The following is a 56,396-nucleotide window of genomic DNA, read 5'->3' on the forward strand; positions in this document are numbered from 1 at the left end:
CGTGCTCGCCGACGAATGCGGCGAGCGCCTCGCCTTCGCTGACGCCGAGCGCCTGCGCGACGTCGCGGTTGCGCAGCTGGCGCTCGGTCTTGAGCTTGATGAACGCGTCGCGCAGTGCGGCGGCCGCGCGGGCCGGGCCGGCCGGTTGACCGGGAAGGGCGGATTGCATCATGTCGGACTCCTTCAAGTAACGGTTGGGGTGGCAGCGCGGGCGTCGCGCATCAGAAATCCACTTTCATGCTGACGGCGACCGTGCGTCCGGGCGACGTATATGCATCGAGCACCTGCGAATCGGCCGCGATGCCGCGCACGTCCGACCAGTTCCAGTATTTGCGGTCGAACAGGTTGCGGATGCCGATCGTCGCGCTCACATGCTTGTTGAAGCGGTAGCCGCCGCGCAGGTCGACGACGAATGACGACGGCGGCGTGAAGCACGCCTTGTTCGAACAGTCGGATTTGTCGATGTCATTGTCGCGCTTGGCGGCCTGGAACAGCAGGTCGGTCTGCACGAACCAGCGCTCGCCCGGCTCGTAGCGCACGCCGAACACGGCCGAGAACGGGTTGACCGTGTTGAGCGGCTGGCTGGCCGCGCCGTCGTTCTGCGTCGAGCCCTTCGTGAACGCCATCGCCGTCTTCAGCGTGATGCCGTTCGGCATCGCCCATTCGGCGCGGCCTTCGAGGCCGTGGATGCGCGCGTCGGCGAAGTTCACGTACTGGAATACGGACGGGTCGGTAGGCCGGTTGCTGCCGGCGATCGTCGTGCGCGAGATGAAGTTGCGGTAGCGGCCCGTGAACGCGGCCGCGCTGTAGCGCACGACACCGTAGCCGGTGCCGGCCTTGCCGCGCAGGCCCGCTTCGAACGTGTCGCTCGTCTCGGGCTTCAGGTTCGGGTTGCCGATCGACGTGTAGCCGTACACCGGGTTCGAGAAGCTGCTGTTGACCTGGTCGGGCGTCGGCGCGCGGAAGCCGTGCGCGTACTGCACGTACGGAATGACGGCAGGCGTGATCTCGTAGAGCACGGCGACGCGCGGCGACAGTTCGTTCGCGCTCGTCGACACAGCCTTGCCGGTGAACAGCGGATCGTTTCCGGTCGGGCTCAGCCGGTATGTGTCGAAGCGCAGGCCCGGCGTGACGAGCAGGCGGCCGTAGCCGATCTGGTCCTGCACGAACGCGCCGAACAGCGTGTAGTCGGTGTCGGGAAATGCCTTGTTCGGGAACGCTTCGCCGACGCCCGGCACCGTGCCGTCGCGCAGGTTCGTCACGCGCGACAGGCTGCCGTCGACGCCGTACAGCAGCTTGTGCGCGAGCGGGCCGGTCGCGAAGCCGCTTTCGGCAAACGCGGAGCCGCCGAACGTGCGTTCCTTGTACTGGTTGTCGCGCGAACGCGAAGGCTGCCTGCCGCGCGTCTCGAACGCGTATTGATCCTGCTTCGCGTCCTGGTAGTAGAACTGCACGTGCGCGGTCTGGAACCAGCGGAACGCGTCGTCGCGGAAATCGTAGTCGACGCTGAAGCGGTTGCGCTCGAGCCGGTCGTTCGTCGTGAGGCCGAGCGTATTCGGCGGATTGATCGCGGACAGCACGTCGGTGCTTACGCGCCGCTGCACGGTTTCCGCGGTGAACTTGATCGTGTCGCGCGCGGTGGGCGTCAGCACGAGCTTGCCGAGCAGCGATTCGGAATAGACGTCCTGCGGGTTCGACGTCGTGCGCAGCGTGCTCGCCGAGTTGTTGCTGCCGCGCGTGTCGACCTCGTGGCCGCGTCGGCCATCGGCGATGATCATCCCCTGCACGCGATCGTTGCCGCCCGCGGCCGACACGGTCGCGCCGATGCTGCGGTCGGCCGAGTCGTAGCTCGGCCGGAAAGAGAAGTAATAGGGCTTGTGGTAGATCGACAGCAGGTCGCGCGGATCCTTCGTGATGAAGTTCACCGCGCCGGTCAGGCCGTCGCTGCCGTAGAGCGCCGAGGCCGGGCCGCGCAGGATCTCGATGCGCTTGAGCGTGTCGAGATCGGCGTAGTCGCCGCGCCCCGCTTCGAGCGGCCCGAACGAGAACGCGTTCGGCAGGCGGATGCCGTCTTCCATCAGCAGCACGCGATTGCCTTCGAGGCCGCGGATGTTGATGCTCGAATCGCCGTCGCGGCCGCCGCCGAGCGCGGCGCTGCCGGGCCGATACGCGGTGCGGCGCACCGTGATGCCCGGCTCGTAGCGCAGTGCATCCTTGATGTTGGCGGCCTGCTGTTCCTCGAGATCGTCGTCGGTGATCACCGACACGGACGCCGCCGTGCGGCTCGCGGCGGTGGCGGTGCGGGTGGCCGTGACGGTGACGGGGTCGAGCAGCGCCGCATCGCCGCGCGCGGACGCGGCGACGAGGACGGCAGGAGGCGGGGTGGCGCCTTGCGGCGACGAATCGGCGTGAGCCGGGGCGGCGGACAGGCCGAACGCGCCGAACAGCGCGGCGCAGATCGGCCGCCGCGCCAGCGGATAGCAATGCACAGGTGGTCTCCCATTGACGAAAACAAGCCCGAAGGCTGGCTGGGTGACGCGTTCACCTGGCTGGCCCGTCCGCGCGCGGGATGCGGCGAACGGCGAATTGAAAGAAACTGATAACTTTACCAGTGTAAATGAGAATCATTATCAATACAAGAAAGGAAAGCGGCCCGTGCGGGCGAGCGCTTGCCTGCGCGGCTCGAGCCCGCCGCGGCGGGAAATTCGGGAGAAACGCGCAGGCGCGCGAGCGCTAGGCCAGCGCTTCGATGCGGATCAGCAGGTTGCGCGCATGCGCGATGAACGCATCGTGCGTTGCGCGATCGCTGTGGCTTTCGAGGCCCGCCTGTTCGGCGAACGCGATCTGTTCGGTGTAGAGGTCGACGAGCGCACGGCGTTCGTCAAGGGGAAGCGCGCGGATCATCGACACGAGCAGCAGTTCCTGCGCGCGAAGCATGCCGGACAGCAATTGGACGTTCATGCCGACCTCCTCGGACGATGCGGCGGCGGGCCGCTCTTTCCATACTAGGCGGTCGGCGTACGCAGCGCAGGCGCGGAGTTCGCGGTGATGACGCGGGAAGCCGATTCGATGAAGACGACTCGGCCCGACGCAGCGATGCGCCGCGCGAGCCGAAACGTGCCGCGCGCATCCGCGAACCGCGACCCGAAGCGTGCAGCGATGCGAACGGAATCAGCCGGCAGCCGTCGCGGCTTGCGCATCGCGCACGACCTGCGCGACGCGTTCGACGAACTCGGCGTCGACGCTCGACAGCGCTTCGCGCTTGCCGTCGGGCATCTCGACCATCAGGCGATACGTGACGTCCTGCGTGGTCCAGGCGAGATAACCGACGACGGCGAGCATCACGCCGACGACGAGCACGGCGCTCGATGCGCCGATGCCGCCCGCGATGGCGGCGGCCGCGCCGATCAGCGAGATCAGCGACGGAACGACGCGGTTTTTCGGAATCTTGACGACGTCGACGTGGCGGATGTCACGCAGCGCGAATACCTGCCCGGCGGCCGACAGGCCGTTGCGCGTGATCATGACGCCGCGTTCGTTGAATGCGTTTTCCATCGTGTGTTGCGTGGACGAAAACGCGCAGCGTAGCAGGTTTCGTTGCCGCGTCAAACGAGACCGACTGCCGCACGATGCGTGCGGGGCGGCCGAAACACGGGAAGCGGGTGGAACAGGGAGGCGTTCAGAACTGCAGCCGGCCGTCGCCGTAAAGCCGGCCCGGCACGTGCGACGCGACGACCTCGGCGATCTCTTCGTCGGTCGATTCGGCCGGCACGATCTGGCGCCGCGCGGGCGCGTCGAGATGCATCGTCCATTCGACGAGCCGGTACGGGCGGCCCCACGGGCGCTGCATTTCTACCGATACGCGGCAGCTCTGGACCGGCAGCGAGTGTTGGCACGTCAGAATCGCGTGCAGATGGCTGAAAACGGTATCTTCGATCATCATGGCCTCCGATCCTGTCTTGTGGGCAATCGATGGCGGCGCCGTCGGCATTTAAAAAAAAAGCCGCCGATGCTCAGGCGGCCAACAGGGGGGGTGAGAGCATCCTCTCAGCCCAGAATTAAGCGAAACTTAAAAGCAGATAAAAAAGCGCCCCGCGTGGAGCGGGGCGCTTCTTGCCGTCGTGATCCGCGAGTTAAGCGGATGCTTTAGAACTTGTGACGGATACCGACGCGAGCGGCGAGCTGGTTCGACGAGCCGTTGCCCGACGTGTTGAAGTAGCTCGTGCTCGAACCGATCTGCGCCTGCACGTTGTTGCCCGACGCCTTCTGGTAGACGACGAGGCCGTACACGTCCGTACGCTTGCTGAGCGCGTAGTCGAGCGCCAGGTTGCCCTGGTTCCAGTGCGCCGAGCTGCCGCTCTGCGTTGCGTTCGTGTACGTGTAGCCGGCGGCTGCCGACAGGGCCGGCGTGATCGCGTACTTCAGGCCTGCTTCGTATGCGTTGTAGAACGTGCCCGATGCGCCGCTCGCGAGCGGGGTGAACTGCGTGCGCGTCCACAGCAGCCATGCGGTCGCCGGGCCGAAGATGTAGCGGCCGCCGACGCCATACGTGCGCAGGTCGCGGATGTTGCCCGTGCTGATGTTCGCGATCGTCGTCGAGAACGCCGGCGTCGACTGGCTCGGGAAGCGGATGTCCGTGTATGCGGCGCCGAGGGCGAACGGGCCGTTCGCGTAGTTCAGGCCGAAGCTGTATGCGCGCGACGAGCCTGCCGTCGTCGTCGTGCCCGAAGTCGTGGCCGGTGCGCCGGCGAAGTCGGTCGAGTTCGAGAAGCCGTACAACGCGCCGAACGTGAAGCCGGCGTAGTTCGCGCTCTGGAACTTCACCGAGTTGTTGATGCGGCTGGACGTGAGCTGGTCGACGTCGTTCACGTGGTACGCGTAGTTACCCGCGACCGTGTTGCCGCCCGTCGAGTAGTTCGAGCCGAGCACGTCGGTCGAGAACGAGTACTGGCGGCCGAACGTGACCGTGCCGTATTGCGACTGGCTCAGGCCGACGTAAGCCTGGCGACCGAAGATCGCGCCGCCCTGGCCGATCGTGCCGTTGCCGCTGTTGAAGCCGTTCTCGAGCACGAAGATCGCCTTCAGGCCGCCACCGAGGTCTTCGGTGCCGCGCAGGCCCCAACGGCTGCCCTGGGCAACGCCGTCGTCGTACTTGAACAGCTTGCCCGAGCCGCCGTTGGCGGTCTTGCTGTGGTTCACGTAGCTGATACCGGCATCGATGACGCCGTACAGGGTCACGCTGCTTTGCGCGTGTGCCGTGCCGGCCGTTGCTGCGAGGGCGGCGATGGTCAACAGTTTCTTGTTCAAAGGATTCTCCGAGCGAATAAATGGCGTGTCCAGTTGCGGTTCCGGCGCTCTCTGTGGGCGCTTTCACGGACCGGCGGCAACTTTATCGGCGCGCCACGTAATGAATATGACAGCGACTGTCATATGAAGAATGTGTGGCGCCGATGCGACATTGGATTCTGCCCGGTTGTATAGCGGGGAGTTATACCGATTTCGGCTGAGATTCGATCGGAATCGGGAATATGCACATGAAATAAGCTTGGTTGGTGCTGTTCGGGCCCCGTGCCACGATCCGTGCTTCAACAACGACACGGGACAAGAGGACACCATGCGACGTTCGATCCTGACCGGCCTCGGCGCACTCGCCGCGGCGCTGGCATTCGCGGCGCCCGGCGCGCACGCCGACCCGCAAACGCTGAAGATCGGCACGATGAGCGGCCCCGACGCGCAGATCTGGACCGAAGTGACGAAAGTGGCCGCGCGCGAAGGGCTTGCGATCAAGGTCATCGAATTCAACGACTACGTGCAGCCGAACGCGGCGCTCGATTCGGGCGACCTCGACGCGAACGGCTTCCAGCACCAGCCGTTCCTCGACAGCCAGATCAAGCAGCGCGGCTACCGGATCGTCAACGTCGGGCTCACCTATACGGCGCCGATGGGCTTCTATTCGAAGAAGATCAAGTCGCTGAAGGACTTGCCGGTGGGCGCGAAGGTCGGGATCCAGAACGATCCGTCGAACGGCAACCGCGCGCTGCTGCTGCTGCAGAAATACGGGGTGATCAAGCTGAAGCCGGGCGCCGGCACGAACGGCGTGAACGCGACGCCGCTCGACGTGGCCGAGAATCCGAAGAAGATCAAAATCGTCGAACTCGACGCCGCGCAGTTGCCGCGCGCGCTGCCCGATGTCGATGCCGCGTCGATCAACACCGACTACGCGGTGAAGGCGGGGCTCACGCCGGTGAAGGATGCGATCGCGATCGAGGATCTGCGCGGGCCGTACGCGAACCTGATCGCGGTGCGCGCGCAGGACAAGGACAAGCCGTGGGTGAAGAAGCTCGTCGCGGCCTATGAATCGGACGACGTGCGCAAGTTCATCGACCAGAAGTTCGGCGGCGCGATCGTGCCGGCATTCTGAACGTTCACGCGTGCCGCCGCCCGGCCGGATCGCCGGGCCTGTCGGAAAGCAAATCGCCCGCGCAAGCGGGCGATTTCATTGATGCGTGTCGATGCACGTTGATGCATGCCGATGCGCGCCGTTACCCGGCGTGCGGGCCGATCTCAGGCCGACAGCAGCGAACCCGTGCGGATCGCGGTCGCGCCGGCAATCCGCGCGACTTCCATGCCGGCCGTCGCGAAGCGCACGATCTGGCGCGCATACAGCACGCCCGACACGCTGCTCTTCAGCGTGACGACGCGATCGGTCAGCGGATCGACGATATCGGCCACTTCCTGGCCGGCCTCGATCATCGCGCCGACCGGCGTGCGGAACACGATCACGCCGGACACCGGCGCGACGAGCGGATCGGTGCCCGCGAGCGGCGTGGCCGGATGCGCGAGCGGCGGCAGCGGCGCCGGCGTGCCGTCGACGATGCCGCGCTCGGTCAGGTATTCGACGATCGCCTGAGAATCCTTTTCGGCGAACTCGTACGACACGTCGCGTTCGCTGCGCAGTTCCACCGTGACGGAAATCGCGCCGTTCGGGATCGGGAAGCGGTCGCCGAAGCGGTTGCGCAGATCCGACCAGCAGAAGCTGTGGATCTCGTCGAACGGGTTGCCGACCGAATTCAGCGCGAGCAGCGATGCCTGCGCGTCGAGGTAGCGCGACAGCGGCTCGACGTCCGGCCACAGATCGGGATTCGTATAGAGGTGCATCACCGCATCGCTGTCGCAGTGCAGGTCGAGCACGATATCGGCGTCGAACGACAGCTTCTGCAGCGCGAGGCGCTGCGAGTCGAGCTCGGTGCGCGGCTTCTGCTCGTCGAGCGCTTCGCGCATCGCGGCGCGCACGGCGACGAGGTTGCGCTGCGCGTCGTTCGTGAGCCGGCTTTCGACGCGCGGCAGCACGAGCGCCGCGAGATCGTAGAAATTGCGGTTGAAGTTCTGCATCGAGCCGAGCTCGAAGCGGCCGAGGTGATCGCCGAACACGTGTTGCGACAGGCCGATCGGGTTCGGCACGGGCACGATGACGACTTCGCCGCGCAGCTTGCCGGCCGTCTCGAGCGCGGCGATCTTGCGGCGCAGCAGCGCGGCGACCAGCATGCCGGGCAGTTCGTCCGCGTGCAGCGACGACTGGATATAGACCTTCTTGCCGCCGCGCGGGCCGTAGTGGAAGCTCGTGATCTGGCGTTCGGTGCCGACGGCGGGGGAAATCAGCGGATGGGTCTGCGTTTGCATGATGAGGGGAGTGCGGCGCAGCCGCGAATGATCCGGTGTGCGTGGAAGATCGATTGTACGTTGCCTGCGTCGCCGCCATCAAACCGGTGCCGGAGCACGCTGATTTTCCTTGAGAATCATGGGGTTGGTGCGGAAAAAAAACGGGCTCCTCGCGGAGCCCGTTTGCGTCGAAGCGAATTGCTCGCTTGCTTGCCGTATTACTTGCCGTAGACGTCGAAGTCGAAGTACTTCTTCGCGATCTTGTCGTACGTGCCGTCCTTGCGCATGCCGGCGATCGCGCTGTCGATCTTTGCCTTCAGGTCGGTGTCTTCCTTGCGCAGGCCGATGCCGGCGCCGTTGCCGAGCGTCTTCGGATCGTCGATATCCTTGCCGGCGAAATCGAAGCCCGCGCCGCGCGGCGTCTTCAGGAAGCCGATCTCGGCCTGCACCGCGTCCTGCAGCGCGCCGTCCAGACGGCCCGCGATCAGGTCGGCATAGACCTGGTCCTGGTTCTGGTAGGGGACCACCTTCACGCCCTTCGCCGCCCAGTAGGTCTTTGCGTAGGTTTCCTGGATCGTGCCCTGTTCGACGCCGATCGACTTGCCCTTCAGCGATTCGGCCGTCGGCAGCAGGCCGGCGCCCTTCTTCGCGACGAGGCGCGTCGGCGTGTTGAACAGCTTCGACGAGAAGCCGATCTGTTCCTGACGCGCCGGCGTCATCGACATCGACGACAGCACGCCGTCGAACTTGCGCGCCTTCAGTGCCGGGATCATCCCGTCGAAGTCGTTTTCGATCCACACGCACTTCGCGTTCATGCGGCGGCAGATTTCGTTGCCGAGGTCGACGTCGAAGCCGACCACCTTGCCGTCGGGGCCTTTCGATTCGAAAGGCGGGTAGCTCGCGTCGACGCCGAACCGCACGGTCGTCCAGTCCTTCGCGTACGCGCTGCCGGCCGATACGGCAAGCAGGGCCACGGTCACAGCCGCAAGAATCTTTTTCACTCGGTGACTCCTCGTTTTGTTCGATGGGTGCGCGGTTGTGCCGCGCCGTAAGCCTTCGGTCCGGCACGGCTTCGCGCCGGACTGTCCGTTTCGCCCGCCCGATGCGGGCGCGCGACGTGCGGAGATTATCAAGACAAAATACCGGCAGGGCGCCTAGGACAAGCCCCGATACCGGGCCCGGCGGCAGCGCGCGGACGCGCGCGACCGTTTCAGACACAGGAACGATTCAGCCGAGCGTTTCGTTGACCGCCCGCTGCAGGCACGTGACGAATTGCGAAACGGCGGGCGTGGGCAGCATGTCGCGCCGCGCGATGATCGACAGGTCGAAGCGCGGCATGCTTTCGTCGAGTTCGGCCGTGCGGATGCCGAGCGGCGCGACCATCGCGGCGAGCGGGCGCGTGAAGCAGCCGATCACGTCCGAGCGCGCGACGAGCCCGAGCGTCACCGCGAACGACATCGGCGATCTCAGCAGGCGTTTCGGCAGCGGCAGCCCGCGCGCCTCGAACATCCCGACCATCACGCTGTGCGGAAACTGCTCGGCGCCGACGGTGACGATCCACTCGGCGTCGAGCAATTCCTCTAAACGGCGCGCATGCGCGAGCGGGTGGCCTTCGCGCATCACGACGGTGAATTCGGTCGACAGCAGCGGCGATTGCGTGAAATCGCGGTCGAGCGCGGGCACATGGTGCATCGCGGCGATATCGAGCGTGCCGTTGCGCAACTGCGCGAGCGCGTCGGGCACCGTCACTTCCTCGAGATGCAGGCTGACGTTCGGCATCGACCGGCGGAACGCCGTCACCGCGTGCGGCAGCGCCGTCAGCGCGATCGACGGCATCGTGCCGACCGCGACGCGCCCCGACATCTCGCCTTTCACCTGCTCGACGGCCTCGACCGTGCGGCGGATGTCGCCGAGCAACTGCTCGGCGCGCGGCAGCAGCGCATGGCCGCAGGCAGTCAGCTCGACGCCGCGCACGCTGCGCGCGAGCAGCTCCGCGTTGAGCGCCGTTTCGAGTTCGCGGATCGTGTGCGTGATCGCGGGCTGCGTGACGCCGAGCTCGCGCGCGGCGGCGCGCAGGCTCTTGAGATGCGCGGCGGAGACGAACGCCTGGAGCTGTGCGATGTTCAGGGGATTGCGGATGCGGGTCATCGGTCGGGTCCGGTTGGCGCGAAAGGGTGGCTATGGCGGGCGGGGTGGAGGGGCGGCGGCTTTCGGTAGCGATCGCGACGATTGTGCGCGCGTGGATTCACGTTGCCGGGTCGCGGCATCGGGTGCCGATGCGCAGCGAGCGTCATGCGCCGGACCGCGCGCGGAACGCGTGACGATACCGCTGCGGCGACGTGCCGACGATGCGCGCGAACCGCTCGCGAAACGCGGTGACCGAACCGAACCCGGCCTCCGTTGCCACATGTTCGATCGACAGCTCCGTGACTTCCAGCAATTGCTGCGCATGCCTGACGCGTGCGGTCTGCAGCCATTGCCGCGGCGACGTGCCCGTCTGCTCCTGAAAGCGCCGCGTCAGCGTGCGCACGCTCGTCGACGCCTTGCGGGCCATCGCGTCGAGCGTGAGCGGCTCGTGCAGGTTGGCCTGCAGCCAGTCCATCAGGCTCTGCAGCCCGTCGGTGCCGGCCGGCCATTCTGGCGCGATGAACTGCGCCTGCCCGCCTTCGCGCACGCGCGGCGCCACCGCGTAGCGTGCGGCGTCGACGGCAACCGCCGCGCCGTAGTCGGCCTGGATCATGTGCAGGCACAGATCGAGGCCGGCCGCTGCGCCGGCCGACGTCAGGATCTGCCCGTTGTCGATGAACAGCACGTTCGGGTCGACCGTCACGTTCGGGTAGCGGCGCGCGAGTTCGCCGGCCGCCAGCCAGTGCGTGGTCGCGCGCAGGCCGTCGAGCAGCCCGGCTTCCGCGAGCACGAACGCGCCGCTGCAGATCGACGCAATCCGGCAACCGCGCGCGGCCGCCGCGCGCAGGGCCGCGATCACGCGGCGCGACGTCGGCGCAAGCGGCACGGACGTGCCGGGGACGACGATCGTGTCGGCGTCGGCGAGCGCATCGAGACGAAACGCGGGCCGCAGTTCGAACAGGTCGCCGGCGACGCGCGCATGCTCGCTGCACACGCGCACGCGGTACGCATGCTCGACGCCGGGCGAACGCACGCGCGCGAACGTGTCGCATGCGACGCCCAGATCGAACGGGACGACATCGGGCAAAGCGAGGACGGCGACCGTATGCATGGCGTTCGAGGCCGTGGCCAGAATCCGTTTAAAGATGGCATTCTAGCCAATGGATCGGGCCCGTACCACACGCCATAATTGCGGCTGACCAACCTTGGGGGCCCATCGATGAAACAAGACGATCGCAATGCGTTGCGCAACCTGCAATACCTGTCGCTGCTGGAGGCGACCACGCTCGTCGTGCTGGTGTGCATTGCGGTGCCGCTCAAGCATCTGGCCGGTTATCCGGTGGCGGTATCGATCATGGGCCCGATTCACGGCATCGCTTTCGCGATGTACGTGTGGGCGGTCGTCGGCACCGCGTCGAGCGGGCTGTGGAGCAAGGGCGACGTCGCGCGGCTCGTGCTGTCGGCCGTCGTGCCGTTCGCGGGGCTGGCGAGCGCCGGATGGATCGCGCGCAGGCGGCACGCGCAATGAGCTACCTGTTGCTCAAGGCCGTTCATGTCGTCGGCGTCGTCACGTTCGTCGGCGGGCTGCTGATGCTGTCCGTCGGCGTCCGTATCGCCAACCTCGCCGTGCATCGCGCGGTGCGGCGCTGGGATCGTTCGGTGACGGCGCCCGCGCTCGCGCTCGTCTGGATCACGGGGATTGCGCTCGCGCTGAGCGGACACTGGTTCGGCGTTGCGTGGCTGTCGGTGAAGCTCGCGGTCGTCGTCGCGCTGTCGGCGCTGCACGGGATGCTGGCCGGCACGTTGCGGCGCATGGAGCGCGACGATCTCGTCGTCGTGCCCGCGCAATGGCTCGGTCAGGCAGCGGGCGCTGTCGTGGTCGCGACGGGGATCGTCGTCGGCCTGGTCGTGATCAAGCCGTTTTGATGCGTTGGCTTATGCCAGCGCCGTTTCGACCGTCGCCAGCATGCGGCGCCGGATCCACCCGCTCCCCAGCCGGATCGCGAGCCAGTACGGCGTAAACAGCCGCCGCGTCCGTGCGATCGGGCAGTGGATGAAGGTTTCGGTACGCAGGATGTACGCACCCGATGCCAGCCCGACGACTTCGAACCGGAGCACCAGCTTCGCGTCGCGTGGGTCGTCGTGGCGGACGAAGGCCGTTGCATCGGCGATGGCGCGCACGTCGGTCGTCGGGCGCCAGAAGCGTCCGACGAGACCGAGCGACAGCGACGTGTCGTCGCGGTGAAGCAGCGTGAACGTGTGGAAACCGAAACGCGCGCGTTCGCCTCGGGCCGGCCCGTTGCGAAGCGTGTCGACGATGGCCGTCGGGAATTCGCGCACCGTCATCAGTGCATCGATGACCGGATCGGCGCGCATGTCGAGCGACGCGACCGCGTCGATGATGCGGGCCGGCGACGCATGGATCGGCCGCGATTCGTGCACTTCGTGGAAGCCGAACGACGGGATGAACGGCGGCTTGCGCGCCGAGGTCCGGGTGCTCGATTCGGAGACGATGCCGAGCGCGTTCATGGCGGCTCCTGAAGGCAAAGCTCGATCGTAGCACCGGCCGTGAATTCGCGCCGCGCCGCTTCGGCGATGCGCATCGCACCGCGCCGCATCGACAAAAAAAGCCCGGAAACTCGCGTTCCCAGGCCTGGAGACCATCAACGATGATGGTGGAGGAGACGTTGTCGCCCCGATGCGCGCCGTCTTTCTGCCGGCGACGTCGCGCATGATCCGCGGTCAGATTGCCCAGCCGCCGAGATAGAACGTGACGAGTACGGCCGCGATCAGCACGGTGCCGACGTTGAGCTTGCGGAATTCGCCGCTCGCAATGCGGCCGATCACGAGTGTCGAGAAGCCGAGCATGATGCCCGTCACGATGTTCGCGGTCAGCACGATGAACACCGCGCACACGAGGCCCGACATCGCGTCGACCATGTCGTCCATGTGCAGCTTGCTCACGCTGCCCAGCATCAGCAGGCCGACATACATCAGCGCGGGTGCGGTGGCGTACGACGGCACGAGGCCCGCGAGCGGCGAGAAGAACATCACGACGAGGAACAGCAGGCCGACCACGGCTGCCGCGAGGCCCGTCTTCGCGCCGGCGGCCACGCCGACGCTCGACTCGATGTAGGCCGCCGCCGGCGCGCCGCCGAGGAAGCCGGAGAAGATCGAGCTGATCGAATCGGCGGTCAGCGCGCGGCCGCCGTTGATGATGCGGCCGTTCTCGTCGAGCTGGCCGGCCTGCCCGGCGACCGCGCGGATCGTGCCGGTCGCGTCGAACACGGCGGTCATCACCAGCGCCAGCACGCTCGGCAGCACGGCCATCGACAGCGCGCCCTTGATGTCCATCGCGCCGATCAGCGACGCATGGCCCGGTGCGCTCAGCGACGGCAGCGCGAAGATGCCGTGGTATTTCACGGCCGGGTCGAACACGAGGCCGAACACCGAGATCGCGATCACGACGAGCAGGATGCCACCCGGCACGCGACGCTTTTCGAGGCCGAAGATCGCGGCGAGGCCGACGACCGACATGATGACCGGGAATGCGGTGATCTGGCCGAGCGAGACCGGCAGGCCGGCGCCCGGATTCTTGATCACGAGGCCGACGTCGTTCGACGCGATCAGCAGCAGGAACAGGCCGATGCCGATGCCGGTGCCGTGCGCGACGCCCGCGGGCAGGTTGCGCAGGATCCACGAGCGCACGCCGGTGACCGAGATGCCCGTGAATACGAGGCCCATCAGGAACACGGCGCCGAGCGCGACCGTCGGATGCAGCCCTTTGCCGAGCACGAGGCCGAACGCGGTGAACGCGGTCAGCGAGATCGCGCAGCCGATCGCGATCGGCAGCTTCGCCCACAGGCCCATCAGCAGCGAGCCGAACGCGGTGGTGAGGCAGACCGCGACGAACACGGCGCTCGTGTCGAAGCCGGCCTTGCCGAACATGCCGGGCACGACGAACACGGAATAGACCATCGCGAGGAACGTGGTCACGCCGGCAATGATTTCGCGGCGCTGCGTGCTGCCGCGCGACGAAATGCCGAAGTACCGGTCGATGACTCCCGTGGTGCCAAAGTCAGTTTCTTCCGCGCCGACGCCGACCGTCGGCTGCACCGGGGTATCACTCATGAGCTTGCTCCTTTATCAGCATGCTGAAACGGCCCGTAGCGAACCGTCGTCAGGGTGTCTCGAATCTGGTTGGAATTGTCGGCAACGTCGTGGGGACGAATGACGCGCGATCCGTGTCGTCATGCGCGAATCGAAACGATCGCGAGCGTGTCGCGTCGTACGATGCGCGGTGTGGTCGACCCCGTCACGTGTGCTTTGCCGTAGCGAAGGTTAGGCGAACGGCTCATCACGTCCCATTGGGGGAAGAGCATGCAGCGCATGTCGCAGCGCTTATATCGGCGTGAAACGGGGCTTCGTCGTGCCGGAACGCGTGTATACGCCTAGTTCGAATCCGTTAAGGCGACTATTTGAATGCGGGGTCGGCGGGCTGGGTCGAAGCGGGAGGTGCCTCGAATATTGCAAATATCTTTCATTGCGGCCGCGAAGGCCGGTGGAAATGGGGGGCGTGACGCGATTCGCGGGCGCGGGCAAACTGTATCCGGACGATACGGCTGCCGTGAGCATGTGCTTCTTGCGTCCTTCCATGCGTCAGCTGTGCGCGAGCTGCTCGAGATACGCGCAGAACATGTCGGACATCGCGACCGAATAGGCTTCGATTTCTGCCGGCGTGCGCTCGGTTTCGGAGAACGCTTTGCCGCCCGTCGTGAGCGTCGTCTTGATCAGCTCGCAGGCGAGCGCATGGGTGGTGTCGGACACGTCGGGCAGCGCTTCGCGCATGAACGCGCTGAAGATCCGGTTGCCCTCGGCCTTCACTTCCTGCGCCTCGGGCGCGTCGCGATAGAGCGGCGCGGCGTCGTCGAGTGCGATGCGCATGCTCGCCTCGTCGCATTCCGAACGGATGAACGCGTGGACGGCAGTGCGCAGCCGCTCGGGCGGCGTCTTCTGCGTGTCTTGCAGTATGCCGCACAGCATCTCGGTCGTTTGCCGCCATTCGTCGTGCTGGAGCCGGAACAGCACGGCCGCCTTGTTCGGGAAGTACTGATACAGCGAACCGACGCTCACGCCGGCGCGCTCGGCGACGCGCGCCATCGTGAAGCGCTGCGCGCCTTCGCTGGCCAAAACCTGAACAGCGGCCTGGAGGACGTCCTCGACGAGGCGGGTCGAGCGCGCCTGCTGGGGCTGTTTGCGCGTGGTGATCCGGGTGTTTCGGCGGTCGGTCATGAGCGGTTTGCCAATGCGAATAGTAAAACCTGAATAGTTCGTCATATTCTAATCGGGTGCAACGACGCACTCAACCCGATACCGGAGATTCGCATGACCACCCTGATTCTCGACCCGCTTGCCTCGCTGCTGGAGCGCCTGTTCGACGAGGCCGACGCGTCGTCGCCCGCGACGAGCCCGGACTTTGCCGACCTGTCGCACGACGAGCACGCGCGACTGATGCGCAGCAAGACCGACTACGCCGATTTTTATGCGCGCCTGAAGGACTATCCGCTCGCCGTATCGCGCGAGACGGGCACGCTGCTGTACATGCTCGCGCGCAGCCGCGGCGCGCGGGCGATCGTCGAATTCGGCACGTCGTTCGGCATCTCGACGCTGCATCTCGCGGCCGCGCTGCGCGACAACGGCGGCGGCCGGCTGATCACGAGCGAGTTCGAGCCGTCGAAGGTCGTGCGCGCGCGGGCGAACCTGACGGCCGCCGGGCTTGCCGATCTCGTGGAGATTCGCGAAGGCGATGCGCTGCGCACGCTGGCCGCCGATCTTCCGGATACGGTCGACCTGCTGCTGCTCGACGGCGCGAAGGCGCTGTATCCCGAGATACTTGCGCTGGTCGAACCGCGGCTCGGGGCGGGTGCGTTCGTCGTCGCCGACAACGCGGAATACAGCCCCGACTACCTCGCTTATGTGCGCGCACCGGAAAACGGCTATCTGTCGGTGCCGTTCGGCGGCGATGTCGAGCTGTCGATGCGGATACGCTGAGCACGTTGCAGCCGTAACGATGGCACGGACGATTTCATGCTTCCATTCATCAAAGATAGGAAAACTGATTAAATGGATGCGTGACGGCGGGTGGCAGGATGGCGCCCGGCGCTTCAGGCGCCGTACGCATCACTTCAGGAACACATAGCGCGCAAAGTACGGGAAGCGGCCGATCGCATGTTCGGTCGCACACGTCGCGGCCGGCGGCGTGCCGCCCGCGGTATCGAGCCGCTGCACGAAGCGCACGCCGGCCAGCGTGCCGGTTGCAGCCGGCGTTGCGGCGAGCAGCAGTTGCGGAATGCTGTTCGGGCGTGCGCTCGGCGCTTCCGCGAGTTTCTTGCCGGTAATGCGGCTGCCGTCGAGCGCGTCCCACGACGGCCCCGCGCCGTGTCGGACGACGAGCGTGCCGCCGGCGTCGAACAGCATCGCCTCCGGGCGCTGGAATGTCCACGCGAGCCGGTGTTCATTGTCGTATTCGCATGCGTAGATCTGCACGCCGGTCGCGGTGGTCGACAGTACCGGCGTCGCAGGCTCGGGCGGCGCGAGACCGGCCGCATCTTCGGCGTAAGCCGGCAACGTGATAGCCGCGAAGGAAAGGCCGGCCGCGAGGGCCAGCAGCATGTCGCGTTTCGGGGAGCGGCTTGGCATGGCGGGGCGTCCTTTCAGGTCGGGTGACGGTCGTGCGGAGTCGATCCCGTAAACGCTAGACGCCGATTGCGCAGGCTGCAATGTGGAAATGGCAATCGCGGCGATAGTCGCCGCGATTGCGACCGAACGGCTATGCGCGGCCGCTCGTCGCGGCGGTCGCGCGCAAGCGGCTCAGGCCACGCCGGCGGGCGTCGGCGCGTGTTCCGCGATCAGGTGCTCGGCCTTCAGCTCGTCCCACAGTTCGGACGGAATCGGCGCCGCGGCCAGCCGCAGGTTCTCGTCGATGCGATCGGGCCGGCTGGCGCCGGGGATCACGGCCGCGACGGCCGGGTGTGCGAGCGAGAACTGCAGCGCCACCGCGCGGACATCGACGCCGAAGCGTTCGACGATCTGCCGGATGCGCGCGACGCGATCGAGCATGTCCTGCGTCGCCGGCTGATACTCGAAGTGGGTGCCGCCGGCGAGCACGCCGGAATTGTACGGACCGCCGACGATGATGCCGAGCCCGCGCGCGACGCTTTCCGGCATCAGCCGTTCGAGCGCGCCCGCATGGTCGAGCAGCGTGTAGCGGCCGGCGAGCAGGAAGCCGTCGGGATCCGAGCGTTCGAGTGCGAGTTCGCACGGCTCGACGCGGTTCACGCCGAGGCCCCAGCCCTTGATGACCTTCTCGTCGCGCAGCCGCGTGAGCGCTTTCGCCGCGCCCGACATCGCGACGTCGAACACGTCGAGCCAGCGCTCGCCGTGGAAGTCGATGGCCGGATCGTGGATCCACACGGTGTCGAGCCGGTCGGTGCGCAGCCGCTCGAGGCTCGCTTCGATCGAGCGCAGCGTGCCGTCCTCGGTGTAGTCGTAGACGATCTTGTTCGGCAGGCCATGGCGGAACAGGCCGCCCTTCTCGCCGAGATCGCGCTGCGACGCGTCCTCGTGTTCGTCGAGGACCAGCCGGCCGACCTTCGTGCCGAGCGAATATTCGTCGCGCGGACGGCCTGCGAGCGCTTCGCCGAGGCGCAGCTCGGCGAGGCCGGCGCCATACAGCGGCGCGGCGTCGAAGTAGCGGATACCGCTTTCCCAGGCCGCGTCGACCGTGGCCAGTGCTTCTTCGTTCGGGATGTCGCGATACATGTTGCCCAGCGGCGCCGTGCCGAAACCCAGGCGGGAAGGGAGCGTGATTCTCATGTCGGATTCCTGTGGATCGTTCACGCGGCGGCTTGCGCGAGCGTCGGATAGTCCGTCAGGCCCTGTGCGCCGCCGCCGAACAGCGTGTTGCGGTCGTGCGGCGTGAGCGCGGCGCCGGTGCGCAGGCGCTCGGGCAGGTCGGGGTTCGCGACGAACGGGCGGCCGAATGCGACGAGGTCGGCCCAGCCGGCGGCGATCGCTTCGCGCGCACGCTCGGCGGTGTATGCACCGGCGTAGATCAGCACGCCCGGGTACGCGGCGCGCAGTTGCCGCTTGAATTCGACCGGCATCAGCGGTGCGTCGTCCCAGTCGGCTTCCGCGATGTGCAGGTAGCCGACGCCGAGTTCGCCGAGCAGCTTCGCGGCGGCGAGGTAGGTCGTTTCCGGATCGTCGTCGACGCAGCCGTTCAGCGTGGTCAGCGGCGCCAGGCGGATGCCGACGCGCGATGCGCCGCCGGTGCCTTCGATCAGCGCCTGCGCGACTTCGCGCAGGAAGCGCAGCCGGTTTTCCAGCGAGCCGCCGTACGCGTCGGTGCGCGTGTTCGCGTTCGAATCGATGAACTGGTTCACGAGATAGCCGTTCGCGCCGTGCAGCTCGACGCCGTCGAAGCCGGCTTCGATCGCGTGGCGCGCGGCGGCGCGGTACTGGCCGATGATCTCGCGGATCTCGTCGACCGTCAGCGCGCGCGGCTCGGACGCCTGCACGAAGCCCGGCGTGCTGCCGTCTTCACCGGCGATGAACACGTTCACGCCCTTCGCCTGGATCGGCGACGACGACACGGGTTGCCGGCCGCCGAGCAGGCTCGTGTGGCTGAGCCGGCCGACGTGCCACAGCTGCGCGAAGATGCGGCCGTGCGCGGCATGCACGGCGTCCGTCACCTTGCGCCAGCCGGCGACCTGCGACGGCGTGTGGATGCCGGGCGTCCACGCGTAGCCCTTGCCGAGCGGCGCGATATAGGTGCCTTCGCTGACGATCAGGCCCGCACTCGCGCGCTGCGCGTAATACGCGGCCATCAGTTCGTTGGCTTCGTCGCCGGGCTGGCTTGCGCGCGAACGCGTCATCGGCGGCATCACGATGCGGTTCGGCAGCGTCAGCGCGCCGAGTCGCAGCGGTTGAAAAAGCGGGTCCTGGGTCATGATGAATTCCTGTCGGTGCCGCGGCCGGATGGCCGCGGACGGGTCGATCGAGAGTGCGGCGCGCTTAGTCCCATTTCGGCGCGAGGCCGGCCGGGTCGACTTCGCGGCCGTTGCGGTCAAGCGTGGCGATTTGCGCCATGTCTTCGGCGGTCAGGCGCAGCGTCTGTGCGAGCAGGTTGCTCGCGAGGTTCTCGCGCTTCGTCGACGACGGAATCACCGAGTAGCCGAGCTGCAGCGCCCACGCGAGTGCGACCTGTGCGGGCGTCGCGTGATGACGTTGCGCGATCGCGCCGATCACCGGGTCGCCGAGCACCTTGCCGTACGCGAGCGTCATGTACGACGTCACGTGGATGCCTTCGCGGTTGAGGAACTCGACGAGCTTGCGGTTCTGCAGGTACGGGCTCAGTTCGATCTGGTTCGTCGCGATCGCATCCTTGCCGACGGCCGCGATCGCTTCCTTCGTCAGTTCGATGTTGAAGTTCGAGATGCCGATCCGGCGCGTGAGGCCCTTTTCCTTCGCATCGGCGAGCGCGGTCATGAACGTGTCGAGCGCGACGCCGTTGTCCGGGGCCGGCCAGTGGATCAGCGTCAGGTCGACATGGTCGGTGCGCAGCTTGCGCAGGCTTTCTTCGAGGCTCGGTACGAGCTTGTCCGGCGCGTAGTTGTCGACCCAGATCTTCGTCGTGAGGAACAGGTCTTCGCGGCGCACGCCCGATGCGGCGATCGCTGCGCCGACTTCGGCTTCGTTGCCGTAGATCTGCGCGGTGTCGATCGCGCGGTAGCCGACCTCGAGGCCGTTGCGGACCGAGTCGATGACGACCTGGCCTTGCAGGCGGAAGGTGCCGAGGCCGAATGCGGGAATCTTGCTCATCGTGTGCTCCAGGGAGAGGGGAACGGTTGCGGTATGCGAGTCATTCTGGCGTTTGAGACTGATGAGATAAACGCCTTTAGAGGTCAAAAATATTTGATTTGAATTCAAATATCGGTTGAGAGCCGGGCCCGCTGCGGGCCGATGCCGGCCTTATGCGACGCGTGTTTGCGCGCTCGCGCTCGTGTTCGCATTCGCGTGGAACGCCGGCAGCACCTCCGCTGCGATCTCGGCCATCGTCTCGTCGAGCGGACGGCGGTTGCGGCGGAAATGCAGGCCGATGTGCCGCACGCCGGCGTCGCGCATCGCCGCGAGTTCTTCGGTCAGTGCGATGCGTCCCGCGCAGGCGCCGAAGCGGTGCCGCTGCAGCGGTTCGTGCGGGTCTTCCGCGAGGTCGAGGTGGATGAAGCTCACGTACGGCTTGTCGCCTGCCACGGCGCGCCAGTTCGCGGCGCGCTGCGCGTGGTCGGCCGGCGTGCCCGGATACGCGAGGCAGCCGTCCATGTGCTCGCCGATCCACGCGGGCGTCTGCTGCGCGAGGCCCGCGACGAGCAGCGGCACCGGCGAACGGGCGGCCGGCAGCACGTCGAGGCCGGGCGGCAGATGCCCGCGCGCGCCGTCGCGCAGCAGTGCGATCTGGTCGCGGAAATTCGCGCCGCGCGATGCGAAGTCGCGGCCGAACAGCGGATATTCGACCGGCCGGTCGCCGCTCGCGACGCCGAGCAGCAGGCGGCCGCCACTCAGTTCCTGGATCGTCGCGGCCGATTTCAGCGTCAGCAGCGGTTCGCGCAGCGGCAGCACGACGGCCGCCGTGCCGAGCAGGATGTCGCGCGTGATGCCGGCGAGGTAGCCGAGATACGAGAACGTCTCGAACACCTGCGCGGCGTCGCCGAACGACGGGTCGTACACCGGCACGTCGCGCACCCAGAGCGCGCGGAAGCCGAGCGTGTCGGCCAGTTGCGCGAGCTCCGCGTGGATGGCGAGGTCCGGCACGCCGGGGCGGCGGCCGTCGTGTTGGCGCTTCGCGTCGCCGGCCGGCGACCAGTCGTTGTCGAGCGGCAGTTCGATGCCGACGCTGAAGCCGCCGTCGGCGAGTTTGTCGAGTGATGTGGACATGGTCGGGCTCCGTTCAGACCGCGCGCAGGCTGCCTTCGAGCCGGTAGAAATCGAGCGACGACGCGGTGAAGAACGAGCGCGACGTGCCGGCGGCGAAATCGTCGATGTGCACGACCGTCGCGCGGTCGGCTTCCTGCCACGAGATCGCGTAGGTTTCGCCGGCGATGTGCTGCCACGTGCAGGCGACTTCGCCCTTCGCGCCGGCGTATGCGCCTTCGGTGATCTCGTAGCGCATGCGGCGGCCGTCCTCGCCATACGCGTTGAGCGCGACGAGGCCGTCGTAACGGACTTCGAAGGTCTTGCCGGCGAACGGCGGACGCTGGGTCGATGCGTTCATGCTGATCAGCTCCTGCAAAAAGGGTGTGACGTTCAATGGGCGAGTTCGACGGGTTCTGCCGTGCGTGCCGGCAGCCCTTGGTGGCGGTCGAGACGGCCGCTCAGCGCGGTGAGCGCGAACGCGCCGAGCGTGACGACCGCGGCGATCCACGGCGTGTGGCCGAGGCCGACGTTCGCGACGATCAGGCCGCCGAGCGACGAGCCGCCGGCGACGCCGAGATTGAACGCGGCGATGTTGAAGCCCGATGCGACGTCGGTGGCGTCCGGTGCGAAGTGGCGCGCCTGCTTGACGACGTACACCTGCAGCCCCGGCACGTTGCCGAACGCGACCGCGCCCCACGCGAGCATCGTCAGCACCGCGAGCCATTTGACGTGGATCGTGAAGGTCAGCGCGAGCAGCACGATCGCGAGCAGCAGGAAGATCCGCTTGAGCGCCTTCACGGGGCCGACGGCGTCCGCGAGCTTGCCGCCCCAGACGTTGCCGAACGCGACCGACACGCCGTAGCCGACGAGCACGAGGCTCACCTGCGACGGCGTGAAGCCGGCGATCTGTTCGAGCAGCGGCGCCATGTACGTGAACGCGATCAGCGAGCCGCCGTAGCCGACGGCCGTCATCGCAAAGACGAGCAGCAGGCGCGGCTGCGTGAGCACGCGCAGCTGGCGGGCGAGCGGCGCCGGCGGCGTTTGCGGCAGGGCGCGCGGCACGAATGCGACCGCGCCAAGGAACGCGACGAGGCCGAACAGCGCGACGATCAGGAACGTCGCGCGCCAGCCGAAGTGCTGGCCGATGAAGGTGCCGAGCGGAATGCCGGCGACGAACGCGACGGTCATCCCGCTGAACATCGTCGCGATCGCGCTGGCTGCCTTGTCCTTCGGCACGAGCGTGGTCGCGATGATCGAGCCGACCGAGAAGAACACGCCGTGTGCGAGGCCGGTGAGGATGCGCGCGACGATCAGCGATTCGTAGCCGGGCGCTTGCCATGCGACGAGGTTGCCGACGGTGAACAGCGCCATCAGCGCGGCGAGCAGCGTCTTGCGCGGCACGCGGCCGGTGAGCGCGGTAAGAAGCGGCGCGCCGATGGCGACGCTCAGCGCGTACAGGCTGACGAGCAGCCCGGCCGACGGCAGGCTGACGCCGAGGTCGGCGCCGATCGTCGGGATCAGCCCGACGATCACGAATTCGGTGGTGCCGATGGCAAACGCGCTGATGGTCAGCGCAAGCAAGGCGAGTGGCATGATGGGATCCTGGTTCCAGTAAGGATGGATCGCAGTGTGCCGTCTTTACTTTTGCGGAAAAACTGGTCTATAAACCAAATTGTTTTGATTTCAAATCAACAATGAAAATCACGCTCGACGAACTCCAGGCCTTTGCCGCCGTGGTCGACACCGGTTCGATCACCGCTGCCGCGCAGCAGCTCGACCTCACCGTATCGGCAGCGAGCCGCACGCTCGCGCGGCTCGAGGAGAAGCTGAAGACCACGCTGCTGCGCCGGACCACGCGCCGGCTCGAACTGACCGAGGAAGGGCGCGCATTCCTGCAGGACGCGCGCGCGATCATCGAATCGGTCGAGAACGCGGAAGAGCAGATGCTCGCGCGCCGCGAGATGCCGTCGGGGCGCCTGCGCGTCGACGCCGCGACGCCGTTCATGCTGCACGTGATCGTGCCGCTCGTGCGCGGCTATCGCGAACGCTTCCCGAAAGTCGAGCTGGAGCTGAACAGCAACGAAGGAATCATCGACCTGCTGGAGCGGCGCACCGACGTCGCGATCCGGATCGGCCGGTTGAAGGATTCGACGCTGCACAGCCGGCGCATCGGCAACAGCCGGCTGCGCATCCTCGCGAGCCCCGCGTATGTCGAAGCGCACGGCCAGCCGCGCAAGGTCGAGGATCTCGGCAAGCACACGCTGCTCGGCTTCACGCAGCCCGAATCGCTGAACGTGTGGCCGATCCTCGGCACCGACGGCGAGCCGTGCCGCATCGAGCCGGGCATCTGGTCGTCGAGCGGCGAGACGCTGCGGCAACTCGCGCTGGACGGCGCGGGCATCGTCTGCCTGTCGGATTTCATGACCGCGCAGGATCGCGAAGCGGGGCGGCTCGTGCAGGTGCTCACGCGCCAGACGCTCGACGTCGAGCAGCCAATCCATGCGGTGTACTACCGCAATACCGCGATTTCGTCGCGGATCGCGTCGTTCGTCGATTACGTGATCGAGGTGCTGGGCGGCGGCAGCAGCGGCAGCGATGCGCCGGCCCGGCGCAAGGCCGCGTGGCTGGAGCCGCGCTAGCGGCGGCGGGCGGCTTGCGGGGGAAGGCGGGGCGGGCATACGCCCCGATTGGCCAGGCGTGCCGCGCGGCGGCACGCCGTCGTGTTGCGGTTACGCCTCTTCGGACCAGGACATGCCGTCGCGCGCGAGCAGCGCCGACGAGGCCGCGGGCCCGAACGTGCCCGACGTGTACAGGCGCGGCCGGTCGCCGAGCTGTTTCCAGCCGTCGAGGATCGGCTCCACCCACGACCATGCGGCTTCGAGCTCGTCGCGGCGCATGAAGTGCGTGAGGCGGCCGCGGATCACGTCGATCAGCAGCCGTTCGTACGCTTCCGCGCGCCGTTCCGGAATCGCCTGCTGCAGGTCGAGGTTCAGGCTCACGGGCACCATGTTCATGCCGCTGCCCGGTTCCTTCGCGAGCATCTGCAACTGGATCGACTCTTCCGGCTGAAGCTGGATCACGAGGCGGTTGCCGTAATGGCGCGGGCCGGTCGGGATGATCGAGAACGGCATGTCCGCGAACTCGATCACGATTTCCGACTGGCGGCGCTGCAGCCGCTTGCCCGTGCGCAGGAAGAACGGCACGTTCGCCCAGCGCCAGTTGTTGATGTGCGCGCGCAGCGCGACGAAGGTTTCCGCGCGGCTGTCCGCCGGCACGTTGTCTTCCTCGAGATAGCCCTTGACCGGCTGGCCGTCGACCGCGCCGGCCGTGTACTGGCCGCGCACCGTTTCGCGCGCGACGTCCGACAACGTCATCGGCCGCAGCGAGCGCAGCACCTTCAGCTTTTCGTCGCGCACCGCGTCCGGGTCGAGCGACACGGGCGGCTCCATTGCGACGATGCACAGCAGCTGCAGCAGGTGGTTCTGCACCATGTCGCGCAACGCGCCGGTATGGTCGTAGAAGCCCGCGCGGCTGCCGACGCCGACCGTTTCCGCGACCGTGATCTGCACGCTGCGGATGTTTGGCGCCTGCCACAGCGGCCCGAAGATCGGGTTGCCGAAGCGCAGCACCATCAGGTTCTGCACGGTTTCCTTGCCGAGATAATGGTCGATCCGATAGATCTGCGATTCCTCGAAGTGCTTGCCGACCGCATCGTTGATCGCCTTCGCGGATGCGAGATCGTGGCCCAGCGGCTTTTCGAGGACGACGCGCGAGCGCGCGTCGACGAGGTGCGCGGCCGACAGGTTGTCGCAGATCGTCGTGAACAGCTCCGGCGACGTCGACAGGTAGAACACGCGGATCGCGTCGCCGCGCGCCGCTTCGGCGAGCCGCAGGTAGTCGTCCGGCGCGTTCACGTCGATCAGCACGTACTTGAACAGGTCGAGGAAACGGCTCCACGCGTCGGCGTTGAACGCCTTCTCGTCGATGAACGGTCGCGACTGCTCGTCCATGAACTTGCGATAGCCGTCGATGCCCCAGTCGCGGCGGCCGACGGCGATGATGCGCGTCTCGGGCGGAAGGTTGCAGTGCAGGTGCGCCATGTACAGCGCGGGCAACAGCTTGCGGGCGGCCAGGTCGCCGCCGCCGCCGAAGATGATCATGTCGACGGGCCGGTCGGCCGCGGTCTGGGTAGGCTGATTCGTCATGAGTGGTTCGCGGTTTGAAACGGGGAACGTGAAACGAACGTCGAAGGCATCGGGCGCCGATGTGCCGGCACCGGTACGGCAAAACGATAATAGTGCACGGTTTTGATGGATTGCGTGTGCGTTCCCCCAAGATGTAACAGGGCTTGCGTTCCGTCGGGCGGCCTGATTATGATTGAGCGCTCACTCATTAAAGGAATCGAACGTGGCCCGACCGCGCAGTCCCGACAAGCACGAAGCCATCCTCGCCGCCGCCGCCCGCGCGCTTGCCGAGGACGGCGCGACCGCGACGACCGCGCGCATTGCGCGGCTCGCCGGCGTGGCGGAAGGCACGGTGTTCACGTACTTCGAGACCAAGGATGCGTTGCTGAACGCGCTGTACCTGAGCCTGAAGGTCGACATGCGCGAAGCGATGATGAGCGGGTTTCCGGAAGGCGCGCCGGCCGAGCAGGCCGTGCGGCATGCGTGGAACGGTTATGTATCGTGGGGTGTCGCGAATCCGGACGGGCGGCGCGCGCTGCAGCAGCTCGGCGTGAGCGGGCGCATCGACGACGCGCATCGCGCGGCCGGCGCCGAAGGCTTCGGCACGATCCGCTCGCTGCTGCGGGAGCAGATCGTCGCGTCGCGCGGGCTGACGGCCGACGAGGCGCACGCGTTCTGCGCGGCGTTGTTTACGTCGATCGCGGAAACGGCGATGGAGTCGGTTGCGCGCGATCCGGCGCGGGCCGATGCGTATCGCGAAGCCGGGTTTCGTGCGTTGTGGGCCGTGCTGCACGCGGTATGAGCGTGAGACGAACGATGTGACGGAAGGGTTGGCCGTCGCGACGGCATGGGCGGTGCGTGTGCCGCACGGTGGAAGGCTGGACGGTTTCAGGCAGGGCGACGCATTGCACGAATCATCGACGCATCGCCCATATTAATGAGTGAGTAATCATTCATTTTCATAGTTTCATCTTTTCGAGGAGTGGAAAAATGTCGAAAGTCTGGCTGGTAACAGGGGCCGCGCGCGGTCTTGGGCGAGCGATTTCGGAGGCCGTGCTGGCGGCGGGCGACCGGCTGGTGGCCGGCGCGCGCGATCCCGCGCGGCTGGCCGATCTGGCCGAGCGTCATGGCGACCGGCTGCTGCCGGTGGCGCTCGACGTCACCGACGAAGCGGCGGCCGCGCGGGCCGTCGCGGCGGCACACGACAGGTTCGGCCGCATCGACGTGCTGGTGAACAACGCGGGCTACGGCCATACGGCGCCGTTCGAACAGATGGGCGCCGACGACTTCCGCGACCAGATCGAAACGAACCTGTTCGGCGTGATCAACCTGACGCGCGCGGTGCTGCCGACGATGCGCGCGCAGCGCGCGGGGCACATCTTCCAGGTGTCGTCGGTCGGCGGGCGCACGTCGACGGCCGGTTTGTCCGCGTACCAGGCGGCGAAGTGGGCGGTCGGCGGGTTCAGCGACGTGCTGTCGAAGGAAGTCGCGCCGTTCGGCGTGCGCGTGTGCACGCTCGAGCCGGGCGGGATGCGTACCGAATGGGCCGCGCAGGCGAAGCGCAGTGTCGACGGTCTGCTGCCCGACTACCAGCCGTCGGTCGGGAAGATTCTCGAGTTGCTCGGCGCGTATGGCGGCCACGAGGTCGGCGATCCGGTGCGGATCGCGAAGCTGATCGTCGAGCTGTCGCGTCGCGACGATGTGCCGATGCGCCTGCTGCTCGGCGGCGATGCGCTGTTCGTGTGCGAGCAGGCGGAAACGCAGCGCGCGGAAGAGGCCGCGCGGTGGCGCGACGCGACGCTGTCCACGCAGTTTCCGGATGCGAAGCTGCCGGAGGGGCTGGAGGCGTTGAAGCGCGTGTAATGAGCGCGGTCATGCGTCGCTCGCGCGGCGGCGCGGACCGTGCGTAACGGCAGGTCCGATGCGAGCGGCCGGACGATCGGCGGCCGGCCGTTGTGACGGGGGCGCGATAAACGCTCGCCCCCGTACTAACCCTGATTAATAAACCTTATCGCGGTGAAAAATTCCGCATCTTATTGAACGGATATCGGCTCGATATAGTGGCTCGCTTTCCCGCACGCACCGTCCGCGTGCGGCTGACACGCTGACAATCAGCAGGAGCCGCTTGATGACCACCGACGTCCGATTCACCGAAATCGAGGATCTGATGCCCGCCGCCGGCGGGCTGCGCGAGATCCGTCACCACATCCATCACCATCCCGAACTCGCGTACGAGGAGCACGACACGGCCGCGCTCGTCGCGGACAAGCTCGAGCAATGGGGCTGGCAGGTGACGCGCGGGGTCGGCAAGACAGGCGTCGTCGGCACGCTGCGCGTGGGCGACGGCGCGCGCAGCATCGGCATTCGCGCCGACATGGATGCGCTGCCGATCGTCGAGGCGACCGGCCTGCCGTATGCGAGCGGCACGCACGGCAAGATGCACGCATGCGGCCACGACGGCCACACGACGATGCTGCTCGGCGCCGCGCAGCATCTCGCGAAGACGCGCAACTTCTCGGGCACCGTGCACCTGTATTTCCAGCCGGCGGAAGAGCATGGCGTCGACAGCGGCGCGAAGAAGATGATCGACGACGGCCTGTTCGAGCGCTTCCCGTGCGACGCCGTGTTCGGCATGCACAACCATCCGGGCGCGGCGCCCGGCGTCTTCCTCACGCGGCGCGGCCCGTTCATGTCGGCGGGCGACAAGGCGATCATCACGATCGAAGGCGTCGGCGGCCACGCGGCGCGGCCGCACCTGACGGTCGATCCGGTCGTCGTCGCGGCGAGCATCGTGATGGCGCTGCAGACGATCGTCGCGCGCAACGTCGACCCCGCGCAGCCGGCGGTCGTCACGGTCGGCTCGATGCACGCGGGCACCGCGAACAACGTGATCCCGAACGGCGCGCGCCTCGAACTCAGCGTGCGGTCGTTCAGCCCGGAAGTGCGCGCGCTGCTCAAGCGCCGGATCACCGAACTCGCCGAAACGCAGGCCGCGAGCTACGGCGCGAGCGCGAACGTCGAGTACATCGAAGGCTACCCGGTCGTCGTCAATACGGATGCCGAAACGGATTTCGCCGCGCAGGTCGCGCGCGAACTGGTCGGCGACGCGCACGTGGTCGAGCAGACCGACCTGCTGATGGGCAGCGAGGATTTCGCGTTCATGCTGCAGCAGCGGCCGGGCTCGTTCGTGCGGCTCGGCAACGGCGAAGGCGAGGACGGCTGCATGGTGCACAACCCGAAATACGACTTCAACGATCGCAACCTGCCGATCGGCGCGGCGTTCTGGACGCGTCTCGTGGAGCGTTACCTGGGGCGGTGATCGCGGTGGCGCGCGGCCGGCGCTTCCGGCCGTATTGAGAAGGAGACCGGAATGATGCAGAAAGACCATCTCGCACTGCACCCCGCACCGGCGGTGGCCGTCGAAGCAGGCGCGCCCGCGGTGACGCAGCGCGGCGCGATCACGGCGGCCGTGATCGGCAACTGGCTGGAATTCTTCGATTTCACCGTGTACGGCTTTTTCGCGGTGCTGATCGGCAAGCTGTTCTTCCCGTCGAGCGATCCGACCACGTCGCTGCTGCTGTCGGTCGCGACGTTCGCCGCCGGCTTCTTCACGCGGCCGCTGGGCAGCGTCGTGCTCGGCGTCTACGCGGACCGCAAGGGGCGCAAGGCCGCGCTGAACCTGACGATCATGCTGATGGCGCTCGGCACGGGCCTGATCGCGATCGCGCCGACGTATGCACAGGCCGGCATGGCCGCGCCGCTGCTCGTCGTGTTTGCGCGGCTGATGCAGGGCTTCTCGCAGGGCGGCGAATTCGGCGCGGCGACCACGACGCTGCTCGAACAGGGCGGCACGTCGCGCCGCGCGTTTCGTGCCAGCTGGCAGCTCGCGACGCAGGGCGGCGCCGCGCTGATGGGCTCGGGCTTCGCGGCGCTGCTGTCGAACACGATGACCAAGGACGCGCTCGAAAGCTGGGGCTGGCGGCTGCCGTTCCTCGTCGGCGTACTGATCGCGCCGGTCGGCATGTATCTGCGCCGCCGGCTCGCGGACGATGCGCCCGGCGACAGCCATCACGGGATCGAGCGCGGCGTGCTGCACGAGCTGTTCTCGAAGCACACGCGCACGGTGCTGCTGCTGATGCTCACGGTGATGGGCGGCACGGTGTCGACCTACATCCTGACCTTCTACATGCCGACCTACGCGATCCATACGCTCGGCCTGCCGATGAAGCTGTCGATGTTCGTGGGCGTCGCGTCGGGCTGCGTGATGCTGGTCACGTGCCCGCTGTTCGGCTGGCTGTCGGACCGGATCGGCAGCCGGCGCCTGCCGATCTTCGTCGGCCGCGGCGTGCTGGTCGTACTGCTGTTCCCGGCGTTCTGGCTGATGAACCATCATCCGACGCTGTCGGTGATCCTGCCGCTGACCGCGCTGATGCTGCTGTTCTATTCGCTCGGCTCGGCGTCGGAGATGGCGCTGATGTGCGAGTCGCTGCCGCGCCATGTGCGCGCGACGGGCATCTCGATCGCGTATGCGCTCGCGGTGACGATCTTCGGCGGCACCGCGCAGTTCATCGCGACCTGGCTCGTGAAGACGACCGGCAGCAAGCTCGCGCCGGCCGGCTACGTGGCCGCGTGCGTGGTGCTGTCGCTGATCGCGGTCGCGATGCTGCGCGAGACGGCGCGGGAGTCGATGGACTGACGCGCGGCGCGACGGGCAACTGGCGGCGGGCGGCGGGCGGCGGGCGGCGGGCGGCGGGCACGCTGTCCGATGGGCTCCGTGCAATTTCGTTCTCGTCAAATTGACCGGGCTTCAGTGCGTCACTAAATTGTGCAGCGCGGGGTTCGCTCCGTGTTCCGTGAGAAGAACGTTGCAAGAGGGTCAGAGAATTGAGCGGGCGGCCTAGGCTGCCCGTCTTTTTTTGCGAGTTGTGGTGTCGCCGATACGGCAATCGAGCCGGATGCCTTGTTGCCGCGGTTTGCCGGGAAGCCCCGCGTCGAAACGGTTCGTCGGCGCGCTACGTGTGGGTCGACCCGTCGCTCACCCCCGCCGCGCAACCAGTTCCGACACCGTCTGCGCGGCCTGCTGCAGCGGCCCGAGAAACTCCTTCACCATTTGCTTCGCGGTATGCCGCTGCGCGTTGCCGCTGATGTTCATCGCCGCGATGATCTGCCCGCGCCGGTTGCGGATCGGCGCGGAGATCGACATCAGGCCCACTTCGAGTTCCTGGTCGACCACGGCCCAGCCTTGCTGGCGCACCTGTGCGATCGTCGCCTTCAGTTCGCCGAGGTCCGTGATCGTGCGTGGCGTGTGCGCGCGGATGTTGCTCTGCGCGAGCGTTTCGTCGAGCGCCGTGTCGTCGAGCGCGGACAGCAGCACGCGGCCCATCGACGTGCAGTACGCGGGCAGCCGGCTGCCGATCGACAGGTTGATCGTCATGATCTTGTGCGTCGGCACGCGCAGCACGTAGACGATCTCGGTACGGTCGAGCACGGCAGCCGAGCAGCTTTCGTGGATCTGCGCGGACAGCTGTTCCATCACGGGATCGGCGAGATTCCAGAACGGCATCGACGTCAGGTACGCGAAGCCGAGCTCGAGGATCTTCGGCGTGAGCCGGAACAGCCGGCCGTCGGCGTCGACGTAGCCGAGCGTCTGCAGCGTGAGCAGGATCCGGCGCGCGCCCGCGCGCGTCAGGCCGGTAGCCGACGCGACCTCGGTGAGCGTCTGCTCCGGACGCGCCGCGTCGAACGCGCGGATCACCGCGAGGCCGCGCGCGAACGACTGCACATAGGAGTCGCCGGGTTTCTGAGTGTCTTCGGTTGTCATGGGCGGTTGGAATATCGTGCAGCCGAGAAGATAGCGCATGGGGCCTGACACGCCAACCGCATGGCGGACCGGGCGCTTGACAGGTCGTCCCCGCACTCCCTATGATGCGTTGAACGTTCGATACACGATCTTATGTTCGTATATAGAACATTTAAGCGCATCCCGGCGGGTTATGCAAGGGGCGCGCCCCGTTCATTTCCCAGCCTTGCATGTGGCCGGAGCCGGCGCTGGCGCGCCAACTCTGATCGACCGCCGTGGGGCTGGAGTAAGCGCTGAAGCGCTTACTCGAGTCAACCACGCCATGGGATCGGACTAAGCGCTAAAGCGCCAAGTCCGATCGACCGCCGTGGGGCTGGTGTAAGCGCTGAAGCGCCAACTCCAGCCAACCACGCCATGGGATCAGAGTAAGCGCTGAAGCGCCAACTCTGATCGACCGCCGTGGGGCTGGAGTAAGCGCTAAAGCGCCAACTCCAGCCAACCACGCCATGGGATCAGAGTAAGCGCTGAAGCGCTAACTCTGATCGACAGGAGACATTGATGACCGAAGCTTTTCTGTGTGATGCGATCCGTACCCCTATCGGCCGTTACGGCGGCGCGCTGTCCGGCGTGCGCGCCGACGACCTGGGCGCGGTGCCGCTCAAGGCGCTCGTCGAGCGCAACCGCGACGTCGACTGGACGGCGATCGACGACGTGATCTACGGCTGCGCGAACCAGGCCGGCGAGGACAACCGCAACGTCGCGCGCATGTCGCTGTTGCTCGCGGGCCTGCCGCAGGGCGTGCCGGGTTCGACGATCAACCGGCTGTGCGGCTCCGGGATGGATGCGGTCGGCGTGGCTGCCCGTGCGATCAAGTCGGGCGAGGCCGCGCTGATGGTCGCGGGCGGCGTCGAGAGCATGACGCGCGCACCGTTCGTGATGGGCAAGGCCGCGAGCGCGTTCGCACGCCAGGCCGACATCTACGATACGACGATCGGCTGGCGCTTCGTCAATCCGCTGATGAAACAGCTTCACGGCGTCGATTCGATGCCGGAGACGGCCGAGAACGTCGCGGTCGACTACAACATCAGCCGCGCCGACCAGGACCTGTTCGCGCTGCGCAGCCAGCAGAAGGCCGCGCGTGCGCAGCAGGACGGCACGCTCGCCGAGGAAATCGTCGCCGTCACGATTCCGCAGAAGAAGGGCGATCCGGTGGTCGTGTCGCGCGACGAACATCCGCGCGAGACGTCGCTCGAAACCCTCGCGAAGCTGAAGGGCGTCGTGCGCCCGGACGGCTCGGTGACGGCCGGCAACGCGTCGGGCGTCAACGACGGCGCCGCTGCGCTGCTGCTCGCGAACGAGGAAACCGCGAAGCGCTTCGGTCTCACGCCGCGCGCACGCGTGCTGGGCATCGCGACGGCCGGCGTCGCGCCGCGCGTGATGGGCATCGGCCCCGCGCCGGCCACGCAGAAGCTGCTCGCGCGGCTCGGCATGACGATCGACCAGTTCGACGTGATCGAGCTGAACGAGGCGTTCGCGTCGCAGGGCCTCGCGGTGCTGCGCATGCTCGGCGTCGCCGACGACGATCCGCGCGTGAACCCGAACGGCGGCGCGATCGCGCTGGGCCATCCGCTCGGCGCATCGGGCGCGCGTCTCGTGACGACCGCGATGTACCAGCTTCATCGCACGAACGGCCGTTTTGCGCTGTGCACGATGTGCATCGGCGTCGGCCAGGGCATCGCGATCGCGATCGAACGCGTCTGACCCGCGTGACGCGGCGAAGCGGCCGGACATGCGCCGCTTCGCCGTTCCCCGAACAATGCGCGGCACGGCAATCGTCGTGCCGCGCATCGTCGTTAACCGGCCTGCGATATCTGCCTGAGGCGTGCGTCGAGCGCGTCGATCTCGGTGTCCGCGAACACCTCGATGCCGTGCTGGCGAAGCAACGCCGCCGTGACGCCGGCCCCCGCATGCCGCCGGTTCGCGAAACTCCCGTCATAAATGAAGGTGCTGCCGCACGACGGACTGCCGTCGGCCAGGATCGCGAAGCGGCAATCGTGCGCGCGTGCGAGCGTCAGCGCGGTTTGCGCGCCGGAGACGAATGGCGCCGTGACGTCGGTTCCGTTCACGTCGACGATGCGTGCCGCGCCCGACAGCACCCGCTGCCCCGATGCGCCGTCCGCGATTTCGGCGGGCGGGCGCGGCACGCTGAAGCCGCCCGCCAGCTCGGGGCAGACGGGCACGAGACGCCCTTCGCGCTGCCACCGTGCGAGCGCCTCGTGCGCGGCGGTTTTGGCCGAGCCGTTGTAACGCACCGGATGACCGATCACGCACATGCTGACGAGGATTTTCGGCATGGCCTGCGGCTGCGGTTCGTTCTGCAAATTTCGCTCTCCGTGTCGGCCGATGGCGGCTGTGGCAAAGCGGGAAATTCTACGCGTCACCCGCATGCCGGGGCGTCAGGCCGTCGGCCCTTCCAGATGAATGTCTTCCGGCTCGAGCGCGTACAGCGCCGGGTCGGGCGACGCGCTGACCGTGAAGCCGAGCCGCAGGTAGAAGTCGATCGTGCGCTGCGACGGCGTCGCCGACACATACAGGCGTTCGGCGCCCATCGCGCGCGCCTGCGCGTGGGCCGCGCGGTAGAGCTGCTCGCCGAGCCCGCAGCCGCGCCAGTCGCGGCTCACATGCAGGAACTTCAGTTGCAGCATGTCGCGACACGGGCCGACCGGCCGGCTGTCGACGACGACCGCCGCGACCAGCCGCGCGCCGTCGAACATGCCGCGGAACCAGCCGCCGCGATCGTGGCAGTCGAGCAGGATCGGCGTGTAGTGATCGGCTTCGCCGGCGGGCCAGCCGGCGACATCGTAGAACTCGGGAACGAGATGCAGCGCGCCGTCGCGCAGCACATACAGGTGGTCGATGATCTCGCGCCGGTCGATGGTCCACACGAGCGGCACCTCGTCGCGTGCGAGCGTGCGTGCGCAAAGCGCGTCGCGTTCGGCGATGGTACGGCGCGTCATGCGGCCGCCCGGTGCACGGCGATCCCGCGCGCCCGTGCGTTCTGGCCCGGCAGCCAGCAGATCGCACCGTACGACGTGGACACGCGCTCGAAGCGCTCGCCGCGCGCAGCGGCGACGGGCATCCGGTCGAGCGCGTCGGCGCGCTCGAACCGCGCGGGCAGGCCTGCGTCGGCCGGCAGTTGCCGCGCGAAGCCGATCGCTTCGTCGGCGATGTCGACGCCCGTCGCGTCCGCGCCGTCTCCGAGCAGTTCGCGTTCTTCCGGAAACAGCGTCGAGCCGCCATGGCGGAAAAAGTCGGCATGATCGCCTTTATGGCTGTTATGCGCGACCGTCGCCGTATTCCATGGCAGCCGATTCAGTTCGTGCAATGCCTTTTTCATCGAATTCGAATATTGGGTGAATTGAGCAGAATAGACCGAATTGTTTCGCCATTCGCAACGGATGCCGGTATGGCACGCCGTGCGGCGAGTTGTGACATGCGGACCGGCGTGCGCGGCGATTATCGCCGGATTATTTGATCGAAATCATGATGCAGGCCGAATTGCATATTTTGTGTGAGGAAAGGGTAAGGTTTCCCGCCGGATTGCCGACAGTAAAAACGAAGACCGTCGTAAAGCGATAAACCGTTTTTCGGCTACTGAGCGCGATTTCAGCGCGACGCGGACGACAGATCCGCCTTTCGGAGCCTTGCATGCGCAACAACCAGCCCGTTACCCAACAAGAATTCGATTTTCCCGACGACGTCACGCTGATGTCGACGACCGATGCCGACGGCACCATCACGTACGCGAACACGACGTTCGCGCAGGTGAGCGGCTTCTCGAACGAGGAGCTCGTCGGCCAGCCGCACAACGTGGTGCGCCACCCGGACATGCCGAAGGAGGCGTTCGCCGACATGTGGGCGACGCTCCGGCGCGGCGAGCCGTGGACCGCGCTCGTGAAGAACCGCCGCAACAACGGCGACCATTACTGGGTGCGCGCGAACGCGATCCCGGTGATGCGCAACGGCGAGCCGCAAGGCTACATGTCGGTGCGCACGAGGGCGCCGCGCGACGAGACCGAGTCCGCCGATGCGCTGTATCGCGCGTTTCGTGAAGGCAAGGCCGGCCGGCGCCGGTTCCACAAGGGGCTGGTCATCCGCACCGGGCTGCTGCGCATTGCGTCGCTGTCGCAGACGATGTCGGTGCGTGCGCGCGTTCATTCGGCGCTGTGCGTGCTGGCGCCGGCCGTCATCGGTGCGGGCTGGGCATGCGGGCTGGCCGGCGCCGGGCTCGCGGCGTTTGCCGGCGTGACAGTCGGCGTGGCGGCGGCGGCGGGGCTGTGGCTCGATGCGCAGATCGTGCGGCCGCTGCAGCAGCTGCACGACCAGGCGCTGAACGTCGCGACCGGCGAGAGCCGGCGCGGCGTGCGGATGAACCGCGTCGACGAGATCGGCATGACGCTGCGCACGCTCAACCAGCTCGGGCTGATGTTCCGCTGGCTCGTCGACGATGTCAGCGAACAGGTGCACAACGTACAGCGTGCGAGCAACGAGATCGCGCAGGGCAACAACGACCTGAGCGCGCGCACCGAGCAGGCGGCGTCGAGCGTGCAGGAAACGGCCGCGTCGATGGCCGAGATGACGGCGACCGTCGACAGCAACGCGGAAACCGCGCTGCAGGCCAACCGGCTCGCGGTGTCGGCGAGCGATGCGGCCGGGCGCGGCGGGCAGGCGGTGAGCGAGGTCGTCGCGACGATGAACGACATCACCGATAGCTCGCGCAAGATCGCGGACATCATCGGAGTAATTGACGGGATCGCGTTCCAGACCAACATCCTCGCGCTGAATGCGGCAGTCGAGGCCGCGCGTGCGGGCGAACAGGGGCGCGGCTTTGCGGTGGTCGCGGGCGAAGTGCGGGCGCTCGCGCAGCGCAGCGCGAACGCGGCGAAGGAGATCAAGACGCTGATCGGCGCGAGCGTCGAGCGGGTCGAGTCGGGGGCGCGGATCGTCGACGGCGCGGGCAAGACGATGGAGGACATCGTCGCTCAGGTGAAGCGCGTGTCGGACCTGATCGCGGAGATCAGCTCGTCGACGGCCGAGCAAAGCACGGGGGTTGCGCAGGTCGATCAGGCGGTCGTGCACCTGGACAACATCACGCAGCAGAACGCAGCGCTCGTCGAGCAAAGCACGGCGGCGTCGGAGAGCCTGAAACAGCAGGCGACGCGGCTGGTCGATGCGGTGAACGTGTTCAGGTGATCGTCGGGGGCGCGCGCGATGTGCGTGCCCGATCAATGAATGGCGGCCATCGCCTGCCATGTGCGTTCGGGTTTTCCGATTCAATCGAAATACGCAAAACGAGAAATATTCGTATTTCATATTTTGCGTTTATGCATTGAATCGAGCCGAAGGGATTACCTGCAATGATCAGACGAATACCCGTCAAACCGTTGCATGGCCTGGAGTTTAATTTCATCAATAAACAAATTATTTGGTGAAACCCGTTGATGCACATTTAATGCATATTTTTGCGAATTCGGCATAATGTTTTTGCCGAATTTGCCGAAAGTGCAGGAGCATGACCCACGCGCTTGCGGATCGACCGCAATGCGCGGGGTCGCGAATCAATCGACAAGCGGGCGCAAGATCCGCTACCCGGAGCTCCACAACCATGCGCAATAACCAGCCCGTCACGCAACGCGAATTCGATTTCCCCGACGATGCGACGCTGATGTCGACAACCGATGCCGACAGCCATATCACGTACGCGAACGCGGCATTCATCCAGGTCAGCGGATTTTCTCCCGACGAGATCGAAGGTCAGCCGCACAACGTGGTGCGCCACCCGGACATGCCGAAGGAGGCATTCGCCGACATGTGGGCGACGCTCAAGGGCGGCGAGCCGTGGACCGCGCTCGTGAAGAACCGCCGCAAGAACGGCGATCATTACTGGGTGCGCGCGAACGCGGTGCCGGTGATGCGCAACGGGCAGCCGAAGGGCTATATGTCGGTGCGCACGAATGCGTCGCGCGACGAGATCGCCGCTGCCGAGGCGCTGTACAAGGAATTCCGCGAAGGGCACGCGGGCAACCGGCATTTTCACAAGGGGCTGATCGTCCGCAAGGGCATTGCGGGTTTCACGTCGCTGTTCCAGACGATGTCGGTGCGCGCGCGGCTCCATGCGTCGCTGTGCGTACTCGCGCCGGTGATGGTGGCCGGCGGCTGGGCATGCGGGCTGGCCGGCGGCCCGCTTGCGGCGTTCGCGGCGGTAACGGCAGGCGCCGCCGTTGCCGCGGGCCTGTGGCTCGATGCGCAGATCGCGCGGCCGCTCATGCAGTTGCGCGACGAGGCGTTGCGCGTCGCGACCGGCGAGAGCCGCAGCGGCGTGCGGATGAACCGCGTCGACGAGATCGGCATGACGCTGCGCACGATCAACCAGCTCGGGCTGATGTTCCGCTGGCTCGTCGACGACGTCAGCGAACAGGTGCACAACGTGCAGCGTGCGAGCAACGAGATCGCGCAGGGCAACAACGACCTGAGCGCGCGTACCGAGCAGGCATCGACGAGCGTGCAGCAGACGGCCGCGTCGATGGCCGAGATGACGGCGACCGTGTCGAGCAACGCGGAGACGGCGCTGCAGGCGAATCAGTTGTCGGTATCGGCCAGTGAAGCGGCCGGGCGCGGCGGGCAGGCGGTGAGCGAGGTCGTCGCGACGATGAACGACATCACCGACAGCTCGCGCAAGATCGCGGACATCATCGGCGTGATCGACGGGATCGCATTCCAGACCAACATCCTCGCGCTGAATGCGGCGGTCGAGGCCGCGCGCGCGGGTGATCAGGGGCGCGGCTTCGCGGTGGTCGCGGGCGAGGTGCGGGCGCTCGCGCAGCGCAGCGCGAACGCGGCGAAGGAGATCAAGACGCTGATCGGCGCGAGCGTCGAGCGGGTCGAATCGGGCGCGCGGATCGTCGACGGCGCGGGCAAGACGATGGAGGACATCGTCACGCAGGTGAAGCGCGTGTCGGACCTGATCGCGGAGATCAGCTCGTCGACGGCCGAGCAAAGCACGGGCGTCGCGCAGGTCGATCAGGCGGTCGTGCACCTGGACAACATCACACAGCAGAACGCGGCGCTCGTCGAGCAGAGCACGGCGGCGTCGGAAAGCCTGAAACAGCAGGCGCAGCGGCTCGTGGATGCGGTGAACGTGTTCCGCTGATCGCGGGGAGGAGAGGCGACGCGGGCGCGGCGGAGAGGGGCACCGGCCCGCGTCGGACCGCCCGGTTCCGGCCGGGCGGTCAGCGCCCGTCACAGAAGCGACAGGCGCTGAACCGTCACACCGCGAGGCAGAGGTACTTGATCACGACGTAGTCGTCGATGCCGTAGTGCGAGCCTTCGCGGCCGAGGCCCGACTGCTTGACGCCGCCGAACGGCGCGACTTCGTTCGAGATCAGGCCCGTGTTCACGCCGACCATCCCGTATTCGAGCGCTTCGGCGACCTTCCACACGCGGCCGATGTCGCGGCTGTAGAAATACGCGGCCAGACCGAACTCGGTGTCGTTCGCGAGGCGGATCACCTCGTCGTCGCTGCCGAACTTGAACAGCGGTGCGAGCGGCCCGAACGTCTCTTCCTTCGCGACCTTCATCGCCGGCGTGACACCCGTCAGCACGGTCGGCTCGAAGAAGCCGTGGCCGAGCGCGTGGCGCTTGCCGCCCGTCACGACGGTCGCGCCCTTCGCGAGCGCGTCCTCGATGTGCGCCTCGACCTTCAGCACGGCCGCTTCGTTGATCAGCGGGCCTTGCGTGACGCCCGGCTCGGTGCCGCGACCGACCTTCAGCTGGCCGACCGCCGCCGCGAGCTTCTGCGCGAACTGGTCGTACACGGCTTCATGCACGTAGAAGCGGTTCGTGCACACGCAGGTCTGGCCGCTGTTGCGGTACTTCGATGCGATCGCGCCCTGCACGGCCGCATCGAGATCGGCGTCGTCGAACACGATGAACGGCGCGTTGCCGCCGAGCTCCAGCGACACCTTCTTGACCGTCGCCGCGCATTGCGCCATCAGCAGGCGGCCGACCGGCGTCGAGCCGGTGAACGACAGCTTGCGCACGATCGGGTTCGACGTCAGTTCGCCGCCGATCGCCTTCGGATCGCCCGTGACGACGCTGAACACGCCGGCCGGCACGCCCGCGCGCTCGGCCAGCACGGCCATTGCGAGCGCGGAGAACGGCGTTGCCTCGGCCGGTTTCACGACGATCGGGCAGCCTGCCGCGAGCGCCGGGCCGACCTTGCGCGTGATCATCGCCGCCGGGAAGTTCCACGGCGTGATCGCCGCGCACACGCCGATCGCTTCCTTCGTCACGACGATGCGCTTGTCGCTCGCCGGCGTCGGGATCGTGTCGCCGTACACACGCTTGCCTTCCTCGGCGAACCATTCGAGGAACGACGCCGCATAGCCGATCTCGCCCTTCGCCTCGGCCAGCGACTTGCCCTGCTCGGTCGTCAGGATCAGCGCGAGGTCGTCGGCGTTTTCCATCATCAGGTCGTGCCACTTGCGCAGGATGACCGCGCGTTCCTTCGCGGTCTTCTTGCGCCACGCCGGCCATGCGGCGTTCGCGGCGTCGATCGCGTGACGCGTCTCGGCCGTGCCCATCGCCGGCACGGTGCCGAGCAGGCCGCCCGTCGCCGGATTGCGGACTTCGAACGTCTCGCCGTTCGATGCGTTTTGCCATTCGCCGTTGACGTACGCCTGCTGGCGGAACAGCGACGGATCTTTCAGTGCCAGGGTTTCCTGAACCGTGCTCATGTGTATGTAGCCTGCGTTGAAGATGAAGGACGAAACGGCCGCCGCCGTCCTGACGGCGGCGGCGGCACATTCGGTTGACGGGAGCTCAGGCCGGCACGCCGACCGTTTCCTTCAGCACTTCCTCGAGGATCACGAGCGCTTCGTCGAACACGGCCTGCGGGATCGTCAGCGGGAACAGGAAGCGCACGACGTTCGAGTACACGCCGCACACGAGCAGCAGCAGGCCGCGCTCGAGCGCACGCGCCTGCACGCGCTTCGTGAATTCCGCGTCCGGCTCGCCCGAGCCCGGCTTCAGGAACTCGACCGCGACCATCGCGCCCGGGCCGCGCACGTCGGCGATCTGCGGCACGTCCGCCTGCAGCGCGTTCAGCTTCGCCTTCAGCACGTCGCCGAGTTGCGTGGCGCGCTCGCACAGCTTCTCTTCGTCGATGATCTCGAGCACCGCGTGCGCCGACGCGACCGCCAGCGGGTTGCCCGCATACGTGCCGCCGAGGCCGCCGGGCGCTGCCGCGTCCATCACGTCCGCACGGCCGACGACGCCCGACAGCGGCATGCCGCCCGCGAGGCTCTTCGCCATCGTGATCAGGTCGGCCAGCACGTCGTAGTGCTGCATCGCGAACAGCTTGCCGGTACGCGCGAAGCCGGTCTGGACTTCGTCGGCGATCAGCAGGATGCCGTGCTCGTTACAGATCTTGCGCAGCGCGCGCACGAATTCGGCCGGCGCCGGGTTGAAGCCGCCTTCGCCCTGGACCGGTTCGAAGATGATCGCGGCGACGCGCTTCGGATCGATGTCGGCCTTGAACAGCATCTCGATCGCCTTGATCGAGTCGGCCGTCGTCACGCCGTGCAGCGCGGTCGGGTACGGGGCGTGGAACACGTCGCCCGGGAACGGGCCGAAGTTCAGCTTGTACGGCGCGACCTTGCCGGTTAGCGCCATGCCCATCATCGTGCGGCCGTGGAAGCCGCCCGAGAACGCGATGACGCCCGGACGGCCGGTTGCTGCGCGCGCGATCTTGATCGCGTTCTCGACGGCTTCGGCGCCGGTCGTGAAGAACGCGGTCTTCTTCGGGAAGTCGCCCGGCGCGCGTGCGTTGATCTTCTCCGCCAGCTCGACGTACGACGCGTACGGGACGATCTGGTAGGCGGTGTGCGTGAAGCTGTTCAGCTGATCCGAGATCGCCTTGACGATCTTCGGGTGGCGGTGGCCCGTGTTCAGCACCGCGATGCCGGCGGCGAAATCGATGAAGCGGCGGCCTTCGACATCCCACAGTTCCGCGTTCTCGGCGCGGGCTGCGTAGAAATCGCACATCACGCCGACGCCGCGCGGGGTAGCGGCGTTCTTGCGGGCCTGCAGGTCGGCATTCTTCACGGTCATCTCCTTGATGTTCTTTCCGGTGAGTAGAAAATCGGGCGCGTTGACAGCCCATGGAGGCGACTATAATCACATTTGGCTCTGACAATCAGAGCCATTTCAATAAATATTCAGGAGCCAATCATGCGCGCGAGCGTGTTGTCGGACTGGCTGGCGCAGCGCCTCGTGCGCGGCGGCGAACAGCCGATCTACCGGCAGCTTCACCGGTTGCTGCAACAGGCGATCCTGTCGCGCGAACTGCCGGCCGGCACGCGCGTGCCGTCGTCGCGGTTGCTGGCCGCCGAGCTCGGGATCGCGCGCAACACGGTCACGCAGGTTTACGAACAGCTTGCGCTCGAAGGCTATGTGAACTCGGCGACGGGCCGCGGCACCTTCGTCGCCGACAGCGCGCCGGACGAGATCGTCGGTGCGCCGCCCGACGCGGCGGCCGGCCCGGCCGTCGTGGTGCCGTCCGCGCGGCGGCTGTCCGCACGCGGCACGCGGCTGGTCGAAGGGGCCGGCGTGTCGAAGCGCCAGGGCGGCGCGTTCATGCCGGGCGTGCCCGATGTGTCGCGATTTCCGGCGCGCGTGTGGACGCGGCTGCACAACAAGTACTGGCGGCGCCTGCGCCCCGACCTGCTGACCTATGCGCCGGGCGGCGGGCTCGCGCTGCTGCGCGAGGCGCTGGCCGACTACCTGCGCACGTCGCGCTCGGTGCGCTGCACACCCGAGCAGATCGTGATCACGACCGGCATCCACCAGTCGATCGACCTCGCGGTGCGGCTCCTGACCGACCCGGGCGACGCGATCTGGACCGAGGACCCGTGCTACTGGGGCGTGCGCAGCGTGCTGAACGTGTCGGGGCTGACCACACGGCCGATCCCGGTCGACGACGAAGGCATCGCGCCGTCGGCCGCCGATCTCGCCGAACCGCCGAAGCTGATGCTCGTCACGCCGTCGCACCAGTATCCGCTCGGGATGGTGATGAGCCTCGCGCGGCGGCGGATGCTGCTCGAATACGCGCGCCAGCACGGCTGCTGGATCATCGAGGACGACTACGACAGCGAATTCCGCTACGGCAGCCGGCCGCTCGCGTCGCTGCAGGGCCTCGATACGGCCGGGCAGGTGATCTACGTCGGCAGTTTCGGCAAGACGCTGTTCCCCGGGCTGCGGGTCGGCTACCTGGTCGCGCCGGAACCGCTCGCGGAAAGCTTCGCGACCGCGAGCGCCGAGCTGTATCGCGAAGGGCAGTTGCTGCAGCAGGCCGTGCTCGCCGAATTCATCGCGGAAGGGCATTTCGTGTCGCATATCCGCAAGATGCGCACGCTGTACGGGCAGCGCCGCGAGGTGCTGCTCGATGCGGTTGCGCGCCGCTACGGCGACACGCTGCAGGCGCTCGGCAGCGACGCGGGGCTGCATCTCGTCACGCAATTGCCGGAAGGTGTCGACGATCGCGCGGTCGCGCAGGCCGCGCTCGAACGCAATATCGTCGTGCGGCCGCTGTCCGGCTATTACGCGGATCGCGGGCGCGCGGCGTCGGGGCTGCTGCTCGGCTATGCATGCGTGCCGGAGGACGAGATCGCGCCGGCATTCGCGACGCTCGCCGAGGCGATCGACGAGCGGGCGTTCGGCGGGGTGGCGGTGGCTGCTTGATGGTTGATGGTTGATGGTTGATGGTTGATGGTTGATGGTTGATGGTTGATGGTCGATGGTGTCGATGGTGTCGCTGCGTCGCGGAGCAGTGCGAGTCGATCGCCACCTTCTCCCCGCGGCGCGGATAGAAAGGCACGGGCGGGCGGCGAGATGTGCGGGCCGCATCCCGGGCGTCGGCGCGACGAAGGTCGTCGGCCCGTGCGCCTACAACCGGATCAGCGCCGCACCCGCCACGACCAGTGCACACGCGGCGAGCCGCTGCGCGCCGGGCCGCTCGCGCATCACGAACCAGCCGATCGCGACCGCGAAGATCGAACTCGTTTCGCGCAGCGCCGACACGGTCGCGACCGGCAGGTGCCGGTACGCGAGGATCACGATCGCATACGCGGCGAGCGAGATCGTGCCGGCGATCGCCCCCTGCGTGAGCGCGCTGCGCGAGCCGAGCACCGCGCGCGGGCCGCCGCGCACTGCGCAGACGAGCACGAGCTGCGGCACGCTCCACAGCAGGTACACCCACGCGATGTAGCCGAGCGCGCTGCCGGACACGCGCGAGCCGATCCCGTCGCAGATCGAATACGCGGCGATGAACACGCCCGTGAGCAGCGCATACGGCACGCCTTCCCCGGAGAACCTGAAGCCGCGGCGCAGCGCGAGCGACATGATGCCGAACGACACGAGCGCGATGCCGGCGAAGCCGAACGGCGTCGGCCGCTCGTGCAGCACCGCGAACGCGAGCACCGATACGAGCAGCGGCGACATCCCGCGCGCAATCGGATAGATCTGCCCGAACTCGCCGCTGCGGTAGGCGCGCGCGAGCGTGAAGCAGTACGCGACCTCGAGCGCGGCAGATGCGGCGACATACGGCCAGGCGGCGGGCAGCGGCGCGGGCAGCAGCACGGCGCCGGCGATGCCGAACGCGAGATACGGCAGCGACATCGTGCCGAGCTGGACGAGCCGGTCCTCGCTGACGTGCAGGAACGCGTTCCAGATGGCGTGCAGCAGCGCGGAGCACAGTACGAGGCCGATGAACAGGTGATCCATGAATGAAGGGGCGGACGAAGGCAGGCGCCGACAATTATGTGGGTATCGGGCGCGCTCGCGCGGAATTGTCGATAATGGAGCGTTGTTATTCACCGGATGCCGACAATGACCGAAGCCACCCAAGCCCAGCCTGCCGTTCCGCGCCTCACGAGCCTGTCGCACGGGGGCGGCTGCGGCTGCAAGATCGCGCCGGGCGTGCTGTCCGAACTGCTGAAGCGTGCGACACCGCCCGCGCTGTTCCCGGACCTGCTGGTCGGCACCGAGACGTCCGACGATGCGGCCGTCTACCGTCTCAACGACGAGCAGGCGATCGTCGCGACCACCGACTTCTTCATGCCGATCGTCGACGATCCGTTCGACTTCGGCCGTATCGCGGCGACCAACGCGCTGTCCGACGTCTACGCGATGGGCGGCAAGCCGATCCTTGCGCTCGCGCTGGTCGGGATGCCGATCAACGTGCTGCCGCACGAGACGATCGCGGCCGTGCTGCGCGGCGGCGAATCGGTGTGCGCGGACGCCGGCATTCCGGTCGCGGGCGGCCATTCGATCGATTCGGTCGAGCCGATCTACGGGCTCGCGGCGATCGGCGTCGTGCATCCGTCGCGCGTGAAGCGCAACGCGGCCGCGCGCGCGGGCGACGTGCTCGTGCTCGGCAAGCCGCTCGGCGTCGGCGTGCTGTCGGCCGCGCTGAAGAAGAACCAGCTCGACGCGGCGGGCTACGCGCAGATGGTCGCGACGACCACCAAGCTGAACCGGCCGGGTGCCGAGCTTGCCGCGCTGCCGGGCGTGCACGCGCTGACCGACGTCACGGGTTTCGGGTTGCTCGGCCATACGCTCGAACTGGCGCGCGGCGCGCATCTCACCGCGCGCGTGCACTACGCATCGCTGCCGTGGCTCACGGGTGTCGAGGCGTTCGTCGCCGACGGCGTGTTCACCGGCGCATCCGGCCGCAACTGGGCCGCGTACGGCACCGACGTGCGGCTCGCCGACGGCCTGCCGGCCGTTGCACAGGCGCTGCTGACCGATCCGCAGACGTCGGGCGGCCTGCTCGTCGCGTGCGCGCCGGAAGCGGTCGACGAAGTCCTCGCGTGCTTCCGCGCCGACGGCTTCGACCGCGCGGCCGTGATCGGCGAGATGGTGGACGGGGCGGCGCGGGTCGAGGTGGCTTGATCACCGCTCTTCCTGCGGATATTTTGCTGCCGCTGGAATCGATGCCTTTCGTTGACGGCGTCGACGACCGATGAGCGATTTCCTGTTCGGGCTGACGATCGCGCTGTCGGTCGGGCCCGTCGCGCTGATGATCGCGAACTACGGCATGCGTGCCGGCACCGCCACCGGCGTGCGTGCGGCGGTGGGCGTGGCGGCTGCCGACGGTTGTTATGCGGTCGTCGCGTTCACGATCGGCGCGATGCTCGCGAGTACGCTCGCGTCGCACCTGTCGGTGTTCCGTACCATCGGCGCGTTCGTGTTGCTCGCGATGGGCACACGGATGCTGTGGCTGGCGTTGAGAGACCGGCGCCGCACGCTCGACGGCGATGCGCCGCCGCCGGGCAATCGCCCGTTCACATCGATGTTCTTCGTCACGCTCGCGAATCCGCTGACTATCCTGCTGTTCTATGGCTATGCGACGGCTGCCGCCGGTGCGCATCGGCACTGGCTTTTCGGTGCCGCGTGCGTGTTTGCCGGCAGCCTCGCGGGGCAGCTCGTGTTCGCATTCGGCGGCAGTGCGATCGGGCGCGTCGTGAAGTCGCCGGGGTGGCTCGCGGCGAGCCATGTGGTCGCCGCGCTGGTCGTGCTCGGTTATGGCGTCGCGGGGCTCGTGCGCGTGTAACGGTTCGGGAGCCGGCCGAAGGCGACGTCGACGGGGTGATGCGCAGAGGCATGTCGGCGGGCATGCGTTCCTGCCAACCGGATAGCATTCCTGATGGTTGTCGTGCACGGCGATGGTGCGAAACCGACGACGCACATCGCATTGCGCAACACGCGCACCGTCGCACGAAACACGGCCAGCCGTTTCGTAGCCGGGTTCCGCATCGCGCGGGCCCGTTCTATACTCCTTCGCGCAGTCTCCGAGAGCCGTTCTCACCCAACATCATCGAAACAAGGGACGCCGATGCTGACTCGCTCCATTCTTTCCGCCGCCGCATTCTCGCTCGCGGCCTGTGCGACCGCGCCGTCGATCGCGCAGGACAACCAGGGCAACAACGCGGGCAACACTGCATTTGCCGAGACCGGTGCACAGGGCCGCCCGGTCAAGGTCATGATCATCACGATGTTCGGTCCGGAGGGCCAGGCCTGGCTCGACCGGATCGGCCCGTGGCGCGACATCGCCGTGCCGGGCCTGTCGCCCGACTATCCGGCTGTCCACTGCAACAAGCAGGACGTGTGCGTGGTGACGACCGGCATGGGCTATGCGAACGCGTCGGCGACGATCATGGCGCTCACGTTCTCGCAGCGCTTCGATCTGCGCCGCACGTATTTCCTGATCTCCGGTATCGCGGGTGTCGACCCCGCGCAAGGCACGGTCGGGTCCGCCGCGTGGTCGAAGTACCTCGTCGATTTCAGCCTGCAGTGGGAACTCGATGCGCGCGAGATTCCGTCCGGCTGGAACACGGGCTTTCTCGGCATCAACACGAAGAGCCCGAACGACAAGCCGCCGCTCGACTACCGCACCGAAGTGTTCCAGCTCAATCCGCAACTGACCGACGCCGCGTACGCGCTGTCGCGCAACGTCGTGCTCGCCGACAGCGCGCAGGCGCAGGCCGCGCGCGCGAAGTTCACGTATGCGCCGGCGAACCGGCCGCCGACGGTGATCCAGTGCGACACGTCATCGGGCAACACGTGGTTCTCGGGCACGCTGATCGGCGAGCGCGCGCGCCAGTGGACGAAGATCCTGACCGACGGCAAGGGCACTTACTGCATGACCGCTCAGGAAGACAACGCGACGTACGAAGCGCTCAAGCGCGCGGCGAGCGTGAAGCGGGTCGACCTGTCGCGCGTCGCGGTGCTGCGCACGGGGTCCGATTTCGACCGGCCGTATGCGGGGCAGACGAGCGCCGACAACCTGCTGAACTACGCAGACCAGGGCGGTTTCGCGCCGGCGACCGAAAACCTGTACCGCGCGGGCAATCCGCTCGTGCAGGACATCGTGACGGACTGGGGCGAATGGCGCGACGGCGTGCCGCGCCGCTGATGGCCAGACGTGGCCTGACGACGACTCAGCCGGCGGTCAATGCGAGTGCGGGGCCGAACGGAACGGCGTCCAGACCGGTGTGGTGTCGTCCCAGTGATCGAGCGGCGAAGGAAGTTGGTCGTTCATCATGTGCTCCTGCAACTAACTGACTCAGCGAGTCGTCGATGGGTGGTTCGCGACGCCGCGCACGGGGCGACCCGCTGCGCGGCGTTGCGCGTTTACCGGCCTCCGCCGGCGAGCTGGTTGCTTTCCGGCATCGAGCGATACGGGCCTTGTGCGAGTTCGAGCCCTTGCGGATACGAAGTCGCCTTGCGCAGGTACGCGAGCGTGCCGTCGCGGCGCGCCTGTTCGACTTCCGCGCTCACTTCGGCGCGCGTGCGCGGACCGTTGTGCTGCGTGTACCACGACGTGTTGCTGTAGTCGCCGGCGTGCGGCGTGCCCGAATCGGCGAAGGCCGGTGCGGACACGGCGAGTGCGAGGGTGACGGCGGAGAGAAGGGTGCGGCGGTTCATGACGTAACTCCTGTATCGAGATAGGCCGGCGCTTCAGTGCCCGGCTCGGATCCCGTGTTTGCATTGCGTCGGAGTCGGCGCCTGCTCCAGGGATCGGTTCGATGCGCAACGGTGTGCGCGACTGGGTTTACTCTAGGGGCCGGCAGCAGCGCGATAAATGGCGCTGCCGCGAATTGAATTGTCGTCAGGTTGGAACAATCGTTATCCGCACGGACCGTGAGGATATCGTCGCGAGCCTTGTGCCGCGGGGCTGCAGGCCGCTGGCCATGCGGGGCGGCGCGCCATGTGCGCGGCGCGGTCTTCCGCGCTGGCGCACTGATCCTTTGCGCGTGGCGGAACAATGGCGGCGCGGAGCATGCGGTGCGCGGCGGGAACCGGTCGTCGGGCCGGCCCGACGCATCGCAGCGCGCATGCGGGAGTCAGATCGCTTCGAGACGATAGCCGAGCGTGTAGACCGCGCTGAGCCGCACGCCGTTCGACGGCTGGAGCGCCAGCTTTATCCGCAATCGATAGATGTGCGTGTCGAGGCTGCGGGATACGCGGGTCATGTCGCGGCCCCACAGCGAAAGGATCAGCGCATCGCGCGGCATGATGCGCCCGATGTTACGAAACAGCAGCACGGCGAGATCGAATTCGCGCGGCGTCAGCTTGATCTGCGTGCCATTGAGCCGTACCGTCCGTGCCTTCGTATCGATCCGGTAGCCGCCGATATCGAGGGTGTCCAGCGGCGCACCGCCGCTGTGATACGCGCGCCGCAGCAACGCGTTGGTGCGCGCCAGCAGTTCGAAATGGCTGATCGGCTTGACCATGTAATCGTCGGCGCCGGCATTGATCGCGGAGAGAATCTCGTCCTCTCGCGCGCGATGCGTCAGAAACAGGATCGGCAGGCGCCCGCCGATGCGTTCCCGCGTCCATTTCAGCACCTCGAACCCCGACAGGCCCGGCACTTGCCAGTCGAGAATCAGCAGATCGACCACCGCGTTCTCCAGATGGCGGATTGCCTGGAAGCCGTTGCCGACCGTATGCACGTGGTGTCCCGATTTCTCCAGTATTTCGGTGATCGCTTCGACGTATGCGCTGTCGTCCTCGAGATATAGAACATTCATGTTTTGCACTCCTTTGTAAGCGAGCAGGTCGATCGTGCTGCGTCGAGCGTGGGTGGAAGGGTTCTTATGTCCCGTGTGAGGCCGAGTGGCGACCGGCGAATTTCCGCGCATGTTCGCATCGTTACGTCATTAAATTGTCAACAATTTTGAACGCATAAGGCGGCTGCTATAGCGTCGAAATCGCTTTCATTGGCGCATGTGAGATCAATTAATAACCACTATTGTTGACAAATGTTGTCAATGCGAAACGGTGGCGCGATTACGCTTCGATGTAGCGGCACCGCCTCGGTGGAGTTCCGGCGAAGGGGCGAGTTTGGGGAACATCGCATGCTGATATACAAGTCATTCATGGAAAAGAAGGCCTTGCTCGAAGAGCAACTGCAACGCGAGCGTCTCGCCATATCGGAGGTCGTGCTGCTCGAAGTCCGGCGCTGTATCGAGGAATTCGGGTTCACCCACAACGAGGTGTTTCCGGCCGGTGCGACCGGCCTCAGGAAGCGCCGGGCAAAGTATTTCGACCCGCGGACCGGGCGGACGTGGTCCGGCGTGGGCCGGGAGCCGGCATGGTTGCGTGGTCAGGATCGCAACCGGTTCCTGATCGATGCGATATCGCCCATTAAGTCTGAGGATTCCTGATCATCGGATTTTTGAAGATGCGTCATGTCGGTCTCGGGGAGCTTCGACGCGGCGGCCTGTCATCGGCGTCGCGGCGTGTTCGGAAGATCGATCGCGCAATCACCCCGGGATGACGAAGCGAAGCGGATGGAACCAGTTCCATCTGAAATATTACATTTCGATTGTGACAGTTCTAGTGACGAACATCGGTGTCCCAATTTTTTCCCGGCCGGACTGAAGGGCGAGATCAGGAGCGAATTCGTATGAGCGATCGAGCAGCGCAACAGCACGGCGAGGCGTTGGCGCCCGAGCGCGTGTTTGTCGGCATCAGCGTGACGTACGAGACGGTTGAGGTCGGCGTCTCGTCGCTGAGGGTGATCCTCGGCTACCGGAACGAGACGTTCGGCATCGAGTCGATGACCGATGCAATCGCCGGATTGGCTCCTGCGCGCGTCGTGCTGGAGTCGTCCGGCGGCGCCGAAGTCGAGGCGGCTTGCGCGCTGCAGGCCGCGCGACTGGCGGTGGCCGTTGCCTATCCGCATCAGGCCCGCGATTTCCTCGCGGGCGCGGTCGAGATTCCGCTCGACCGAAAAGGGGCGCGCGCCCGTTTGCTGACGGAACTGGCCTGCAAGTTCGATCAGCATCCGTCGTGCGCCCAACTCGTCGAGCCGTTGTCCGACCCGCAACTACTGTACGTGCAGGCACTGGTGCAGCGCCGCCGGCAACTCGCGCGCGCGCTGATCGCGGAGTATCAGCTGCTCGCGTGCTCCCAGGCGAACGTGCGCAGCAGCATCGAGCAGACGATCGCGTTCATGGAAAACCAGATCGGCGTGATTGATCGCTTTTGCGCGCGGCACGTGAGCGCGCAGCGCGCGCAACTGGCGCGGGCGATGGCGCGCGCGAAGCGGCCCGGCCGCGGCGCACCCGGCATGGGGGCCGCGGAATTCATGCGTGCGTGGAGAGCGAAGTGAAAAAAGGGCCCGGGTACGCCGGACCTACGCGACCCACTCGTTGATGACCGGCGTATCGAGCGCCGGTGCGCGTTCGGCTTCCTCGAACGTGCGCTTGCTGCACGTCGCGTCGAGGCTGCCCTTGCCGCTCAGCAGCGGGCAGCGGTCGAACACTTCGGCGATCCAGTCGACGAACACGCGCACCTTCGGCGACAGATGGCGGCTGTGCGGATACACGACCGAGATCGGCATCGGCAGCGGCTTGATGCCGGGCAGCACTTCCTTGAGCCGGCCTTCGCGCAGGTGCGGCAGCACCATGAAGAGCGGCGGCTGGATCAGCCCGAAGCCTTCGATCCCGCAGGTCACGTACGCATCCGCGTCGTTCACCGACACGATGCTTTCCATCTTGATCTCGGTTTCCTTGCCGTCGATCAGGAACGACCAGTCGATCGTGCGGCCGGTGCGGCTCGAGAAATAGTTGACGGCCTTGTGCTGGCTCAGGTCCTCGATCGTCTTCGGCTCGCCGAAGTGCTCGAGATACGAGGGCGCGGCGACCGTCACGCCTTCGAACAGGCCGACCCGGCGCGCGACGAGCGACGAATCCTGCAGCGCGCCGACGCGGATCACGCAGTCGACGCCTTCCTGCAGCAGGTCGACCGGGCGGTCGGACAAGCCGAGCTGCAGGTCGATGTCCGGATAGCGCGTGTGGAATTCGCACAGCGACGGAATCACGAGCAGCCGCCCGATCGAACCCGGCATGTCGATACGCAACTTTCCGTGCGGCTTCCGGTTGTTGGCCTGGAAGCTCGCTTCGGTTTCCTCGACGTCCGCGAGGATTCGCACGCATCTTTCGTAGTACGCGGCGCCGTCCGGCGTCAGCGACAGCCGGCGCGTGGTCCGGTGCATCAGCCGCACGCCGAGGAACGCTTCGAGATTCTGGATGATCGTCGTGACGGACGCCCGCGGCAAGCCGAGCGTTTCTGCCGCCTTGGTGAAGCTGCTTGTATCGACGACGCGAGTAAACACCTGCATGGCCTGAAGCCGGTCCATCACAACCTCCGCAATCTAGGGTCTGCTTGTATATGGAACGCGCATGCGTTGCCACGAGAACGGCCGCTCGCGAGGCGCGCGACGCCGCGAATACTGACGTATCGCCAAGGAGCGCAACGCGGCGAGCGGCCGTTCTCGTGGCAACCCCAAATTAGAAAATTCATGTCACGGGAATGCCCGAAATCGCCCGTATGGCGGCGTCGCTCGTCGCTTGTTTGGCTCGGCCAAACAGCGCTCCTCACTCCTTGCCCTACGAGCGATTTCGGGCATTCGCATGTGCGTTCCATATGCAAGCAGACCCTTTTGCCGCCGGAACAAAGAGGCTGCGCTACCTCGTGGGTGAACGCAGCCTCGGATTGTTCGGGGTCGTTGAATTGTGTTGCCGGATTATAGGCATTTATCCCAATGTCTGCCGGACCCAGAATTCGTTCCATCTCGAAATGGATGCTGCATCGTCATGGACGCTTCTGAATTCAGCAAATTCCTGAAAGCCGCAATGCCCGCTCAAGCCTTGGCGGGCGCGGCGCTGACGGTCGCCGAAGTGGAAATTCCCGGCTACGCGCAGGACATCGTGCTGCGCCTCTACCGCCGCCCGGACAAGACCGGGTTGCCGGTAGTGCTTTATTTCCACGGCGGCGGTTTCGTCCGCGGTTCGCTCGAAGACGCTGATTTCGCCGCGCGTTTTTTAGCAGAACGCTTACCAGCTCTCGTAGTATCGGTCGATTATTCGCTCGCACCGGCCTTTCCTTTTCCGGCCGCGCCGGAGGATGCGTATCGCGCGGCCGTGTGGGCCGCGACGCGCGCCCGCGCGTTCGGCGGCAATCCGAAGAAGATCGGTGTCGCGGGCCACGACGCGGGCGGGCAGCTCGCGAACTGTCTGGCATTCATCGCACGCGACCGCGGCGAAGTGTCGATCGCCGCGCAGGCGCTGTTCGGGCCGATGCTCGACCCGAGCATGACGCGCATCGGCGACGCCGAGCGTCTCGCGTCGGACATCACCGCGCGCGAATGCGCGGCCTGTTATCGCGCGTATCTGCCGCAGGCCGCGCAGCGCATGCACCCGTACGCGGCGCCGATCGAATCGGTGCGCCTCGCGGGGTTGCCGCCGACGCTCGTCGTCACCGCGCAGAACGACGTGCTGCACGTCGAAGCGGAGAAATATGCGGGCTGCCTGATTTCGTCGGGCGTGCTCACGCAGGTGATCCGCTATCCGGACATCACGCACGCCGCGCTCGCGACGCACGAAGCCGCATTCGAGGAAGCCGTGCGCTTCTTCCAGTGCCGCTTCCAGGCGCGCCAGCCGAACCGTTCCGAATAACCAGAACCAATCCACGTTTATTGGAGATCCACATGGCCATCCTACGCACCTCCCGTTCCCGAATCGCGACAGCGGCGATCGTAACGCTCGCCGTCGTCGGCCTCGGAACGTTCGGCGCAATGCGCGTGAACGCGAACGCGCCCGAAAAAGCGGCCGCGCCGTTGCCCGAAGTCGATGTCGCGACCGTCGTGCCGCAAACCGTGACCGACTGGCAAGGTTATTCGGGCCGCCTCGAAGCGATCGAGAAGGTCGACGTACGCCCGCAGGTGTCGGGCACGATCGTCGCGGTGAATTTCAAGGACGGCGCGCTCGTGAAGAAGGGCGACGTGCTGTTCGTGATCGACCCGCGCCCGTACCAGGCCGAAGTCGACCGCGCGGCTGCGCAGCTCGCGGCTGCCCAGGCCCGCAACGGCTATGCGCAGACCGACTGGCAGCGCGCGCAGCGGCTGATCGGCGACAACGCGATCGCGAAGCGCGATTACGACGAGAAGCAGAACGCGGCCCGCGAGGCGACGGCGAACGTGAAGGCGGCCGATGCCGCGCTGGAAACGGCGCGCATCAACCTCGGCTATACGCGGATCACCGCGCCCGTGTCGGGCCGCGTGTCGCGCGCGGAGATCACGGTCGGCAACGTCGTGTCGGCCGGTGCGGCGGCCGCGCCGCTGACGACGCTCGTGTCGGTGTCGCCGATCTATGCGTCGTTCGATGCGGACGAGCAGACCTACCTGCAATACATCAACGGCGCGCGCGACGGCCGCAAGGTGCCGGTCGAGCTCGGCCTCGCGAACGAAACCGGCTACTCGCGCAGCGGCGTGATCGATTCGGTCGACAACCGGCTCGACACGTCGTCGGGCACGATCCGCGTGCGCGCGCGCTTCGACAACGCGGACGGCGCGCTCGTCCCGGGCCTCTACGCACGCGTGAAGGTGGGCGGCAGCGCGCCGCACCAGGCGCTGCTCGTCGACGACGCGGCGATCAACACCGACCAGGACAAGAAGTTCGTGTTCGTCGTCGACCAGCAGGGCCGCGTGTCGTACCGCGAAGTGCAGCAGGGGATGCAGCACGGCAACCGGCGCGTGATCGTGAGCGGGCTTTCCGCGGGCGACCGCGTGATCGTGAACGGCACGCAGCGCGTACGGCCCGGCGAGCAGGTGAAGCCGCACATGGTCCCGATGACGGGCGGCGATGCGCCGTCCGCGCCGCTCGCGAGCACCGCGAAGCCGGCCGCACCGGCGAAGGCGGATTCGTAAGCGGCCCGCCGCTTCGCATCCGCGTTCAACCAGACAGAGCCAGAAATGAACATATCCAAATTCTTTATCGACCGGCCGATCTTTGCAGGAGTCCTATCAGTGATCATCCTGCTCGGCGGGGTGATCGCGATGTTCCTGCTGCCGATTTCGGAATATCCGGAAGTCGTGCCGCCTTCGGTGATCGTGAAGGCGCAGTACCCGGGCGCGAACCCGAAAGTGATCGCCGAGACGGTCGCGTCGCCGCTCGAGGAGCAGATCAACGGCGTCGAGGACATGCTCTACATGCAGTCGCAGGCGAACAGCGACGGCAACATGACGATCACCGTCACGTTCAAGCTCGGCACCGATCCGGACAAGGCCACGCAGCTCGTGCAGAACCGCGTGAACCAGGCGCTGCCGCGCCTGCCGGAAGATGTGCAGCGGCTCGGCATCACCACGGTGAAGAGCTCGCCGACGCTGACGATGGTCGTGCACCTGATCTCGCCGGACAACCGCTACGACATGACCTACCTGCGCAACTACGCGCTGATCAACGTGAAGGATCGCCTGTCGCGGATCCAGGGCGTCGGCCAGGTGCAGCTGTGGGGTTCGGGCGACTATGCGATGCGCGTGTGGCTCGATCCGCAGAAGGTCGCGCAGCGCGGGCTGTCCGCAGAGGACGTCGTGCAGGCGATCCGCGAGCAGAACGTGCAGGTCGCGGCCGGCGTGATCGGCGCGTCGCCGTCGCTGCCCGGCACGCCGCTGCAGCTGTCGGTGAACGCGCGCGGCCGTCTGCAGACGGAAGACGAGTTCGGCGACATCGTCGTGAAGACGACGCCGGACGGCGGCGTCACGCGCCTGCGCGACATCGCGCGGATCGAGCTCGATGCGTCCGAATACGGGCTGCGCTCGCTGCTCGACAACAAGCCGGCCGTCGCGATGGCGATCAACCAGTCGCCGGGCGCGAACTCGCTGCAGATCTCGGACGAAGTGCGCAAGACGATGGCCGAGCTGAAGCAGGACATGCCGGCGGGCGTCGACTACAAGATCGTCTATGACCCGACGCAGTTCGTGCGTTCGTCGATCAAGGCCGTCGTGCACACGCTGCTCGAAGCGATCGCGCTGGTCGTGATCGTCGTGATCGTGTTCCTGCAGACCTGGCGTGCGTCGCTGATTCCGCTGATCGCGGTGCCGGTGTCGATCATCGGCACGTTCTCGCTGCTGCTCGCGTTCGGGTATTCGATCAACGCGTTGTCATTGTTCGGGATGGTGCTCGCGATCGGGATCGTGGTCGACGATGCGATCGTCGTCGTCGAGAACGTCGAACGCAACATTGAAAGCGGGATGAACGCGCGGCAGGCGACCTACAAGGCGATGCAGGAAGTGAGCGGGCCGATCATCGCGATTGCGCTGACGCTGGTCGCCGTGTTCGTGCCGCTCGCGTTCATGTCGGGCCTGACCGGCCAGTTCTACAAGCAGTTCGCGATGACGATTGCGATCTCGACGGTGATCTCGGCGTTCAACTCGCTGACGCTGTCGCCGGCGCTGTCCGCGATCCTGCTGAAGGGCCATGGCGACAAGGAAGACTGGCTCACACGCGTGATGAACCGCGTGCTCGGCGGCTTCTTCCGCGGCTTCAACAAGGTGTTCCATCGCGGCGCGGAGAACTACGGCCGCGGCGTGCGCGGCGTGCTGTCGCGCAAGACGCTGATGCTGGGCGTGTACCTCGTGCTGGTGGGTGCGACCGTGCTGGTGTCGAAGGTCGTGCCGGGCGGCTTCGTGCCCGCGCAGGACAAGGAATACCTGATCGCGTTCGCGCAGTTGCCGAACGGTGCATCGCTCGACCGCACCGAGAAGGTGATCCGCGACATGGGCTCGATCGCGCTGAAGCAGCCGGGTGTCGAGAGCGCGGTGGCGTTCCCGGGGCTGTCGGTGAACGGCTTCACGAACAGCTCGAGCGCGGGCATCGTGTTCGTCACGCTGAAGCCGTTCTCCGAACGGCACGGCAAGGCGCTGTCGGCCGGTGCGATCGCCGGCGCGCTGAACCAGCAGTACGGTGCGATCAAGGACTCGTTCGTTGCGGTGTTCCCGCCGCCGCCGGTGCTCGGCCTCGGCACGCTCGGCGGTTTCAAGATGCAGATCGAGGATCGCGGCGCGGTCGGTTATGCGCGGCTCGCGGATGCGACCAACGATTTCATCAAGCGCGCGCAGCAAGCGCCCGAGCTTGGCCCGCTGTTTACGAGCTACCAGATCAACGTGCCGCAGCTCAACGTCGATCTCGACCGCGTGAAGGCGAAGCAGCTCGGCGTGCCGGTCACCGACGTGTTCAACACGATGCAGGTGTATCTCGGCTCGCTGTACGTGAACGACTTCAACCGCTTCGGGCGCGTGTACCAGGTGCGCGTGCAGGCCGATGCGCCGTTCCGCCAGCGCGCGGACGACATCCTGCAGTTGAAGACGCGCAACGACAAGGGCGAGATGGTGCCGCTGTCGTCGCTCGTCACGGTGACGCCGACGTTCGGCCCTGAAATGGTGGTGCGCTACAACGGCTACACGGCGGCCGACATCAACGGCGGCCCGGCGCCGGGCTTCTCGTCGGGTCAGGCGCAGGCCGCGGTCGAGCGGATCGCGCACGAGACGCTGCCGCGCGGCGTGCGGTTCGAGTGGACCGACCTCACGTACCAGCAGATCCTCGCGGGCGATTCGGCGATGTATGTGTTCCCGATCAGCGTGCTGCTCGTGTTCCTGGTGCTCGCTGCGCTGTATGAAAGCCTGACGCTGCCGCTCGCGGTGATCCTGATCGTGCCGATGAGCATTCTGTCGGCGCTGACGGGCGTGT

The 56,396-nt window shown here is 66.9% G+C and carries 51 protein-coding genes and 1 pseudogene (2 of these 52 only partly in view); 21 read left to right on the top strand and 31 right to left on the bottom strand.

Annotated elements, in window-relative coordinates:
* From KVT39_RS30080 to KVT39_RS30105, 6 genes are all read right to left on the bottom strand, one after another.
* On the bottom strand, positions 1 to 172 hold the beginning of the coding sequence (locus KVT39_RS30080; protein WP_217590845.1) for a hemin-degrading factor. Its footprint begins 920 nt before the window's first position; 172 of the gene's 1,092 nt are visible here — the first part of the coding sequence; its start codon is at positions 170 to 172; the stop codon falls past the left edge of the window.
* 49 nt (positions 173 to 221) lie between these two features.
* Entirely contained in the window at positions 222 to 2,489 is a 2,268-nt protein-coding gene (locus tag KVT39_RS30085) for a TonB-dependent hemoglobin/transferrin/lactoferrin family receptor (protein WP_217590846.1), read from the bottom strand.
* A 244-nt stretch (positions 2,490 to 2,733) separates the two neighbouring features.
* Positions 2,734 to 2,961, bottom strand: a complete 228-nt coding sequence (locus KVT39_RS30090; RefSeq protein ID WP_034181704.1) for a hypothetical protein — start codon at positions 2,959 to 2,961, stop codon at positions 2,734 to 2,736.
* 210 nt (positions 2,962 to 3,171) lie between these two features.
* Positions 3,172 to 3,555, bottom strand: a complete 384-nt coding sequence (locus KVT39_RS30095) for a DUF6232 family protein (protein ID WP_105391075.1) — start codon at positions 3,553 to 3,555, stop codon at positions 3,172 to 3,174.
* Positions 3,556 to 3,679: 124 nt separating this feature from the next.
* Entirely contained in the window at positions 3,680 to 3,940 is a 261-nt protein-coding gene (locus KVT39_RS30100; RefSeq protein WP_011548992.1) for a DUF2866 domain-containing protein, read from the bottom strand.
* A gap of 206 nt (positions 3,941 to 4,146) precedes the next feature.
* The gene (locus KVT39_RS30105) at positions 4,147 to 5,307 is read right to left on the bottom strand and encodes a porin (RefSeq protein ID WP_034181707.1); all 1,161 of its coding nucleotides are present in this window, start codon (positions 5,305 to 5,307) and stop codon (positions 4,147 to 4,149) included.
* A gap of 307 nt (positions 5,308 to 5,614) precedes the next feature.
* Between KVT39_RS30105 and KVT39_RS30110 the strand changes: the two genes are divergently transcribed.
* Positions 5,615 to 6,421, top strand: coding sequence for a MetQ/NlpA family ABC transporter substrate-binding protein (locus KVT39_RS30110; protein WP_105391074.1), 807 nt, complete (start codon positions 5,615 to 5,617; stop codon positions 6,419 to 6,421).
* A gap of 143 nt (positions 6,422 to 6,564) precedes the next feature.
* Here the strand turns inward: KVT39_RS30110 and KVT39_RS30115 are convergent, their stop codons facing one another.
* The 4 genes from KVT39_RS30115 to KVT39_RS30130 form a co-directional block, all read right to left on the bottom strand.
* Positions 6,565 to 7,680: a succinylglutamate desuccinylase/aspartoacylase family protein gene (locus KVT39_RS30115; RefSeq protein ID WP_072440205.1), complete on the bottom strand. Its 1,116-nt coding sequence runs from the start codon at positions 7,678 to 7,680 to the stop codon at positions 6,565 to 6,567.
* Between the two features lie 197 nt (positions 7,681 to 7,877).
* On the bottom strand, positions 7,878 to 8,660 hold the full coding sequence (locus tag KVT39_RS30120; RefSeq protein ID WP_111019021.1) for an ABC transporter substrate-binding protein: 783 nt from the start codon (positions 8,658 to 8,660) through the stop codon (positions 7,878 to 7,880).
* A gap of 226 nt (positions 8,661 to 8,886) precedes the next feature.
* Entirely contained in the window at positions 8,887 to 9,807 is a 921-nt protein-coding gene (locus KVT39_RS30125) for a LysR substrate-binding domain-containing protein (RefSeq protein ID WP_165948156.1), read from the bottom strand.
* Between the two features lie 142 nt (positions 9,808 to 9,949).
* Complete coding sequence (locus KVT39_RS30130; RefSeq protein WP_217590847.1) at positions 9,950 to 10,897, bottom strand: GlxA family transcriptional regulator; 948 nt, start codon at positions 10,895 to 10,897, stop codon at positions 9,950 to 9,952.
* 108 nt (positions 10,898 to 11,005) lie between these two features.
* Between KVT39_RS30130 and KVT39_RS30135 the strand changes: the two genes are divergently transcribed.
* Positions 11,006 to 11,314 carry a DUF3817 domain-containing protein gene (locus KVT39_RS30135; RefSeq protein WP_111019019.1) on the top strand — a complete coding sequence of 103 codons (309 nt, stop codon included), beginning with the start codon at positions 11,006 to 11,008 and terminating at the stop codon, positions 11,312 to 11,314.
* On the top strand, positions 11,311 to 11,712 hold the full coding sequence (locus tag KVT39_RS30140) for a CopD family protein (protein WP_217590848.1): 402 nt from the start codon (positions 11,311 to 11,313) through the stop codon (positions 11,710 to 11,712). Before KVT39_RS30135 ends, KVT39_RS30140 begins: the two co-directional genes overlap by 4 nt.
* Before the next feature lie 9 nt (positions 11,713 to 11,721).
* Here KVT39_RS30140 and KVT39_RS30145 read toward each other — a convergent pair whose 3' ends face one another.
* The 3 genes from KVT39_RS30145 to KVT39_RS30155 all read right to left on the bottom strand — a co-directional run bounded on the left by KVT39_RS30145 (position 11,722) and on the right by KVT39_RS30155 (position 15,123).
* On the bottom strand, positions 11,722 to 12,315 hold the full coding sequence (locus KVT39_RS30145) for a hypothetical protein (RefSeq protein ID WP_034181714.1): 594 nt from the start codon (positions 12,313 to 12,315) through the stop codon (positions 11,722 to 11,724).
* 213 nt (positions 12,316 to 12,528) lie between these two features.
* Positions 12,529 to 13,917: an NCS2 family permease gene (locus tag KVT39_RS30150; protein ID WP_034181715.1), complete on the bottom strand. Its 1,389-nt coding sequence runs from the start codon at positions 13,915 to 13,917 to the stop codon at positions 12,529 to 12,531.
* A gap of 528 nt (positions 13,918 to 14,445) precedes the next feature.
* Positions 14,446 to 15,123, bottom strand: a complete 678-nt coding sequence (locus KVT39_RS30155) for a TetR family transcriptional regulator (RefSeq protein ID WP_217590849.1) — start codon at positions 15,121 to 15,123, stop codon at positions 14,446 to 14,448.
* A gap of 48 nt (positions 15,124 to 15,171) precedes the next feature.
* Between KVT39_RS30155 and KVT39_RS30160 the strand changes: the two genes are divergently transcribed.
* The gene (locus tag KVT39_RS30160) at positions 15,172 to 15,837 is read left to right on the top strand and encodes an O-methyltransferase (RefSeq protein ID WP_034181717.1); all 666 of its coding nucleotides are present in this window, start codon (positions 15,172 to 15,174) and stop codon (positions 15,835 to 15,837) included.
* 129 nt (positions 15,838 to 15,966) lie between these two features.
* Here KVT39_RS30160 and KVT39_RS30165 read toward each other — a convergent pair whose 3' ends face one another.
* The 7 genes from KVT39_RS30165 to KVT39_RS30195 form a co-directional block, all read right to left on the bottom strand.
* Entirely contained in the window at positions 15,967 to 16,485 is a 519-nt protein-coding gene (locus KVT39_RS30165; RefSeq protein ID WP_217590850.1) for a DUF3455 domain-containing protein, read from the bottom strand.
* Positions 16,486 to 16,656: 171 nt separating this feature from the next.
* Positions 16,657 to 17,661: an aldo/keto reductase gene (locus KVT39_RS30170; protein ID WP_217590851.1), complete on the bottom strand. Its 1,005-nt coding sequence runs from the start codon at positions 17,659 to 17,661 to the stop codon at positions 16,657 to 16,659.
* A 20-nt stretch (positions 17,662 to 17,681) separates the two neighbouring features.
* Complete coding sequence (locus KVT39_RS30175; protein WP_217590852.1) at positions 17,682 to 18,797, bottom strand: alkene reductase; 1,116 nt, start codon at positions 18,795 to 18,797, stop codon at positions 17,682 to 17,684.
* 64 nt (positions 18,798 to 18,861) lie between these two features.
* Positions 18,862 to 19,668: a 2,5-didehydrogluconate reductase DkgB gene (gene dkgB / locus KVT39_RS30180; protein WP_217590853.1), complete on the bottom strand. Its 807-nt coding sequence runs from the start codon at positions 19,666 to 19,668 to the stop codon at positions 18,862 to 18,864.
* Between the two features lie 150 nt (positions 19,669 to 19,818).
* The gene (locus tag KVT39_RS30185) at positions 19,819 to 20,781 is read right to left on the bottom strand and encodes an LLM class oxidoreductase (protein ID WP_217590854.1); all 963 of its coding nucleotides are present in this window, start codon (positions 20,779 to 20,781) and stop codon (positions 19,819 to 19,821) included.
* Positions 20,782 to 20,794: 13 nt separating this feature from the next.
* On the bottom strand, positions 20,795 to 21,118 hold the full coding sequence (locus KVT39_RS30190) for an adenylate cyclase (protein ID WP_217590855.1): 324 nt from the start codon (positions 21,116 to 21,118) through the stop codon (positions 20,795 to 20,797).
* 32 nt (positions 21,119 to 21,150) lie between these two features.
* Positions 21,151 to 22,353 (bottom strand): MFS transporter, encoded by a 1,203-nt coding sequence (locus KVT39_RS30195; RefSeq protein WP_034181723.1) that lies wholly within the window; start codon positions 22,351 to 22,353, stop codon positions 21,151 to 21,153.
* A gap of 101 nt (positions 22,354 to 22,454) precedes the next feature.
* Between KVT39_RS30195 and KVT39_RS30200 the strand changes: the two genes are divergently transcribed.
* Positions 22,455 to 23,399, top strand: coding sequence for a LysR family transcriptional regulator (locus tag KVT39_RS30200; RefSeq protein WP_217590856.1), 945 nt, complete (start codon positions 22,455 to 22,457; stop codon positions 23,397 to 23,399).
* A 90-nt stretch (positions 23,400 to 23,489) separates the two neighbouring features.
* Here the strand turns inward: KVT39_RS30200 and zwf are convergent, their stop codons facing one another.
* A complete protein-coding gene (zwf, locus tag KVT39_RS30205) occupies positions 23,490 to 24,965 on the bottom strand; it encodes a glucose-6-phosphate dehydrogenase (protein WP_034181725.1) in 1,476 nt (491 codons plus the stop codon).
* A 202-nt stretch (positions 24,966 to 25,167) separates the two neighbouring features.
* Here zwf and KVT39_RS30210 point away from each other — a divergent pair, with 202 nt between their 5' ends.
* The 4 genes from KVT39_RS30210 to KVT39_RS30225 all read left to right on the top strand — a co-directional run bounded on the left by KVT39_RS30210 (position 25,168) and on the right by KVT39_RS30225 (position 29,640).
* Positions 25,168 to 25,746 (top strand): TetR/AcrR family transcriptional regulator, encoded by a 579-nt coding sequence (locus tag KVT39_RS30210; RefSeq protein ID WP_217590857.1) that lies wholly within the window; start codon positions 25,168 to 25,170, stop codon positions 25,744 to 25,746.
* 188 nt (positions 25,747 to 25,934) lie between these two features.
* On the top strand, positions 25,935 to 26,807 hold the full coding sequence (locus KVT39_RS30215; protein ID WP_217590858.1) for an SDR family NAD(P)-dependent oxidoreductase: 873 nt from the start codon (positions 25,935 to 25,937) through the stop codon (positions 26,805 to 26,807).
* A gap of 265 nt (positions 26,808 to 27,072) precedes the next feature.
* A complete protein-coding gene (locus KVT39_RS30220; RefSeq protein WP_105391058.1) occupies positions 27,073 to 28,263 on the top strand; it encodes a M20 aminoacylase family protein in 1,191 nt (396 codons plus the stop codon).
* Positions 28,264 to 28,317: 54 nt separating this feature from the next.
* Positions 28,318 to 29,640, top strand: a complete 1,323-nt coding sequence (locus tag KVT39_RS30225; protein ID WP_217590881.1) for an MFS transporter — start codon at positions 28,318 to 28,320, stop codon at positions 29,638 to 29,640.
* A gap of 339 nt (positions 29,641 to 29,979) precedes the next feature.
* Here KVT39_RS30225 and KVT39_RS30230 read toward each other — a convergent pair whose 3' ends face one another.
* Positions 29,980 to 30,765, bottom strand: coding sequence for an IclR family transcriptional regulator (locus tag KVT39_RS30230; protein WP_217590859.1), 786 nt, complete (start codon positions 30,763 to 30,765; stop codon positions 29,980 to 29,982).
* A gap of 537 nt (positions 30,766 to 31,302) precedes the next feature.
* On the opposite strand from KVT39_RS30230, the gene pcaF reads away from it, so the two are divergent.
* On the top strand, positions 31,303 to 32,505 hold the full coding sequence (gene pcaF, locus KVT39_RS30235; protein ID WP_131949166.1) for a 3-oxoadipyl-CoA thiolase: 1,203 nt from the start codon (positions 31,303 to 31,305) through the stop codon (positions 32,503 to 32,505).
* A 92-nt stretch (positions 32,506 to 32,597) separates the two neighbouring features.
* Here pcaF and KVT39_RS30240 read toward each other — a convergent pair whose 3' ends face one another.
* The 3 genes and pseudogenes from KVT39_RS30240 to KVT39_RS30250 form a co-directional block, all read right to left on the bottom strand.
* Positions 32,598 to 33,125 carry a DUF523 domain-containing protein gene (locus KVT39_RS30240; protein ID WP_217590860.1) on the bottom strand — a complete coding sequence of 176 codons (528 nt, stop codon included), beginning with the start codon at positions 33,123 to 33,125 and terminating at the stop codon, positions 32,598 to 32,600.
* Positions 33,126 to 33,200: 75 nt separating this feature from the next.
* A complete protein-coding gene (locus KVT39_RS30245; protein WP_131949168.1) occupies positions 33,201 to 33,761 on the bottom strand; it encodes a GNAT family N-acetyltransferase in 561 nt (186 codons plus the stop codon).
* A 17-nt stretch (positions 33,762 to 33,778) separates the two neighbouring features.
* A pseudogene (locus tag KVT39_RS30250) lies at positions 33,779 to 34,141 on the bottom strand (class I SAM-dependent methyltransferase); the annotation flags it as partial.
* Positions 34,142 to 34,452: 311 nt separating this feature from the next.
* Here KVT39_RS30250 and KVT39_RS30255 point away from each other — a divergent pair.
* Positions 34,453 to 35,997, top strand: coding sequence for a PAS domain-containing methyl-accepting chemotaxis protein (locus KVT39_RS30255; RefSeq protein ID WP_175749549.1), 1,545 nt, complete (start codon positions 34,453 to 34,455; stop codon positions 35,995 to 35,997).
* Positions 35,998 to 36,409: 412 nt separating this feature from the next.
* Complete coding sequence (locus KVT39_RS30260) at positions 36,410 to 37,954, top strand: PAS domain-containing methyl-accepting chemotaxis protein (RefSeq protein WP_217590861.1); 1,545 nt, start codon at positions 36,410 to 36,412, stop codon at positions 37,952 to 37,954.
* 115 nt (positions 37,955 to 38,069) lie between these two features.
* On the opposite strand, the gene gabD is transcribed toward KVT39_RS30260, so the two are convergent.
* Positions 38,070 to 39,539: an NADP-dependent succinate-semialdehyde dehydrogenase gene (gabD, locus tag KVT39_RS30265; protein WP_034181738.1), complete on the bottom strand. Its 1,470-nt coding sequence runs from the start codon at positions 39,537 to 39,539 to the stop codon at positions 38,070 to 38,072.
* Between the two features lie 85 nt (positions 39,540 to 39,624).
* Positions 39,625 to 40,908 carry a 4-aminobutyrate--2-oxoglutarate transaminase gene (locus KVT39_RS30270; protein WP_105391109.1) on the bottom strand — a complete coding sequence of 428 codons (1,284 nt, stop codon included), beginning with the start codon at positions 40,906 to 40,908 and terminating at the stop codon, positions 39,625 to 39,627.
* Positions 40,909 to 41,034: 126 nt separating this feature from the next.
* Between KVT39_RS30270 and KVT39_RS30275 the strand changes: the two genes are divergently transcribed.
* A complete protein-coding gene (locus KVT39_RS30275; RefSeq protein ID WP_175749548.1) occupies positions 41,035 to 42,543 on the top strand; it encodes a PLP-dependent aminotransferase family protein in 1,509 nt (502 codons plus the stop codon).
* 204 nt (positions 42,544 to 42,747) lie between these two features.
* On the opposite strand, the gene KVT39_RS30280 is transcribed toward KVT39_RS30275, so the two are convergent.
* Positions 42,748 to 43,584 (bottom strand): DMT family transporter, encoded by an 837-nt coding sequence (locus tag KVT39_RS30280; RefSeq protein ID WP_131949173.1) that lies wholly within the window; start codon positions 43,582 to 43,584, stop codon positions 42,748 to 42,750.
* A 105-nt stretch (positions 43,585 to 43,689) separates the two neighbouring features.
* Here KVT39_RS30280 and selD point away from each other — a divergent pair, with 105 nt between their 5' ends.
* The 3 genes from selD to KVT39_RS30295 all read left to right on the top strand — a co-directional run bounded on the left by selD (position 43,690) and on the right by KVT39_RS30295 (position 46,777).
* A complete protein-coding gene (gene selD, locus KVT39_RS30285; protein WP_105391049.1) occupies positions 43,690 to 44,754 on the top strand; it encodes a selenide, water dikinase SelD in 1,065 nt (354 codons plus the stop codon).
* A gap of 70 nt (positions 44,755 to 44,824) precedes the next feature.
* A complete protein-coding gene (locus tag KVT39_RS30290; protein WP_131949174.1) occupies positions 44,825 to 45,415 on the top strand; it encodes a LysE family translocator in 591 nt (196 codons plus the stop codon).
* 282 nt (positions 45,416 to 45,697) lie between these two features.
* A complete protein-coding gene (locus KVT39_RS30295) occupies positions 45,698 to 46,777 on the top strand; it encodes a purine nucleoside permease (protein WP_217590862.1) in 1,080 nt (359 codons plus the stop codon).
* A 218-nt stretch (positions 46,778 to 46,995) separates the two neighbouring features.
* Here KVT39_RS30295 and KVT39_RS30300 read toward each other — a convergent pair whose 3' ends face one another.
* On the bottom strand, positions 46,996 to 47,289 hold the full coding sequence (locus KVT39_RS30300) for a DUF4148 domain-containing protein (protein ID WP_034181746.1): 294 nt from the start codon (positions 47,287 to 47,289) through the stop codon (positions 46,996 to 46,998).
* A 419-nt stretch (positions 47,290 to 47,708) separates the two neighbouring features.
* Entirely contained in the window at positions 47,709 to 48,395 is a 687-nt protein-coding gene (locus KVT39_RS30305) for a response regulator transcription factor (RefSeq protein WP_217590863.1), read from the bottom strand.
* A gap of 327 nt (positions 48,396 to 48,722) precedes the next feature.
* On the opposite strand from KVT39_RS30305, the gene KVT39_RS30310 reads away from it, so the two are divergent.
* Both KVT39_RS30310 and KVT39_RS30315 read left to right on the top strand, forming a co-directional pair.
* A complete protein-coding gene (locus tag KVT39_RS30310) occupies positions 48,723 to 49,031 on the top strand; it encodes an H-NS family nucleoid-associated regulatory protein (RefSeq protein WP_034181834.1) in 309 nt (102 codons plus the stop codon).
* 242 nt (positions 49,032 to 49,273) lie between these two features.
* Positions 49,274 to 49,981 carry a hypothetical protein gene (locus tag KVT39_RS30315; protein WP_105391044.1) on the top strand — a complete coding sequence of 236 codons (708 nt, stop codon included), beginning with the start codon at positions 49,274 to 49,276 and terminating at the stop codon, positions 49,979 to 49,981.
* A gap of 24 nt (positions 49,982 to 50,005) precedes the next feature.
* On the opposite strand, the gene ceoR is transcribed toward KVT39_RS30315, so the two are convergent.
* Positions 50,006 to 51,010, bottom strand: coding sequence for a putative multidrug efflux transcriptional regulator CeoR (gene ceoR, locus KVT39_RS30320; RefSeq protein ID WP_131949176.1), 1,005 nt, complete (start codon positions 51,008 to 51,010; stop codon positions 50,006 to 50,008).
* 457 nt (positions 51,011 to 51,467) lie between these two features.
* On the opposite strand from ceoR, the gene KVT39_RS30325 reads away from it, so the two are divergent.
* The 3 genes in view from KVT39_RS30325 to ceoB are tightly spaced (at most 45 nt apart) and all read left to right on the top strand, a layout consistent with a single transcriptional unit that may run on beyond the window.
* On the top strand, positions 51,468 to 52,328 hold the full coding sequence (locus KVT39_RS30325; protein ID WP_034181749.1) for an alpha/beta hydrolase: 861 nt from the start codon (positions 51,468 to 51,470) through the stop codon (positions 52,326 to 52,328).
* A 32-nt stretch (positions 52,329 to 52,360) separates the two neighbouring features.
* Entirely contained in the window at positions 52,361 to 53,578 is a 1,218-nt protein-coding gene (gene ceoA / locus KVT39_RS30330; protein ID WP_034181750.1) for a multidrug efflux RND transporter periplasmic adaptor subunit CeoA, read from the top strand.
* Positions 53,579 to 53,623: 45 nt separating this feature from the next.
* On the top strand, positions 53,624 to 56,396 hold the 5' portion of the coding sequence (gene ceoB / locus KVT39_RS30335) for a multidrug efflux RND transporter permease subunit CeoB (protein WP_034181751.1). The gene runs 428 nt beyond the window's last position; 2,773 of the gene's 3,201 nt are visible here — the first part of the coding sequence; the start codon lies at positions 53,624 to 53,626; the stop codon falls past the right edge of the window.

Origin of the sequence: Burkholderia sp. GbtcB21 (genome assembly GCF_019091065.1) — a bacterium.
Taxonomy (GTDB): domain Bacteria; phylum Pseudomonadota; class Gammaproteobacteria; order Burkholderiales; family Burkholderiaceae; genus Burkholderia; species Burkholderia pyrrocinia_C.

Coding starts and splice junctions, on each gene's coding strand:
- KVT39_RS30325 (WP_034181749.1), top strand. CDS start 51,468: ATGGACGCTTCTGAATTCAGCAAATTCCTGAAAGCCGCAATGCCCGCT.
- KVT39_RS30150 (WP_034181715.1), bottom strand. CDS start 13,917: ATGAGTGATACCCCGGTGCAGCCGACGGTCGGCGTCGGCGCGGAAGAA.
- KVT39_RS30275 (WP_175749548.1), top strand. CDS start 41,035: ATGCGCGCGAGCGTGTTGTCGGACTGGCTGGCGCAGCGCCTCGTGCGC.
- KVT39_RS30300 (WP_034181746.1), bottom strand. CDS start 47,289: ATGAACCGCCGCACCCTTCTCTCCGCCGTCACCCTCGCACTCGCCGTG.
- KVT39_RS30225 (WP_217590881.1), top strand. CDS start 28,318: ATGCAGAAAGACCATCTCGCACTGCACCCCGCACCGGCGGTGGCCGTC.
- KVT39_RS30245 (WP_131949168.1), bottom strand. CDS start 33,761: ATGACGCGCCGTACCATCGCCGAACGCGACGCGCTTTGCGCACGCACG.
- KVT39_RS30155 (WP_217590849.1), bottom strand. CDS start 15,123: ATGACGAACTATTCAGGTTTTACTATTCGCATTGGCAAACCGCTCATG.
- KVT39_RS30170 (WP_217590851.1), bottom strand. CDS start 17,661: ATGAGAATCACGCTCCCTTCCCGCCTGGGTTTCGGCACGGCGCCGCTG.
- KVT39_RS30280 (WP_131949173.1), bottom strand. CDS start 43,584: ATGGATCACCTGTTCATCGGCCTCGTACTGTGCTCCGCGCTGCTGCAC.
- KVT39_RS30305 (WP_217590863.1), bottom strand. CDS start 48,395: ATGAATGTTCTATATCTCGAGGACGACAGCGCATACGTCGAAGCGATC.
- dkgB (WP_217590853.1), bottom strand. CDS start 19,668: ATGAGCAAGATTCCCGCATTCGGCCTCGGCACCTTCCGCCTGCAAGGC.
- KVT39_RS30310 (WP_034181834.1), top strand. CDS start 48,723: ATGCTGATATACAAGTCATTCATGGAAAAGAAGGCCTTGCTCGAAGAG.
- KVT39_RS30095 (WP_105391075.1), bottom strand. CDS start 3,555: ATGGAAAACGCATTCAACGAACGCGGCGTCATGATCACGCGCAACGGC.
- KVT39_RS30165 (WP_217590850.1), bottom strand. CDS start 16,485: ATGCCAAGCCGCTCCCCGAAACGCGACATGCTGCTGGCCCTCGCGGCC.
- KVT39_RS30200 (WP_217590856.1), top strand. CDS start 22,455: ATGAAAATCACGCTCGACGAACTCCAGGCCTTTGCCGCCGTGGTCGAC.
- zwf (WP_034181725.1), bottom strand. CDS start 24,965: ATGACGAATCAGCCTACCCAGACCGCGGCCGACCGGCCCGTCGACATG.
- KVT39_RS30110 (WP_105391074.1), top strand. CDS start 5,615: ATGCGACGTTCGATCCTGACCGGCCTCGGCGCACTCGCCGCGGCGCTG.
- KVT39_RS30315 (WP_105391044.1), top strand. CDS start 49,274: ATGAGCGATCGAGCAGCGCAACAGCACGGCGAGGCGTTGGCGCCCGAG.
- ceoR (WP_131949176.1), bottom strand. CDS start 51,010: ATGGACCGGCTTCAGGCCATGCAGGTGTTTACTCGCGTCGTCGATACA.
- KVT39_RS30160 (WP_034181717.1), top strand. CDS start 15,172: ATGACCACCCTGATTCTCGACCCGCTTGCCTCGCTGCTGGAGCGCCTG.
- KVT39_RS30190 (WP_217590855.1), bottom strand. CDS start 21,118: ATGAACGCATCGACCCAGCGTCCGCCGTTCGCCGGCAAGACCTTCGAA.
- KVT39_RS30290 (WP_131949174.1), top strand. CDS start 44,825: ATGAGCGATTTCCTGTTCGGGCTGACGATCGCGCTGTCGGTCGGGCCC.
- KVT39_RS30135 (WP_111019019.1), top strand. CDS start 11,006: ATGAAACAAGACGATCGCAATGCGTTGCGCAACCTGCAATACCTGTCG.
- gabD (WP_034181738.1), bottom strand. CDS start 39,539: ATGAGCACGGTTCAGGAAACCCTGGCACTGAAAGATCCGTCGCTGTTC.
- KVT39_RS30115 (WP_072440205.1), bottom strand. CDS start 7,680: ATGCAAACGCAGACCCATCCGCTGATTTCCCCCGCCGTCGGCACCGAA.
- KVT39_RS30130 (WP_217590847.1), bottom strand. CDS start 10,897: ATGCATACGGTCGCCGTCCTCGCTTTGCCCGATGTCGTCCCGTTCGAT.
- KVT39_RS30215 (WP_217590858.1), top strand. CDS start 25,935: ATGTCGAAAGTCTGGCTGGTAACAGGGGCCGCGCGCGGTCTTGGGCGA.
- KVT39_RS30140 (WP_217590848.1), top strand. CDS start 11,311: ATGAGCTACCTGTTGCTCAAGGCCGTTCATGTCGTCGGCGTCGTCACG.
- KVT39_RS30100 (WP_011548992.1), bottom strand. CDS start 3,940: ATGATCGAAGATACCGTTTTCAGCCATCTGCACGCGATTCTGACGTGC.
- KVT39_RS30195 (WP_034181723.1), bottom strand. CDS start 22,353: ATGCCACTCGCCTTGCTTGCGCTGACCATCAGCGCGTTTGCCATCGGC.
- KVT39_RS30295 (WP_217590862.1), top strand. CDS start 45,698: ATGCTGACTCGCTCCATTCTTTCCGCCGCCGCATTCTCGCTCGCGGCC.
- KVT39_RS30185 (WP_217590854.1), bottom strand. CDS start 20,781: ATGTCCACATCACTCGACAAACTCGCCGACGGCGGCTTCAGCGTCGGC.
- KVT39_RS30230 (WP_217590859.1), bottom strand. CDS start 30,765: ATGACAACCGAAGACACTCAGAAACCCGGCGACTCCTATGTGCAGTCG.
- KVT39_RS30220 (WP_105391058.1), top strand. CDS start 27,073: ATGACCACCGACGTCCGATTCACCGAAATCGAGGATCTGATGCCCGCC.
- KVT39_RS30125 (WP_165948156.1), bottom strand. CDS start 9,807: ATGACCCGCATCCGCAATCCCCTGAACATCGCACAGCTCCAGGCGTTC.
- ceoA (WP_034181750.1), top strand. CDS start 52,361: ATGGCCATCCTACGCACCTCCCGTTCCCGAATCGCGACAGCGGCGATC.
- selD (WP_105391049.1), top strand. CDS start 43,690: ATGACCGAAGCCACCCAAGCCCAGCCTGCCGTTCCGCGCCTCACGAGC.
- KVT39_RS30145 (WP_034181714.1), bottom strand. CDS start 12,315: ATGAACGCGCTCGGCATCGTCTCCGAATCGAGCACCCGGACCTCGGCG.
- pcaF (WP_131949166.1), top strand. CDS start 31,303: ATGACCGAAGCTTTTCTGTGTGATGCGATCCGTACCCCTATCGGCCGT.
- KVT39_RS30260 (WP_217590861.1), top strand. CDS start 36,410: ATGCGCAATAACCAGCCCGTCACGCAACGCGAATTCGATTTCCCCGAC.
- KVT39_RS30255 (WP_175749549.1), top strand. CDS start 34,453: ATGCGCAACAACCAGCCCGTTACCCAACAAGAATTCGATTTTCCCGAC.
- KVT39_RS30090 (WP_034181704.1), bottom strand. CDS start 2,961: ATGAACGTCCAATTGCTGTCCGGCATGCTTCGCGCGCAGGAACTGCTG.
- KVT39_RS30175 (WP_217590852.1), bottom strand. CDS start 18,797: ATGACCCAGGACCCGCTTTTTCAACCGCTGCGACTCGGCGCGCTGACG.